The following is a 56,878-nucleotide window of genomic DNA, read 5'->3' on the forward strand; positions in this document are numbered from 1 at the left end:
GCCGCCGGTCTTCCGGGGCGCGCCCCGGAAGACCGGCGGCCGCAGCACCTGGGGAAGATTCAAACGGCACTATTGGGGAGTATTGCTCCGGTACTGACACGCTTTGTGCCCAGGGCATCACGATCAGCAAATCGGCGTTGCATCGGTTCCTTGTCCGGCACGGCCAAACTCGCAAAAAAAGGACTGGCCACGCGATAGAACAAGGCCGCCCCGACATCCTGGAGCAACGCCAGCGCTGGTTCGATGATCAACTGGACCTTGATCCTGCCAAGCTCGTCTTCATCGACGAAACCTGCACCGCAACCAACATGGCGTGCACGCATGAACGTTGCAGGAAGGGAGAGCGCCTGCGTATGCGCTTCCCACACGGCCACCGCAAGACCACGACGTTGGTGGCCGGACTGCGCAGCACAGGAATGGTTGCCCCGCTCGTCATCGACGGGCCGATCAACGGGGAATGGTTCGAGGCCCATGTCGCCCAGGTTCTCGTCCCGACCCTGAAGCCTGGCGATATCGTCATTCTCGACAATCTTTCCAGCCACAAACGACCGGCGGCGCGCGCAATGATCGAGGCTGCCGGTGCGCGCATGCTGTTTCTGCCGCCCTACAGTCCAGATTTCAATCCCATTGAAAAGGCATTCTCGAAGCTGAAAGCGCTGCTGCGCAAGGCGGCAGAGCGCACCGTGACCGGCCTGTGGGACAGGATCGGAAAGCTGATCGACCGCATCGAACCTCAGGAGGCTCGCAACTTCTTCACATCATGCGGATACGATCCAGCATGAAAGGGAAGCGCTCTAATGGACACAGTCACCCGATAGGCCAGCCCATTCCCGAGCTATTCCTTGATGTAGGGCTTACCGTCCGCAGCGGGAGGCCTTGCGCGGCCGATCAGTCCCGCCACGACAATGATCGTCGCGATATAGGGCGCCATGGCAAGAAACTCCGATGGGATCGGGGTTTGCAGCAGGGCGAGCTTTTGCTGCAGTGAGTCCGCAAATCCGAATATCAAAGCCGCCATCAGCGCGCCGACGGGATGCCAACGTCCGAAGATCATGGCGGCAAGGCCGATGAAGCCACGTCCGCCGGTCATGTTTTCGTCGAAGCGACCCACCGTGCCGAGGGTGAACCATGCGCCACCGAAGCCCGCGACCATGCCGGCGAGAATGACGTTCATATAGCGGGTTCGATAGACATTGATCCCGAGCGTATCGGCCGCACGCGGATGCTCGCCTACCGCACGGGCCTGCAATCCGTGTCGGGTGTAGAAAAGATAATAGGTAGCAAGGGCAACCATAACCAGAGCGCCATAGACGAAGACATTCTGCTGGAAGAGCATGGGGCCGATCACGGGGATGTCGCCGAAAAGCGGGATCTTGACCGCGCGAAACACGGGGGCATCGTTCAAGAAACGGTAATCCTGGAAGACCTGGCTGCTGACATAGGATGTCAGGCCGAGCACAAACAGGTTTATCACGACGCCGGCAATGATCTGATCCATGCGGTAGGTGACGACGAGGGCAGCCAGGACAAGCCCGAAGAGGCCGCCGACAATGACCGCAGAGATCAATCCGCCGATCCCGCCTATCAAGGATCCGATCAGCGCCCCCGTGAATGCACCGGCGAGCAACATTCCTTCGATGGCGATGTTGACCACCGCGACCCGCTCGGACAGCACGCCGGCCAATCCACCAAGTGCAATAGGGACTGCCCTCACCATCGTGGCCTGCAGCATTCCGGTCAGCGAAAAGGATTTGCCCGCAGTCGCCCAGACCAGAAAAGCGAAGACGGCAAGAGCCAGTCCGAATCCGATCGAGAGCGCGGTCCACCTCGCCCCGCCACGGAAGAACTGGCGCACGCCCAGGAAGGCCAGAACCGCTGCCACCAGATAGTTGAACGGGGCGGCGACCACGAGATCCGGAAGAGCCCAGGTATCGGACGGACGCGACAGTCGAAACACTGCGTTGCCGGTCGTCCCGAAGCTGAAGACGGTTGTCACGAGGATGGCTAGTGCGATCAGCGCGGCTCCCGATATCCGCGCCTGACGGTTCTTGCGTGTATCGATGTCGCGCGCGGAAGGCGTTGAATGCGGCACTGCCGTGATCATGACGCACTATCCTTCTGATCCGTCACGGATTTTCGAAATCCCCAGGGGAAGATCGCACGCACCAGCAGAGGTGCAGCTATGAAGACGATGATCAAAGCCTGAATGATGCCGATCAGATCGATACTGACGCCGGCATCGACCTGCATTTGACGCCCTCCCGCCTTCAGCGCGCCGAAGAGCAGCCCGGCAAACAGGACGCCTACCGGATGGGAGCGACCGAGCAGGGCAACGGAAATGGCATCGAAACCGATACCGGCAGAAAAACCCGGTGTCGCGCGGCCGAGAACGCCCAACACCTGGTTCGCGCCGGCGAGCCCCGCAAGTGCGCCGGCCGACCCCATCGCGGTGACGATAATGAGCGGTGCGCGGATGCCGGCGTAGCGTGCTGCATCGGCGTTCTCGCCGCTTGCGCGGAACTCGAATCCCAATTTTGTACGAAACAACAGCCAGTAGATCAGGATGACGGCCGCGACCACCAGGAAAAGGCCGGCATGGACGCGGAGGTTCGCATCAATCCATGCGAGCAGCCGCGGAAGTTCCGCACTTTCCATGACCGATTTGGAAATCGGATCGGCCCGTTCTGCCTTCTGTACCCAGGGCAGTCGCAGCATGTAGTCAAGCAGACGGTAGGAGATCAAGTTCAGCATGATCGTCGAGATCACTTCATGCGCGCCCGTGGCAGCCCGCAACCATCCCGCAATCGAAGCATAGGCGGCGCCGGCAAACGCTCCGGCCAAAAGCGTGAGCGGCAGATGCAGGGCCCATGGCAAGCCTTCGATGCTGAAACCCACGATTGCGGCCACGAGTCCGCCAACGATGATCTGTCCTTCCGCGCCGATATTGAAGAGGCCGGCCCGGAAACCCAATGCAAGGCCGAGGCCGGCCAGGATAAGTGGTGCAGCTGCCGTCAATGTCTCTGAAACAGCGTTGAGCGAACCGACCGAGCCTTCCAACAGTGCAATGTAGGAGCGGCCGATCGTCACCGGATCGACCGCGGTTGCCAGCATGACCAGGGCCCCGATGATCAACGCGACGATGAACGCGAAGATCGGCACGACCACGAGGTCCTCGTATTCGGCACGGCTCGGTGCCGCTCGCCGCAGGAGCTTCTCAGAGAGCGTATCACTGCTGGTTTGAACGGTCATGCCTGTGCTCCTGCCATGGCGAGCCCGACGGCATTCTTGTCGACAGGACCTTTGGTCGCATCGAATTCCGCAACAAAGCGACCTTTGAACATCACAAGGATCCGATCAGACAGGGACAGGATCTCATCCAGTTCCGAGGAGACGATCAATACGCCGTCTCCTGTGTCGCGGGCATGCATCAGCCGGCCATGGATATATTCGATGGAACCCACATCGAGGCCGCGTGTCGGCTGCGCGGCGACGACCAGACAGGTCTCCCGTTCCAGTTCGCGCGCCACGATGAGTTTCTGCTGGTTGCCGCCCGACAGGCTGCCTGCCCTGGTAAAAACCGAAGGCGTGCGCACGTCGAAATCGGCCGCGTACTTCGCTGCGCTCTTGAACACGTCAGACCAGCGGATATTCGGGCCGGATGCATATCGTTCGTCGTAATAGGTGTTGAGCACCATGTTCTCGGCAACGGTGAAATTCGAGATCATTCCACTTCGTTGCCGGTCCTCCGGAATGTGCGCCATACCCATACGGTGACGTTCGCGAACCGACGCGTGCGTAATATCCTTGTCGAGGAACAGTATCTTGCCGCTGGCGGCATGATGGAGACCGGTCAATGCCTCGATCAGTGCCGACTGGCCATTGCCCTGGACGCCGGCGATGCCGACGACTTCACCGCTTTTGACCTGAAAGCTGACGTGATCGACAGCGATCTTGTCGTCCTCGCTCAGTACCGTCAGTTCGCTGACGTCAAGAAGCGTGCGGCCGGGCGCGTAGGGTGCCTTCTCGACCTCGAAGACAACGGGCCTCCCGACCATCATTTCCGCAAGCTGCGCCTCCGTCAGCGTCCTGGGGTCGCCCTCGCCGACGATCTGGCCATCGCGCAACACGCTGATGCGGTCGGCGATTTCAAGAATTTCGTTCAGCTTGTGCGTGATGAAGACGAGTGCCTTGCCGGCGTCGCGCAGTGACTTGACGATCTCGAAGAACTCCGTCACCTCCTGCGGGGTCAGAACTGCTGTCGGCTCGTCCAGAATGAGGACATCGGCCGAACGGAACAAGACCTTGATGATCTCGACGCGCTGTTGAAGCCCGACCGGAAGGTCTTCGACACGGGTACCCGGATCAACCTCCAGACCATATTTCTTGTTGATTTCGTTGACCTGGTCGCGGGCAGCCGCCAGATCGAGCCAATCGAGCTTGCCGGTCGGTTCGACGCCGAGAATGACGTTTTCCGCGACCGTGAATACAGGAACCAGCATGAAATGCTGATGCACCATCCCGATCCCTGCCGCGATCGCATCGCCGGGACCCCGGAACACAACGGGTTTGCCATCGATCAGGATCTGGCCCTCGTCGGCGGCATAAAGCCCGCTCAAGATATTCATCAACGTCGACTTGCCGGCGCCGTTTTCGCCGAGGAGCCCAAGCACTTCTCCCGCGCGGATCGTCAGATTCACATTCGAATTGGCAACTACCGGACCGAAGCGTTTGGTGATCCCCTTTAGTTCGACATCCACTGCCGCTCTCCCCCAAGGTCGACGCAAGAAACCGTACCCGCCGCCTGACCACAGGCGACGGGAAAGGTGCGATCGGGCTATTCGTTGACCTTGATCGTGCCGTCGATGATCGCCTTGCGAATATCGGAGAGCTCCTGCTTCATTTCGGCAGAGACTTCATTTTCCATGTCATGGAACGGGGCAAGCCCCACGCCGTCGTTTTCAAGCGATCCGACGAGAATACCGCCTTTGTAGGTGCCTTTCATTGCCGCTTCGATGACCGCGTAAACGGTCGAATCCATGCGCTTGGTGATCGACGTGAGATAGACGTGCTTCTTTTGCGGGTCGGTCAGATAGAGGTCCGCATCGACACCGATGATCTTCAGCTTGTCCGTCCCGAGTTCGTCGGCGAGCGCCGCTGAACCAAGGCCCACCGGACCTGCGACCGGCAGCACGATGTCTGCGCCCTCATCATAGAGGTTCTGAGCGAAGGCGCGTCCGTCATCGAGCGAGTCGAAATTGTTCGTGAACAGGCCTTCGCGTGTTTGCGGGTTCCAGCCGAGAACGGCAACCTTCGTTCCCTTCTGTTTGTTGTAGTAGTTCGCTCCGCGGTAGAACCCGTCCATGAAGATCGTCACCGGCGGAATGTTGATGCCTCCGAAGACGCCGATCGTGCCGGACTTCGAGACGCCAGCCGCAAGGTAGCCGGCAAGAAATGCCGCTTCATCGGTCGAGTAGACCTGGCCCACCACATTGTTGAGTGGCGGATCGTACGAAAAGTCGACGATTGAGAACTTCTGATCCGGGTTGGCCTCGGCTGCCTTCTTGGTCGCATCGCCAAGCAGGAAGCCGACGGTGATGATGATATCGCACTGCCCGCCAAGCAGGGAATTGATATTGGCTTCGTAATCGGTTTCAGCCTGCGATTCCAGGTATCTGGCTTCGACGCCAAGTTTCTCCTTCGCGTCCAGAACACCTTTCCACGCCGTCTGGTTGAAACTGTTGTCGTCAATTCCGCCGGTGTCCGTCACCTCACAAGCCGTGAACGCCGCAGCGGCGGAAACGGAGCCTAGCAATAACGATGCCGTTACCGCAGCACTTGCGAAGAACTTCTTACTGTAGAGCATGATGGTAACCTCCCTGGTTGTATGGCACGCTCGAGATTCTCATCTGAAATGCAATTGTATCGGAAGAATTCCATTTTGTTAGATGTAACATCATTCGAGACGCGCGACTTGACGCATATCAATAGCAAGTGGCCGGATTTGCAGTTTTTGTCGCGAAGCAAGCAGCGCTCATACTTAGCTCGGGCACAACCTGCTTAGCTCCTCCACGCAAGTGTCGAGGAAATCTCCTTGTTTCCGCTCCGTTCGAAGTCCGAAAAAGGCAAGCTCTACTGGTGAAGCGTTTCAAGGAGAAGGTTACCGACGGGAACGCCGAGCCTCTCTTTGCATGAGAGTCCGGCTCAAGCCACCAGCCAATTGTCCCTGTAGAAGCGCACCTTGTCGCGCTCGAAAACAAGATGGGTTGGGGCGCCGACGGCCGGAACGCGATCGGGCGTGCGGAGTTTCACTATGGTGCCGTTGCCGAGGTCGACGCTGACAATCGCGTAGCAGCCCATGTCCTGCACATCGGTGACGGTTGCAGGCAATGTGCCTGCTTGCGGGGTGTCGGCAAGCGTGACGAGTTCCGGGCGAATGCCGACCACCACCTCGCTCAGCGAACGGCCTTCGGCAGAGCGGAGCGTTCCGACCTCACGTCCGAGGATCGACACCGTGCCCGCCTGGACAGTGCCGTCGAGAAAATTCATCGACGGCGAGCCGATGAAATAGCCGACGTGACGATGCACTGGTTCCTCGAACAGAACCTGGGGGCTCCCCATCTGGACGACGCGACCATGATCCATGACCACGACCTGTTCGGCCAGCGTCATCGCCTCGTTCTGGTCATGCGTCACATAGACCAGCGTGTGCCCGTGTTGGGCGCTGATGTCCCGCAGCTTGCGCCTGAGGCTGAACTTCAGCTGCGGATCGATCACCGTCAACGGTTCGTCCATCAGGATGACCGCGACGTCGTCGCGCACCAGTCCGCGCCCGAGCGAGATCAGCTGCTTCAGGTCCGGCGTGAGCTTTCGTGCAGGCTTCCGCAGCACTTCGTCCAGATTGAGCAGGTTTGCCACCTCGTTGACGCGCCGGTCGATCTCGGCCTTCGGCTTGTTGCGGCAGCGCAGCGGAAAGGCGAGGTTCTCGAACACCGTCTTCGACGGATAGACTACCGGAAACTGGAAGACCTGGGCGATGTTGCGCTTCACCGCGCCGACCGAGGTCATGTCGACACCGTTGATCAGCACCCTGCCTTCGCTCGGCGTCAGCAGGCCGGAAATGATGTTCAGCATCGTGCTTTTGCCGCAGCCCGAAGGGCCGAGCAGGGCATAGGTGCCGCCGTCCTCCCAGGTCAGGTCGAGCGGATGGAGGGCATAGTTCGGCTTGCCGTCGACGGTATTATAGAAATGTCCAAGGCCCCTGAGTTCGATCTTTGCCATGCAATCAATCCTTCTGGCCGGAGACGCTTCTGCGCGGCGGGGCGGCGATCAGCGTGCCGGTCACCGCATCGAAGGCGTAGAAGCGCGTGCTGTCCGGGGTAAATCCAATCCTGTCGCCGGGCTGAAAGAGATGTACGCCCTCCTCCTCCAGTACGAGATTGCGCCCGTCGAGATCGAGATGCAGCACGGTCAGCGAGCCGTTGACCTCGGCGAGCGCCACGGTCGCGGAAAAGTCTCCGTGGAGCGCCAGGTCGGTCGCCCTGAGGCCGAAGATGTAGCGACCCGGCGCAAGCGTCGAAAAATGCTCCGGCAGCGGCGTCTTGAATGATGGCCCGAGGATCAGGCGCCCGCCCGCGATCTCGCCTTCGAGCAGGTTCATCGGCGGATCGTTGAAAACCTGCGCTGCGATCGTGTTGGCGGGATAGTGGAAGACGTCGCGGTAGTCGCCCGTCTGGGTCACCTTGCCTTCGTGCAGGATGATGACGTGCCCCTGCAGGATCATCGCCTCGGCCGGCTCGGTCGTCGCATAGACGACCAGCCGGTCCTTGCTGTCGCGGAAGATGCGGCGGAACTCGTCGCGCAATTGTTCGCGCAGCTTGTAGTCGAGGTTGACCAGCGGCTCGTCGAGCAGCAGGAAATCGGTGTCCTTCACCAGCGCCCGGGCAAGCGCCACGCGCTGCTGCTGGCCGCCGGAAAGCTCCGCCGGGCGCCGGTCGAGATAGGGGCGAAGGCCAAGCAAGTCGCTCACATAGGTGAGTTTCGCCTCGATTTCTGACGACGTGTAGCCGGCCCGCTTCAGCGGAAAGACGATATTGTCGCGCACGTTCAGGTGCGGATAGTTGACGAACTGCTGGTAGACCATGCCGACCCGGCGCTTCCAGGCGGGGATTTTCAGGAGATCGACCCCGTCACGCACGAGGCTGCCTGAGCGCACGGCCTGCAGCCCGGCCAGCACCTTGAGGAAGGTGGTCTTGCCGGAAAGCGTGCGGCCGATGACGGTGACGACGCCGGAGGCCGGCAGATCGACGTTCAGCCCGTCGACATGGATGGCATTGCCCTCGGCCACGGTCAGATTGCGGATTGCGTAGGTCATCATGCCTCCTATTTACGTGCGCCGGCGAGGCTGCCTTTTTCGAGGTAGCGCTCCACCAGGAAGGCCACCACGATCAGGGGCGCCACCGAGACCAGCGCCGAGGCGGAAAGGCTCCACCAGGGCGTCACCGAGGAATTGAGCGAGACGATCGCCACCGGCAGCAACTGCGTCTCGGTGAAGGTCAGCGTGAAGGCGAAGAAGAAGTCGTTCCAGCCGAAGACGACGCAGAAGATGCCGGCGACCACCAGGCCGGGCAGCGAATTCGGAAGGATCACCCGCCAGAAGGTTTCGATCGGCGTGCAGCCGTCGATCATCGCCGTCTCGTCGAGTTCGCGCGGAATATTGTTGAAGAAATCGACCATCACCCAGACGGCGATCGGCAGGAGCAGGGCGATGTAGACGATCACGAGGCCGAGGATCGTGTCGAGCAGGTTAAAGAAGCCGAGCATCAGGAAGAACGGGATGGCCAGCACCACCGGCGGCATGATCCGCTGCGAGACGAAGAAGAAGGTGAGGTCGTTGTTGCCGATCGGCCCCGCCTTGTAGACGAAGCGCGACAATCCATAGGCGGCGAGCGTTCCGAGGACCAGGCTGATGGCGCTGGCCGACAGCGTCACGATCATGCTGGCGGCGAACGGCTCGACGATGTCGATGCTGCCGGCGCCCGATCCGAACAGGCCCTTCCAGGCCGCGAGCGAAGGCTCGTAGTCGACATAGGGCAGATAGGTCGGCCCGGCGGTAACCCCGTTGGCGGTCTTGAACGAGGTTGTCAGCGCCCACAGGAACGGCGCGATGACGAAGGCGCTCCATCCGAGGATCGCCGCCGTCTTGATGATGCGAAAAAGGCGCGGCATGGATCAGGCTCCCGACTTGACGAGGTATCTGGCGAGAAGCTTGGCGATGATCGTCAAGAGCACGATCATGATCACCAGATAGGTGATCGACAGCGCCGCCGCGTAGCCGATCTGGAAGTCGCGCAGACCCCGGATGAAGATGTAGTAGCTCGAGGTCTCGGTGGCCGTGCCGGGTCCGCCTGATGTGACGACGTAGATCGTCTCCATGATTTTCGACGCTTCGATCAGGCGGATGATCACGGCACCGGCCGAGATCGGCGCCATGGCGGGAAAGGTCACGTTGAAGAAGGTTCGGATCGGTCCGGCGCCATCGATCGCGGCAGCCAGGAACGGCTCCTTCGGCAGGGATAGCAGGCCCGCCATCAGCAACAGGAACATGAACGGCGTCCACTGCCAGACATCGACGAGAATGACGACCACCGTCGCCCAGCCCGCGCTTGTCAGCCAAGCGACATTGCCGATGCCGAGAAACTGCATCAAGTCGTTGGCCGGCCCGAGGGATTCGTGGAAAATGGTGCGCCAGATGACAGCCATGACCACCGGGGTCGTCATCATCGGAATAAGAAACAGGACGCGCGTGAGACGCCTCAGGCGCACCTGGTGCCATACGAGCAGAGCGAGCGCAAACGCGATGACATATTCGAGCAGCACGCAGGCCGTGGCGATGAAACCGAGCCGGACGAGCGATTCCCAGAAGCGGGCATCGCTGAAAATGCGCCCGTAATTGGAGCCGCCGATGAAGTTCAGACCCGGACTTGCGGCGTCCCATCCCGAGAAGCTCACGCGGATGGTGAAGATCAGTGGAAACAGGATGATCGCCAGCAGGGTGAGAAGCCCCGGCAGCAGGAAGAAGAGTTTGTAGCGCGACAGCCCATACACGCGGTTCGTTCCTCAGTTCACGGCCACATCGACCCCCGGTCGACAGACACGGGACGGCGGCATGCCTTTTCCAGGAGAAGGGCGCACCGCTTCCGATGCGCCCCTTTCGACGGTCCTGGAGTTACTGGTTGTCTTCCAGCGCGACGACGCGGGCATAGGCCTCGCGTACCTTGTCGACTCCGATCCGGTCGACGATGTCCTTCCACTCCTTGGCCACTTGGTCGAGCGCCGCCTGCGGCGTCGCCTGGCCGGCGATCGCGGAGGCGACGCCCGTCGCCATGGAGGTCATGAACTGGTTGACGCCGGGAACGCGCAGATCGAAGACGCGGTTCTGGCTGGTGTCCATGCCTGACAGCGTTTCGACATAGCTCTTGGCAAGATCGGCATCCCAGCCGAGCTTGTCGGTCCACAGCGCCGGATCGAAATGGCTGGTGCGGTAGGGATTGACGCCGAAGCGGCCGACCTGCAGGTCGGACAGGGTGTTGGCTTCGTTGGAGAAGAAGCACAAATAGTCGAAGGCCATGTCCTGGTTCTTCGATTTGGCCGACACTGCCGAAGTCCAGCCCCAGGTGATGTAGGGCGCGCGGTTCGGCTCCTCGAACTTGTCCCACTGGTTGGTCTTGCGGTTCCAGACCTCGCGGGCGCCCGGAAGCGGAGCCGCCGCCACCTTGTTGCGGATCGGACTGTCAGCCTGCTGCGCCTGGACGAAGGCATCGTCCCAGGAATAGCTCATCAGCGACTGACCGCCGCCGAAGGCAAAGATTTCGTCGCCGAGGCCGAAATTGGCGCCGCCCGGCGCCCAGTCCTTCGAGGCCGCGACGAACAGTTCGAGGCCGCGCACGAAGCCGGGCGAATTGATCAGCGGTTCCATGGTTTCGAGGTCGAAGAAGAAGCCGCCCTTGACGTTCGGGTTCTTGGCATAGGGAGCTGCGCGGCTGATGAAGGCCGAGAACATCAGGTCGTCGCGCTTGGCGACTTCCGCCGAGCCGTAATTGGGATTGCCGTCGCCGTCCCAGTCCCAGCCGGAGAAGACCTTGGCGACTTCGTTATATTCTTCCCAGGTGGCGGGCACCGTAAGGTCGCGACCGGTCGCCTCCTTGAATTTCGCCTGCATCTCCGGGTTCTCGAACATGTCGGCGCGGTATTTCAGATAATGCCGGTCGCCGTCGATCGGATATTGCACCATCTGCTCGCCCCACTTGGCGACGTCGATGTAGTTGCGGGTTACGTCCTTCATGCCGGTCGACTCGCGATAGACATCCGGAACGGGGGCGAGGAAGGGGTTGAGGTCGCCGATCCATAGCGAGCCGTAGAACAGTACGTCATAGGCATTCTGTCCCGTCTGGAATGGGATCAGGATGCGCTGAAACAGGTCGCCGAACGGCACGTGCACGACGCTCACCTTGGCACCGGTCAGTTCCTCGAACTGTTTGGCGTGCAGTGCCGTCGGCTCGCCGATCACCGGAACGGCATGGGTGATGATGTTGAGCGTGCGGCCGGAATAGTCCTTGGCGTCAATCGCCTCGTAGGAGCAGGTTCCCGGCAGGTCGGCCGGAATGCCGAAGCGGCTGTAGTCCGCCGCCATGGCGGGTGCCGCGGCGGCCGCCAGCCCAAGCGTGCTGGCGGTCAGAAGCAATGTCTTCAATGTCATGTTTCTCTCTCCCAGGTTCTAAAATCCTTGCCGGCGAAAGCCGGCTCCTCCTCAAGGAATAAGCACTGCGCGACCGTGAATCTTGCCGTGGTGAAGGTCGAGCAGAGCGCGATTGGCATCGGCCAGCCGGTATTCTGCCGTTGCAAGATGGACCTTGCCCTGATCGGCAAGTGCCATGAGTTCGACCAGTTCGGGATAGGTGCCGACGAGATTGCCGACGATCCGCTTTTCCGACGTGATCATGTCGATGGTCGGGATCTCGAGCTTTCCGCCATAGCCGACGATGTAGTAGGCGCCGTCACTTCGCGTCATTTCCAGACCTTCGGTAATGGCGCTACCTTCGCCGACGAAGTCGATGACCGCCTCGGCGCCCCAGCCGCCGGTCAGCGCCAACACCTTGTCGACCTGTTCGCCATTGGCGAGCACCAGTTCGTCGGCGCCGCACTTGGCGGCAAGCTCCAACGATTCCTTCGACCGGTCGACGGCGATGACCTTCGCCGCACAGAGCGATTTCAGTACCTGGACGCCAATATGACCAAGCCCACCGACGCCGATCACTACGACATATTGGCCCGGCAGCAGATGTTGGGCGGCCTTCTTGCAGGCGCGGTAGGCGGTGAGGCCGGCATCGGTGTAGGGCGCCACATCCTTCGGCGCGAGCGTCTTCGGCAGCTTGATCAGCGATCGTGCGCCGGTCCGCAGGTATTCGGCATAGCCGCCATTGGCGTTGATGCCGGGAAAGGAACTTTCCTCGGCGTGCATGTCGTTGCCGCGCCGGCAGGCAAGGCAATGGCCCGAGGTGACCAGCGGATGGCAGATCACCGCATCGCCCGGCTTGAAGTGCGTGACGCCCGGACCGACCTCCTCGACCCATCCGGCGTTTTCGTGCCCCATGATATAGGGCAGCTGAACGTCGGAATTGTTGCGCCACAGACCTTCGATGACGTGCAGGTCGGTGCGGCAGACGCCCGCCCCGCCGATCCGCACGATCACATCGTTTGGCCCCTCGATACGGGGATCGGGAACATCCTCGTAAACTACGAATTCGCTCTTCTCGAGCTTCTCGTCATATTCGTGCAGAACTGCTGCCTTCATTCCTAAGCCTCCTCACTCGGCGCATTGTCATTTCGCCTTTCTCACTGCAGTTGCCGTGCCAACTGCCTGTTCATCCGAGAGAGATGAGCAAAATCATAGAGATGAGGTTTTGGTGCAGTGCGCTCGCGGCAGCGCATGATGTTCAGGCCCGCAACAGCGGCGGGACTTCACCTGTTCAAATCATGAACACTTGCCAGCGGGAACGAAAATTGGTCCACTGAGGTCCGGACAAGAAGGGATAAAACCCTTGAAAAGCCTGAGGAGAGGCGTTGTCCGGGGGGAACAGACAGATGCTTTCACGGACTGAGCGCCTGAAGAGGCTCAGGATCACGTTGATGCAGGGTGGTCAGGTCGACGGCAATCTCGTCAACCCGCAGATCGCCGAGAGTTGGCAGCGCTGCATCGAATCCGGGCTCGATCCGCGGGTGACGCCGCCACCGCTCCAGATTGGCATGCGGGAGCTCAAGCAGTTGCGCGAGCGCGATGAGCTGACCCATCGCTTTGCCGTGGCCGAAATGCACTCGCTCTATCAGCAGATTGCCGGGAGCAATTTCCTGATTGCCTTCGGCAATGCCGAGGGAACGGTGCTCGATACCATCGCCGACGGTGACTTCCAGTCCAGCAGACCGGGTCGGGGCATCGTGCCGGGCGCCGTGTGGAAGGAAAGCCTGCGCGGCACCAATGCTCTGGGAACCTGCGCGGCCGGTCGCCAGCCGCTGATCGTTCACGGCGAGGAGCACTTCTTCGCCGCCTATTCCGACGTCAGCTGTTTTGCCGCGCCGATCCTGCATTCCGACGGTGAACTTGCCGGCGTGCTCGACGCCTCGTCCGATTGCAGCGCACGCCACAGCCATACCCTGGCGCTGATGCGCATGGCCGCCACCCATATCGAGAACTCGCTGTTTCTTGCCCAGCAGGAAAAGCACATCGTCGTGCTGTTTCATTCCCGCTGGGAACTTCTGAATTCGGTCAGCGGCGGGCTTGTCTCGTTCGATGCCAGCGGACGGCTGGTGGCGGTCAACAAGCGCGCACGGGAAATCCTGCGCGGCATCTCGCTGCGCCCCGGCACGGAATTCGACGCCATCTTCGACACTCCGTTCGATCTGGCTCTGGCGGAGATGTCGAACAGCCGACAGCCGACGCTGCGCGATGGTTTCGGCAGCCGCTACGCCGTCCACTGGCGCAATCGCCACAGCTTCGAGAAGCGCCTGCCCCAAGCCGGAAAACCAGCCGGCGCCGATGCGGCCGTCGGCGGCCTTCCGCCGTCGGCAAAGCCCGACTTCGTCGCCAACGACGCGGTCGTGCGCCAGCAACTGGACAAGATAGCGCGCGCCGTCCGCTTCAAACCGCCTTTCCTGATCCGCGGCGAAAGCGGCACCGGCAAGGAAATGCTGGCACGCCATATCCACAAGGCAAGCCGGCGCCAGGGGAGCTTCATCGCGATCAATTGCGGCGCGCTGCCCGAGCATCTGTTAGAGGCCGAACTCTTCGGCTATGTCGGCGGCGCATTCACCGGAGCCCAGCGCACGGGCGCCGAGGGGCTGGCCATCGCCGCCGATCGCGGCACGCTGTTCCTCGACGAGATCGGCGACATGCCGCTGTCGAGCCAGGTGGCGCTGTTGCGCTTCCTCGACAGTTCCGAGGTCCGTCCGGTCGGCGGCCATCAGGTGCGCAAGGTCGATACCCAGATCGTCGCCGCCACCAATGTCGACCTCGAGGAGGCGATCGCCACCAAGCGCTTCCGGGAGGATCTGTTCTATCGCCTTGGCGTCATTCGTCTGGAGCTGCCGGCGCTGCGCGACCGAACCGATTTCGGCGCCGTGCTCGACAGCATGCTGGCAGAGATTTCGCCGGGCACGCAGATCGATCCCGCCGCCGCGACGCTGATGGCGGCATTCGGCTGGCGCGGAAACATGCGCGAACTGCGCTCGGCCCTGCTGCAGCTGGTGATGGCCGCCGAGGGAAACAGGATCGTACCTCCCGATGTTCTCGACCTGCTCGGCCACCCGGGAGACGGCGACGGCCGTGAGACCCATTCCTTGCGCACCAAGATCGGCCGGGAAGTCACGGAAATGTTGCGCAGCAACGGCAACAACATCAGCCTAACGGCCCGGACGCTCGGCGTGTCGCGCAACACCGTCTACAAATACGCCAGAAACTTCTAGACAAGTCCGCAACCGGACTCTCTCCGGTGCGGGTGTCGTCACGATGACGAGGAGCACGCTCCTCGTCAGACGACGGTTTCACCGCCGTCGACCACCAGAATCTGGCCGGTCACGTAAGACGAGCGCGAGGACACAAGGAAGAGGATGGATTCGGCGATCTCCTCGACGCTTGCCCAGCGGCCCATCGGCACCTTTTCGCGCACATAGGCCTCGATCGCATCTCTGCCGCCCATCTGCTCGATGAAGGGTATGTTGAAGGGCGTGTCGACCCAGCCGGGGCAGAGCGCATTGACGCGAATGCCGAACCGCGCATAGTCCCCGGCCATCTGGCGGGTCATGGCGATCACGGCGTGCTTGGTCGTCGTATAGGCGATCATCTCGCGGTCGTAGAGCACACCGGACGATGACGAAGTATTGAGGATGACGCCGGATCCCTGACGTTTCATCATCGGCGTGACAAAGCGAGCGGCCATGAAGTGTGCCCGGACATTGAGGTTCCACGAGCGGTCGAAGCCCTCGATCGCGACATGCTCGAGGTCGCCGGCAACCTGGGCGCCGGCGTGATTGTGCAGGATGTCGATGCGTCCATGGCGGGCCATGAGCGCCAACAGCCCGGCTTCAAGGGCGACATCGTCGGTGACGTCGAGCCCGAGCGCCTCGGCGCTGCCGCCCGCCGCACGGATTTCGGCTACGACGGTCTCCGCAGCGTCGATATTGCGGTCGACGACGGCGACATGGGCGCCTTCGCGCGCCATGATGGCAGCGCCCGCCCGGCCGATGCCAGAGCCGGCGCCGGTGACGATCGCGACGCGGTCTTTCAGGATCATGGTTTACTCCCTGGCATGCGTTTTTTTGTCCCGCATCAGCGTGCGAGCTGTCAGGATGAGGAAGAGCGAGGCGACCAGCACCAACGTGGCAATCGCGTTGATCTCCGGCGTGACGCCACGGCGGATCGACGCGAAGACATAGATCGGCAGCGTGGTCTTGGATCCGGCAACGAAGAAGGCGACGATGAAATCGTCGAAGGAAAAGGTAAAGGCGAGCAGGAAGCCGGCGAGAACCGAGGGCAGAATCTGCGGCAGGACGATCTCGCGGAAGGTGGTGAACGGCGTCGCATAGAGATCGCTCGACGCCTCGACGATGTCGCGGCCAAGGCTGGCGATCCGCGCCTTGACGATCATCGTCACCAGCGCCAGCGAAAAGAGGCCGTGCGCAGCGACGATCGAGCCGTAGCCAAGCCCGAGCTGCGGCGGCTTTTCGCCCGGCCAGATCGAGGCGAGCGCCGGGTTGACGAAGGAGAAGACCTCGACCAGCGCCACCAGGGTGGCGATGCCGATCACCACGCCCGGCACGACGATGGCCGCGGCGAACAGGCCGTCGAAGATGGCGCGCCCGCGTGGGCCAAGCCGCTCCATGCCGAGCGCTGCCATGGTGCCGAAAACGGCGGCCAGCCCGGCACTGGTGAACGCGATCAGCAGGCTGTTCTGCAGAGCCGTGATCAGGAAGGTGTTGGTGAGCGCCTTGCCGTACCAGATGGTGGAGAAGCCGGTGAACTCGGAAGCGCTGCGGCCCGCGTTGAACGAGAACAGCACGACGAGCGCGATCGGTGCATAGAGGAACAGGTAAACGGAGGTGACGAGCGCGCGCATCAGACGAGATCCACCTGTCTTGAGCCAGATATCTTGAAGGCGATGCGCATGGCGACGCTGAGAACGATGACGACGACCGCCACCAGCGTCACGGCGATCGCCGAACCAAACGGCCAGTTTCGCGACTGAAGGAAGAGGTCGACCAGCGCATTGCCGATGAAGAACACCTTGCCGCCGCCGAGCAGCTGGGGGATCAGGTATTCGCCGAGAAGCAGGATGGTGACCAGCGCCACGCCTGTCATGACGCCCGGAAGAGAGAGCGGCAAGGTGACGCCGAAGAAGGTCGAGACCGGTCTTGCACCGAGATCGGCCGAGGCTTCGAGCAGCCGGCGGTCGAGCTTTTCGAGGCTCACGTAGATCGGCATGATCATCAGCGGCAGGTAGCCATAGACGATGCCGAGCAGCACGGCGCCCGGCGTGTTCAGCAGCCGAACGTCCTCGATGCCGATCATCGAAAGGAGGTTGGGGATGCCACGCGAGCCGAGGATGTACATCCAGGCATAGGTGCGCACCAGCAGGCTGGTCCAGAAGGGCACGACGACCAGCGAGACGAGCAGCAGCCGGTATCGCGGACTGGCCTTGATCGCCAGGTAATAGGCAACCGGATAGGCGACGATCAGGCAAAGAAAGGCACCGAGCGGTGCAATCAGCATGGTGTTGCGGAAGGCGGCGGCGCGCGACCCGAGATTGGCAAACTGGGCGAAGGTGAAGGCCGTCTGGTAGCCGCCTTCGGGCGCCCGCTCGCCGACCGAAAAGACGACGATGGCCATGAAGGGAAGGACGAGGAAGACGAACAGCCAGATCGCCGCGGGGGCTACCAGCGCTGCGGTGACCAGTCTCTTTCGTGTGTCCGTCGTAAAGGCCATGCGGTGGTCCCGGTTGCGTGCAATCATTGGGCATGGAGCAAGGGTCGCCCCTCACCCTGGCCCTCTCCCCACAAGCGGGGAGAGGTGGTGGCAGCCGGATCAGGGGCTTTCACCCCTACCCGGCCAAGACCATCAAGCAGACTTGAACCGTGCCATCAGCTCGGCGCGGGCCGGGTCGGTCAGCGTCACGGCCGCGCCGAATTCCAGCGGGGTGAGCGATGCTTCGTCCGGATAGACGATCTTGTTCGACGTCACGTCGGCCGGCAGCAGGGCCATCACCCGGCTGTCGGTGGTCGGGGCGCCGTTGGCGATGTGTTCCTTGACGGCGTTTTCCGGTGTCATCAGGAAATCAAGCAGGGCATAGCCGGCCGCCTTGTTGGCGGCGCTCTTCGGGATCGCGTAGAAGTCGGTCCAGATCTCGCCGCCGTCGGAGCCGAGGATGTAGGCGATTTCCGGCATGTCGCGGTTGAGCTGCGCACCGTCATTGGTCCAGCACATGGTCATCCATGCGTCGGTGCCGCGCATGCCCGGCTGATAGTCGCTGTTGATGCCGTAGAGATGCGGCTTGACCTTGATCAGCAGTTCTTCCGCCTTGGCCAGTTCCTCCGGTTTGATCGAGTTGAAGGAATAGCCGAGCGAGACGAGCGCGCTGCCGATCGTGGTCAGCTGGTAGTCATGCACCATGGCACGCCCGTCGGCCTCGGTCTGGGCTACCTCGAAGAAGTCCTTCCACGAGGTGATCTTGGTCTTGATCTTGGCGGTGTTGACGGCCATGCCCGTCGTGCCCCAGTTCTTCGGCACGGCGTAGGTCACACCGTCGACGGCGCCTTCCGACGTGAAGCGCGGCGACTGGCTGGCCTGAGAGAAGGCAGGCAGCTTCGACATGTCGAGCGGATCGATCAGGCCGAGCTTCACATAGGTCGAAATGGTGTAGTTGGTGGGCACGAAGAGGTCCCATCCGGTCCCGCCGGCCTGCAGCTTGGCGAGCATTTCCTCGTTGGACCCGAAGACATTGACTTCGACGGCGACGCCGGTCGCGGCAGTGAAGGCTTCGAAGGTCGCCGGATCATGATAGTTCGGCCAGGTGGCGAGCGACATGGTCGTGCCGAGATCGTCGGCATAAGCATTGGCATTGAAGGCGCCAGGCTGGCGGCCGAGCACAGCTGCGGCGAGGCCGAGGCCGGTGACACCGAGGAAGTGACGGCGCGAAACGGAACCGCGCTTCAGGCGCATCCATTCGTCGCTCAATTGCTCGGCAGTCACCGGGGCATTTTCTCTGTACCACTTTGTCATGACGCTGTTCCCTTTTTTTGTCTTGACGAGTACGGCCGTTCCTCAGGCCGGAAAGACATGCATTTTGCCGGGATCGAATGTCAGAACGACCCGTTCGCCCGGTTCGACGAGGTCGCCTTCCTGCACGCTGCGCCGGTCTGCCGTGACGAGAAAATCGCCCAGCCCGTCGACGTCGATCTGATATTCGGCGGTCGAGCCGAGAAAGATGCGGTGAGTGACGGTACCGACGAGCCCACCGGCGTGCGTCGGCAGTTGCCTGACGAGGTCGATCGCCTCGGGACGCAACGCGACGGTCACGGCGCCGGGTGCCATCGTTCGTTTGCCTTCGCGTCCCAGCACCATGCCGTTCGAGAGCCTGATCGTCGTTCCGTCGGCCTCCAGCGTGCCGGCGATGCGATTGGTCTTGCCGACGAAATCGGCCACGAAGAGATCGGCCGGGTGGTCGTAGATTGCCTGGGGCCTGTCCATCTGGACGATGCGCCCGGCGTTCATCACGCAGACCATGTCGCTCATCGAAAGCGCCTCTTCCTGGTCGTGGGTGACGAGCACGAAGGTGATGCCGAGCTCGCGCTGTAGGGTCTGCAGCTCGATCTGCATGGCTGTGCGCAGTTTCTTGTCGAGGGCCGCCAGCGGTTCGTCCAGCAGCAGCACCGAGGGCTTGTTGACGATGGCGCGGGCTAGCGCCACCCGCTGCTGCTGGCCGCCGGACATTTCATGCACGCGGCGTTTTTCGAAGCCGCCGAGCCGCACCATTTCCAACGCCTCGCGCGCCCGGTTGGCGATTTCGGCGGTGCCAAGCTTCGGCCGCTGTTGCCTCAGCCCGTAGGCGACGTTCTCCTCGACGTTGAAATGCGGAAACAGCGCGTAGTGCTGGAAGACCATGTTGACCGGGCGGCGATACGGCGGCACGCCATTCATCTCGCGGCCGTTGATCAGCACCGTACCTTCGCTTGGCTGCTCGAAGCCGCCGATCATCCTCAGGCACGTGGTCTTGCCACCACCCGACGGTCCGAGCAGGGCTACGAACGCACCCTTCGGCACGGCCAGATTGATGTCCGATACGGCCGTCACGCTGCCATAGCGTTTGGCGACCGAACGAAACTCGATGTCGTTCGTCGAAGGCACTGTCACGTCATATTCCCCGCGGTTGTTTTTCTGAATGCCGGGTCTTCTCGCGATCGCCCGGCTTCTCACCGTCTGTGTCAAACCTATTCAAGCTAGTCGATTGCGGTATATACCCCGAAAGAGGTATTCCAAGCCGTTTCTGGATGTGGAGGGTGTATACCCCAGGAGCATCTGCTGCTCTTTTTTGCAATCGGGTGGATGTCGGCATGGATCTCGAAGCCTTGTTCAAAGTCATGGGGCGACTGGTGGGCGCGGGGGCTCCCGGCGAGGATGCGGCGGGGCCCGCCTTCCATGAGCTGATGAAGAGCCTGCTCCGCTTCGACTATATCGTCGTCTTCGCCTATCGCGGGCAGGAGCGCCCGATCGATCTCTACAGCACCTTCACCGCCGAGGAGCATGTCGTCTTCGTCAGCATGTACCAGGCCGGACCCTATCTGCTCGATCCCTTCTACAGGGCAGCGCAGCAGCCGAAGCCCGGTGTCTGGCGCATGCGGGAGCTGGCGCCAGACCGGTTCTTCTCCAGCGAATATTTCCGCAGCTACTATACCCAGACGGGACTGGCCGAAGAAATCGGCTTCTTCGTCGCTCTCGACAACGGCATCACGGTCGTTCTCTCGCTGATGCGGCGGGAGCAGTCGGGGGTATTTTCCGCTGCCGAATTCGCGCTGCTGAAGAAGGCGGAACCGGTGGTGGCCGCCCTCGTCCGCCACTCCTGGCCCGATCTCGGTCGCCGCTTCGACCTGGCTTTCGCCAAGCGCGGCAGGAGCGGGCGCAAGGCTGCCCAACCCTCCGCGGATCGGGTGTGGCGCGATCTCAACCTGACCGACCGGGAAGCCGCCATCGTCGAACTCGTCCTGCAAGGGCATTCATCGGAATCAATCGGTCTTCGGCTCGGCATCTCGACCGGAACCGTCAAGGTTCATCGCCGCAACGTCTATCGCAAGCTCGGCATTTCCTCGCAGACGCAATTGCTGTCGATCTACCTCAAGAGCTTGGGATAATTGCCCGGCTCTTCGGGATGCCGCCAGACCTCCAGGCGGCGATGCCGGTTCCACCCGACGATACACCATGATCGGCAGCGCCGCATAATCCCGCTCATAGTGCGGAGCATGCAGATCTTGCCTAAGCGGAAAGACCGGTTCTTCGCCGGATCAGATCGCGGTGGTGCGTGGGCGTGAGGTGTTCTTTCTCTCACCGAAGCCGTAAAGCGGGACGGTATCGACCGTGAGGCCTATCTGCGCGATAGCCTCACGCGCATCGCGGACCATCCGATCAATCGGATCGATGGACCATTGGCCTGGAACGGCAGAATCACGCCGAAAACCGCGTGACGAGGCGCTGACCTGGAAAACGGGGCGGCAAATGCCGCCCCGCTTTCAACTCCTCACACCGCGATGTCGGCGTTGACGGGCGATGGGCCCATCACTGCACGATCTTCCTGCATTTCGAGCCACATGGCGTTGACGACGGCGAAGATCGCGGCGAGCGGCAGGCCGAGAAGCCAGGCGAAATACCACATTGTTCTATCTCCCTCAGTAGACGGTGCTGCTGTTCTCGGTGACGTCCGCCTCGGTCACCTTGCCCCAGAGCACCTTGTAGACCCAGGCGGTGTAGGCGAGGATGATCGGCACGAAGATCACGGCCATCACCAGCATGACAAAGAGCGTCTGGTGCGACGAGGACGAATTCCAGACCGTCAGCGACGATTTCGCATCGAGCGAGGACGGCAGGATGAACGGGAACATCGTCAGGCCGACCGAGGCGACGATGCCGGCGATCGAAAGTTTCGAGAACAGGAGCGTCGAGACCTCGCGCCCGGCCCGGAAGCCGAGAAACACCAAGACCGCACCGACAAACCCGAGAACCGGGGCAACCGCAATCCACGGCCGTGCGGCATAGGCCGCAAACCACGACGGCGAGCGGGCAACCTCGCCGAGCAGCGGGTTGGACGGCCCGTCTGTGACGGGAGAGCCGGCAATGGCGTAGCCGGTGATCCCCGATGCCATCCAGACGCCGGCGAGCGCATAGGCGACGATGGTCACGACCGCGGCGACGGAGCCGTACATCCGTGCACGTTCCCGCACCGGCCCCTCGGTCTTGAGCTGCAGCCAGGCGGCACCGTGCATGACGAGCATCGCCAGCGACACGAGACCCGCAAGCAGCGCGAAGGGATTGAGCAGGCCGAAGAAGGACCCTTCATAGAAGATCATCAGGTCTTCGTTGAAGCGGAACGGCACGCCCTGCAAGACATTACCCATGGCAACCCCGAAGATCAGGGCCGGCACGGCGCCACCGACGAACAGTGCCCAGTCCCAGGCCGAACGCCAGGTCGCGCTGTCGCGCTTGGAGCGGTACTTGAAGCCGACTGGCCTGAGGATCAGGGCCGCCAGTACCGCGAACATGGCGAGGTAGAAGCCCGAGAAGCTGACGGCATAGAGCGGTGGCCAGGCCGCGAAAATCGCCCCGCCGCCGAGGATGAACCAGACCTGGTTGCCTTCCCATACGGGGCCGATGGTGTTGATGGCGATGCGCCGTTCCGTGTCCGTCTTGCCGACGAAGGGAAGGAGCGCACCGACGCCCATGTCGAAGCCGTCGGTGAGCGCAAAGCCGCCGAGCAGCACGCCGAGCAGGACCCACCACATGACCCGCAGCAGTTCGAAGTCGAGGAGTTGATAGAGTATCATGGTCTTACTCCGCAGGTTGGGTGTGAGCCGACAGGCCCGTCAGCCGGTCGCGATGCCGCTTCTGCCACTGATCGGTTTCGGGCACGTCGAGATAGGGTCCCTTGCGGATGTATTTCAGCATCAGGCCCATCTCGATGACGAAGAGCACGGTGTAGAACAGCACGAAGCCGGCGAGCGTGATCAGAAGCTCGGTCACCGAGAGATGCGAGGCGGACAACGCCGTCGGCAGCACGCCGTCGACGGTCCAAGGTTGGCGACCGAATTCAGCGACGAACCAGCCGAGCTCCGCGGCAATCCACGGCGTCGGGATAATGATGACGGCGAGCCACAGGGCGATGCGAGGGAACTGCATCCTGCGGAAAGAAGCCATCCAGAAGAACCAGGCCATGACGGCGATGAAGGAGAAGCCGAGGGCGACCATCAGGCGGAAAGCCCAGAAGAGTGGCCAGACGGTCGGTACCGTGTCGTTGGCGGCCATCTTGATCTGGTCTTCGCTCGCCTGACGCGGATCGTCGATATAGCGTTTCAAGAGCAGGGCAAAGCCGAGATCCTTGCTGTGTTCTTCGAAGATCGCACGGACCTCGTCCGGAACCACGCCCTTGTTGGCACGGTAGGTCATCAGCGCATCGTAGGCGATCTGACCGGAGCGAATACGTTCCTCCGCTTGCTTGACAAGTTCATCGATACCGGGGATTTCGCCGGTCAGCGAGCGCGTGCCGATCAGGCCCATCACATAGGGGATGTGAAGGGCGTAATGGGTTTCGCGTGCTTCCTGGTCGGGAATGCCGACAAGCGTGAACGACGCCGGAGCCGGCTGGGTCTCCCACATGCCCTCGATGGCCGCGAGCTTCATCTTCTGGTCATGGGTGACCGAATAGCCGGATTCGTCGCCGAGGACGACGACGGAGAGTGCCGAGGCGAGGCCGAACGAGGCCGCAACCGCGATCGACCGCCGGGCAAGTTCCGTGTGGCGCCCCTTCAGCAGGTACCATGCGGAGACGCCGAGCACGAAGACGGAGGCGGTGACGTAGCCCGCCGAGACCGTATGGACGAATTTCGCCTGTGCGACCTGGTTGAAGACGACGTCAAAGAACGAGGTCATCTCCATGCGCATCGACATCGGATTGAACTCGGCCCCGACCGGGTTCTGCATCCAGCCGTTGGCGATGAGGATCCAGAGAGCGGAAAGGTTCGAGCCGATGGCCACGAGCCAGGCGACGACTAGGTGGGCACGCTTGGAGAGCTTGTCCCAGCCGAAGAAAAACAGGCCGACGAAGGTCGCCTCGAGGAAGAAGGCCATGAGCCCTTCGACCGCCAGCGGCGCACCGAAGATGTCGCCGACATAGTGGCTGTAATAGCTCCAGTTCATGCCGAACTGGAATTCCATGGTAATGCCGGTGGACACCCCCAGCACGAAGTTGATGCCGAACAGCGTGCCCCAGAATTTCGTCATCTGTCGCCAGATCGGACGGTCCGTCATGACGTAGACCGTTTCCATGATCGCGACGATGATGGAGAGGCCGAGTGTCAGGGGCACGAAGAGAAAGTGATACATTGCCGTCATCGCAAACTGCAGGCGTGACAGTTCGACTATGTCGATTTCCATGATCTTGCTCTCGATTGGTCTCAGGATTGAGCTTGGGAGGAAGGATATGAGCCATCATATCCATGACCCGGGTATCGTCCATGAGGTGGATCAACGTCGTTTGCCCCCGGAAAACCTGTGCCGGAAGTACCTACGGAGAACGTATTTCAAGCGCGCGATCGGCCCACGCGCGTTCCTCTGCACGATGGGCGGCGACCACTATCGCGGCTCGCGGAAATGCCGAACGCAGCCGCGCAAGTATATCGCAGGCGGTCTCGACGTCCAACCCCTCGGTCGGCTCGTCGAGAAGCATGACGGAGGGCCGGCGCAGCAGCATGCGGGCGAACGCGAGCCGCCGCCTTTCGCCGCCTGAAAGACCCTGCCCGCCCTCGCCCAGAGGGTACTGGAGCCCCCCTTTGGCGGTCACGACCTCGTCGAGGCCGGCGATCCGCAGGCTCTCCCAGAGCATGTCGTCACCGGCTGCCGGCGCCGCGAGGCGCAGATTGTCGGCGATCGTGCCACTGACCAGCGTAGCACGCTGCGGCAGATAGCCTATGCGCGCGGCGCGCTCCGCCTCCGAGAGGTCTGCAATCGCCAGACCCTCCAGACAAACGATACCTTCCGTGGGCTCGACGAGGCCACGGATGATGTTGAGAAGGGTGGTCTTTCCCGATCCGCTTTCGCCGACGAGCGCCAGTGTCTCTCCGCGGCCGACCGAGAAATCCAGACCTTCGAAAAGCGCGCGGTTTCCCCGACGGTAAACCAGTCCGTGGCCTGAAATCACCGACGAGTCGCCGGAGGCAAACGGCGACAACGCCGTTCTTCGCGGAGCCGCTTCGGGCTCGTCGACGAACTGGGCTTCGATCCGCCGCGCCGCATCCGTCATCTTGCCGAGCTCGGCGATGCCGCGCGCAAGCGGGGCTGCGGTCTCCACGAGCGCCAGCGCCGCAAAGAAACCCAGCGCCGCGCTCGCCGGATCGATGCGCCCCTCGCTCGCCGCAACTCCACCGACGAGCAGCGCGCCGCCGGCCGCAACACTGCCCGCAAGACCGAGAAACAGAGCGGATATCCGCTCGACCAGGTCGGTCCGCGACTGTGCATGCTGCATCCGTTGATGGGCATCGAGGACCGATCGGCGATAGTCTTCCAGACGGCCGCTTACCGCGAGCTCGGTGCGCCCGCGCATCATGTCGATGAACCGCATGCGCAAGGCCTGCGCCGAGCGCTGCGCGAGCCGGGACGGCTTTCGCGAAGCGCGCGCCGCGACAATGAGCGCGGCGGCGAGACCGACGAGGTAGCTGCCGATCTCAAGAACCGCGACCGACGGGAGGACGAGCCAGGCGATCAGGAAGAATGTTGCGGCAAGCACGACTGCCGCCGCGACCGCGGGCATGACGAGCCGCAATGCGACGCCGTCGAGGGCGTCGACATCGATCGTCAGGTGGTTGAGCCGCTCGGAGCCGCGCAGACGGGACAGAAGAACGGCTGGCTTGCGGAGCATGGCCTCCAGCAAAGCCACACGCAGGTCGGCAAGCCCCTTGAGCGTCGCATCATGGGTGGCGAGCCTCTCACCGTACCGGGCGACCGCGCGTCCGAGGGCGAGGAAGCGCACCCCGGCACTCGGTCGGAAAACATCGAAGGTCAGGCCGCCGCCGGCGAGCCCAGCGGCCCCGGCGGCGGTGACGAACCAGCCCGACAGGCCGAGCAGCGCCAGGCCGGCTGCGAGAACCGCGACTGAGAGCAAAATGCCGACGATCAATGCACCGATCCGTCGCCGCCAGATGCGCCGGAAGACCCTGAACAGCGCCGTCATCGTCCGGCCTCCAGGGCAATCACCCGTTCGAAGCGGGCGATGAGACGCGAATCATGGGTCGCGACCACCAGCGTCGCGCCCTGGCGGCCGATAGCCTCCAGCGCCTCCACCACCCGCTCGGCCGTCGCGGCATCGAGGTCCGCCGTCGGCTCGTCGGCAAAGACGACCTTTGCGTCCGCATAGATGGCGCGCGCGATCGTCAGACGACGCGCCTCGCCACCCGAAACGCCGCTGCCGTTTTCACCGAGGCGGGTGTCGACACCCCGTGGCAGGGCGGCCACCACACCGTCGGCAGCCGCGGCGGCGAGCGCCGCATCGAGCCGGGCTTCGTCGATCCGCTCACCGGAGAGGGCGATATTGGCGCGCAGGCTCGCGTTCAGCATGTGCGGATGCTGGCCGACGAAACCGATCGTACCTCTCCAGACATCAGCCAAGTCGTCGTCGAGCGGCTCTCCGCCGATCTCGACCCGGCCGGAGGAAGGCCGCGCGAGCCCGCAGAGGAGACCGATGAAGGTCGTCTTGCCGGCCCCGCTCGGCCCGCAGATCGCGATCCTTTCGCCCGGCATGATCTCGATGTCGGGGAAGGCGATCTCTCCTCCGCCTGCCTCGTAACGGAGCCCCCTGGTTGCGATCGTCAGCGCGCCCGCCGGACGGCTGTCGGCTCTTGCCCCGCGCCCGAGGATGCGCGGAGCCGACTCGCGATCCCGCTCGGCGAGCTCTCCTGCGACAGCCAATGCGGCGGCCTTGTCGTGCCAGGCGGCAGCGAGATCGCGCAACGGCTGGAAGAAGTCGGGAGCCAGCAACAGGATGAAGATACCCTCCGCCACCGTCAGAGGCGTTTCGTAGGCACCGAAAGAAAAGGTTCCCAGCAGCGCGAAGCCCACATAGACGGCGACCAGCGCGATGCCGATTGCCGAAAAGAGCTCCAGCACGGTCGAGGAAAGGAAGGCGATCCTTAAGACCTCCATGGTCTTCGCCCGCAATGCCTCGGCCGACTGGCGGAAGCGGTCGACCGTCAATGCCTCGGCATTCAGCAGGCGGATGTCCGAAGCGGCATTCAGCCATTCGAGCAGCGCGGAATTGAGGGTCCCGGTCGCAGCCATCTGCTTCTCGCTGGCTTGCCTTGCCGCAAGGCCGATCAGCGCCATGAACACCGGGATCAACGGTCCGGCGACGAAAAGCACCATGCCGACGAGCCAGGACATCGATGCGACGACGACCAGGATGACGGCAGGAATGATCGCAACCCTGACCGCGGCGAGACGATAGCGGCTCGCCCACGGCAGGAGGGCGTCGAGCTTGCCGGCGAGCAGGGTCGCAAGGGCCGCCGACGTCTGGCTGCTGCCCGCAAGGGGCGACGCGAGGCTCTCCCGCTCGACGAGATCGATCCGCTCCCGCTCGATCAGTCGTTGCCCGATACCGAAGGCCTGCCACCCCGCCAAAACGTCGAGGAGGTGACGCAAGACCCCGAGGGTGATGAAGGCACCGGCCGTGACGAGAACGCCCGGCACCGGCGCCCTCCCCTCTACCAATGCCGCCAGGAGCCGGCTCACCAGCCATGCCTGCGGCAGCCAGAGCAAAGCTGAAAGAACAGACAGGCCGCTCGCTATCGCCATGGCACTGCGATCGCGGTGCGCCATTTGTATTAGCCGCCGGCGGGCGGGGTCGCTCTCGATCTTCGTGGTCTTGGACAAGGCGCGCCTGCGGAGATATCTGGCCTGCGGGTTTCCGGGCGACCGTATTCGCGGAACTGATCTTGATCAAATTCCAAATTGTCGCGGTCGCGTGGATGGTAACGCTCTCCCGCTACCATCACTACAATGTCAAGCCTCTCGTGTGGCGTTTTCTTCGCAAGGTTCAACAGGTCCGCTATCGCTCCCTTCACGAAAGCTCGACCTGACCTCGTCCCTCGCAAGGATGGACCTCGATGGAGGTCACCAAGGAGCGGATTTCGCAGGCCATCTCACCGAGTCGTTCGATTACAACCCGAGTTGCAGTAACGGCAGAAATCGGGGTGCCTTGCGGTCGAACATGGTGTTCCGCGTGCCGCCCGTACCGGGTGATTTTATGGAGATCAGCGGCAAACGGCGACGCTCAGAGGCTTGGCCGTGTCTGCCGCTGTCGTTACAGCGTCCATCGGCCGTCGATCGATGCAGTGGCGAATCTCCAGCTTTCGATCTCCTGCTGCAGGCGCTCGATCCTGTCGGAGACGAGTTTGAGCGCGTCGCTGCCAAGCAAGAGCTGCGGCGGCGGACCAGTCCGTGGCGATCGAGAACCGCATGCACCGTGCTTGTCGAGCGGATGCACACGTCGCCTGCAAGCTTGCGCGCTAGGAGTTCCTTGATTTTGCGCGCTCCCCATTCTTCGATGCGGTGAGCCACTCGTCAGTCTTTCCTGCAATGACCGGTCGGGCATGTCTGATCCTTAGCCGTGATATTGGTCGGCCGCCGGCTGTGCGAGCGCGGCCGGCGCCGGCGCCCGCGCCTCGATCCGCAGCCGGTGAAATAGGAGAACGTGGCCGAATAGCGCCGTCGTGACGAAGACGGTAGGCACGAAGATGTAGGGGAATTCCGCGATGAACCTTGCCGAGGGCTCGTTTATGAACAGCCGGAGGGGACCCGGCATCGAGGTCAGCGCTGTGCCAACGACGTTAAGGAGCAGCGTGAGCCCGACCCAGTTCCAAGCGAGGAGCAGCCAGCGCGGAGCTTTGCCGCGCGCCGCCAGCCACGCGACGGGGATAGCGGTCAATCCAGTCAGGATGTCGAAATTCCTGCCGAGATATGTGAGCTGTATCGGCGCGAGGCCTTCGCTGTAAAGTTCGTGCAACAAAAGCTCGACTGGAATGCGGAACGCCTGGAAACCGACGAGCGCTGCGATCGGGAGGCCGAGCGCCAGCCGCCGGCCATAAGGCGATATTGACCCGACGATGAGCGTGAACACGGCATGCGGAAGGATGAACAGCATCAGATAAGGCGGCGTCGCATCGAAATTGGCGAGGAGACCCGACGCTGACGCGGCGGCGGAGAGCGCGAGAAGCGCCGCGAGCACAATAGCGACGCGCAATGTCATGCCGCGGGCCTGATTGGGAGAAAGTCCCGTGTTCCGTGCCGCAAGCCACGCCACGACGAGGTGGCCCAGGATGACAATGAGCACGAGCGAGACGACAAGGGTCGGCGTCATGAATGAATCCTCAAATCGAGCTTCGTGTTGAGGCGCTTGGAGTCTGAGTGGAGGGCCGCTCGCCGCGCATGCCGTTCCACAGCACGGCCGCGTGAACGGCGTTGGTGAAGATGAAGAGCGGCACGATGAGAGTGGGCGCCAGCACCAGCGGGAACTCGAACAGAACGCGGGCGTCGGGTGCCCTCGCAAAAGTGTAAAGCGGACCGGGCAGTCCCATCTGCATGAGCAGCGGCGCGCTCGGCACGATCACGGCGATGCCGATGATGTTCCAGACGATCAGTGTCCGGCGGGACAATCCGCCCTTTGGCCACAAGACGCCGACCAGCAGCGCTGAGGCGCCAAAGAGCAGATCGGGAATGCCGACCGGGAGAGCGAAGGATGCCGGCAATACTCCGGCGAACCCTTTGGCCACTCCGCCGATCGCCGCGATCCGCAGCCCATGGATGAGAACCATGGCTCGGGCGGGAAGATGGGCGCCGATCGCCCAGAGCGCGCGCCGGAAGGCGGGCACGCCAAGTAGCAAAGCTCCCGAAATCGCGAAGGGGATCATCGGAACCCAGAAGCCCGGCAAGACGGCGAAGAAGCCTTCTTTCCGAAAAAATCCGCCCACGGAGAGCTGGGCGATGGCGATTCCGAGCACGGCGAGCGAGCAGAGCCACAAAGCGACAGTGGCGAGCTCGATGCCCCCGATATGTCCGCGTGAGCGAACAATCAACGCCGCGGACAGCCAGAAGCCGCCAAGGAGGGCGGCGAGAAGGGGCGTGGCTGAGAAATGGGACATCATGCAGGGCTCATTTGTCGAGGTGGTTGCCGCCGCAGGCGGGCGGAGCTACTTTAAATGTCGATCATCATCTAAATAGATGATAGAGGTAATCTAAAATGTCAAGGCTCGCCGTGACATCGGAGGAAAACAGAGCAATGCGTGTGTCGAAGAAAGCCATGGCCGAACATCATCAGGCCATCGTCAGCGCGGCGGCGCGGCTGTTTCGCGAAGAGGGAATTGGTCGCACCAGCGTGGCAGAGGTTATGCAGGCCGCCGGGCTGACGCATGGCGGCTTCTATCGACATTTCGACTCGAAAGAGGCGCTCGTTGCCGAAGCCGTAACTGCGGCGTTTGACGAATTCGTCGAATGGTTGGCGTCAAGGAAGGAAAAGAATGGGGCTGGCGACGCGGTCGCTACCTTCTCGGAGCGATATCTGTCCGACGCTCATTTCAAGCGCCCGGGCCAGGGATGCCCGATCCCCACGTTCGGCATCGATCTCGCGCGCGAAGACCAAGACGCCCGAAAGCCGTTCGCCGAGGGCGTCGAAAGGCTGGTCGCCGCGCTCGCTGATGGGATGAGGGGCAATAGCCGCCAGCGCCGGGCGGCCGCGATGCGTCGGCTCGCCACCTTGGCGGGAGCCATTGTCATTGCTCGAGCGGTCGATCGCGAATTGGCCGCGGAAGTTCTCGCCGCCTGTCGGGGTCCAGAAAGCGAAAAGGTGTAAAGGCGCTCGTCGAACTTTGAGGCGACGGTAAGCCGGCGAAGCGCATCGCAGAAGGGGAAGTGATGAAAAGTGCAAGGACCAACAGACGCATGTGCCTTCCCGGCCCGCGTGCGAGCCGCGGAATGCTCAAACGCCTCGCGTCAATCAAGGCGCTGCGGCCGGCCGCATTTTCACTCGAGGAATGAGACTAGGTGGCCCCCGCAGGGTCGCGGTTGCTTGCCACCCGATCATGCATAGCGCTCTGTCAGCTGCGTATCTGCTTCGGGAAAAATCCTAGTCGCAAACGTCATGACCATGTAAGGCGTTTGCTTCCGCGATCTGCCGGTTATGGTCGCTCTCCCGTCAGTCACCGTCGCCGCCCACCGCATCACAGATGTCGTTGGCGGCGGTGCGGCACTGGTAGTCTTCACGCGCCACCTGCCGCCCAATCTGGCGAGCGATATCGGACACGAGGCGATTGGGCCCTTCAGGGGCTAACAGGGCTGTCGTGTGTTCACTTGGATCGGGGGTGGTTTTGCCCCGGGGTTCGGGACCCCTTCGCCGCTTGCGGGCGTCATGTCCGTTTCCATTCGCTCCTCTTCACGATCCATTTCGCACCTGCATCTGTCTCGTGCCGGCCATCAAAGACCGTCGAAACGCCGGTGGGAAGGGAGAACTTCCCCTGCATCGTACGGCCGACAAGCGCGTGCGGAAAAGACTTGTAAGATGCACCAATCGTTACGATGCCTACAGGAACGGTAGCGATCTGCCGCAAGGGATCCTCGCCGGGCGGAAGTCTCCCCGATCCAGAACGCGGCAAAGAGCCTCGCCGCGCGCCTTCACGTGCCGTGAGGCGTGCTTACCAGCACGGAGGTGGCCCGGTTCGCCGAAACCAGCGCCGAACGGATATCCTTTCCACACGCAAGTTCAGCCGCGAGGACGCCTGTGAACTCGTCGCCCGCGCCGCGGGTGCTCACCAGTTTTGCCTTGACCGCCTCAACTGAAAACTCTTCGCCTTCCTTCGTCGCATGCCACCCCTTGCCCCCCGCCGTCACGACCACGACGGGGACCGGCCGGCCAGCTGCTTGGCTGCACCAAGCGCTCCCGCCAAGGTATCGATCACCGGGACCTGGGCCAGTTGTTCGGCCTCGATGGCGTTTACGACGATCACATCGACGATCTGCGCGAGATCGTCCGACAACGTCCGCGCCGGTGCCGCATTGAGCACGAGCTGACCTCCGGCGGCTTTCATCGCCCGGGCGGCCGAGACGCTTATGATATCGTCAGCCACGTACCGTTTCCTCCGCCGCGACTGCGATCGACAGGAGATGTTCGTCAGTGTTCGGCAGGCCTGAAAGCAGGCAGCCGACGGGCATGCCGGCGTCGCCCGTGCCGCAGGGGATGGAAACGCCGCACCAGTCGAGGAAATTGCCGATCTGGGTGTTGCGCAGCGTCTTGCCGTTAGCCGCGAAGAAGGCCGCATCGTCGGTGAGAAGGCTTTCGATGGTCGGCGCGACATGGGGGAGCGTCGGGGAAACGAGGATATCTCCCGGTGCAACTGAGCGGGCCATTTCCGCGATCATGCGCTGGCGGACCTGAAGGATATGGATGTAGTCGGGGGCGGTGATCTTCTGGCCAGTCAGCGAGCGCGAGACGACGCGCGGGTCCATGCCGCGGGCGTCCTCGCCGTGCAGCCGCTCGCGATGCAGCGCATAGGCTTCGGCCGTGACGAGGGCGCCCCTTTCGGTGATTATTTCGAAGAGTTGCGCAAAGATCGGGAAGGCCTGCCGGCGGATGCGCGCGCCGGCCCTGGAAAGCCTTTCGAGCGTGGCTTCGAAGGCCATGGCGGCACCGTCCTCGATGCCGTCGAAGAAGACGGTTTCCGGCACGACGAGCGACTGTCCCTCAAGCGTTCCCCTGACAACCTCGGAGGATGTCCGCCCGCGCATGGCGGCATCGACCCAGACCGCGTCCTGCACGGTGTGGCAGAGGGGTCCGAGCGCATCGAGGCTGGTTGCGAGCGGAAATACGCCGTCCATGGCGTAGCGCCCGCGGGTTCCCTTGTAGCCGACGATGCCGTTGAAAGCCGCGGGGATGCGGATCGATCCGCCCGTATCCGTGCCCATGGCGACCGGCACGAGGCCTCCGGCGACGGAAACGCCGGCCCCCGAGGAGGAGCCGCCGGGAACGCGGGGAACGTCGGTGGAGGCGGGGTTCTTCGGCGTGCCGTAATGCGGGTTGATGCCGATGCCAGAAAAGGCGAATTCGCTCATATTAGTGCGGCCGACGGCGATCATGCCGGCCTGTTTCAGCGTGGTGACGATGGCGGCATCCGTGGTTGCCGGCGGGTTCTTTGCCAGCACCGTCGATCCCGCCGTGGTGGTGAGGCCTTCCATGTCGAAAAGGTCTTTCCAGGCGACTGGGATGCCGTCGAGAATGCCGAGCGAACGGCCCTCGGCAAGCCGCTTTGCAGACTGGTCCGCCTCGGCGAGAGCCCTTTCAGGCGTCAGTACGGTGAAGATCGACTGGTCCGCATGGGTGCGGATAGCATCCAGCGTCTCCTCGGCAAGCTGGCGCGGATCGAGCGCGCCCGTCTGGATAAGTGCGGAAAGCTGCGCGACCGATTTGCCAAGATGCCCCATATCCATGCCCTTTTTTCAAGCTTATCGACCGACGAGCTGCATCCAGCGCCGGACGAGATAGTTATGTTCGTCCATCGTGGTGTTCCACACCGCGATGGAGTTGGCTCTTTGCCAGTAGGAACCGCCGCTGCGCAGCGAGCCCGCCCGAATGCGGATGCCGCCGTCCGGGCCGGGCAGATCCTCGGTCGCGGGACGGCCGGCATACCAGTAGTTCCACTCGGCGTCGCTCATGTAGCTGCGCGAGCGCTCCGGCGTCGAAATGTAATAGCCCTGCCGGGCGACCACCGCACCCGGCCAGCCGGAAAGCCACCAGTTGAGATAGTCGTAGGCCGCATCGAGCGTTCGCCCGGCAAGCTGGCGCGAAAGGCAGAGGCCGCCATGCCAGGCGCGGTATCCCTCGGCCGGCACGGCCTGATCGACCGGCAGGCCCTGTCCCTGCAGGATCGTCGTGCCGGTCGACCACATGCTCTGGATTTCCGTCTCGTGCCGCATCATCAGCTGCGCCGCTTCTTCCGCCGTGCGCCAGAAGGCGCGGAAGAAGCCGCTGCGCTTCTTTTCGGCGAGAAGATCGATCAGCCGGTCGATTTCCGCGACCGTCATGTTGCCGATGTTTTCAAAGCGCATCAGCCCGGCGGATTGGGCGGCGAGCGCTGCATCGAAAATGCCGATGGCCGGTTCGTCCACCAGCGCCACCCGCCCGGCCCAGCGCTCGTCGAACAGGCTCGCCCAGCTTTCCACCTCGGAGGGCGCCTTCACCAGATCCGTGCGATAGGCGAAGCTGTCGAAGTTATGGTGGGTCGGCAGCATGGAGATGAGCGAGGTCGGGGTCTCGCCGAGCTCGAGATTCGGCTGCACGAAGAGCTTCTTCACCGGCGCGTCGCCCTGCCCGAGCCGCGCATTCGGCGCGATGCGGCCTGTCTTGGTGAGGTCGGTGATTTCGTCCCACAGCGCGATGCGGTTGATGTCGATCGGCTGGATCGCCCGCCAGTACCAGACGATATCGAGATTGTGGAAGCACTGGTCGTAGATGTCGTAGCCGCCGGGATCCTGCGCCGCCTTGTGCTGGGTTGTCAGGAAGTCGTTGTTGTCGAAGGCGATTTCGATGCCGAGGTCCTTTTCCGCGCCGACGCGCAGCTCTTCCAGCAGCGAGATTGCCGTGCCGAGCACTCGAAGCTTCGGCCGGCCGGCCGTTGCCAGCGCGGGCGTGGCGAGTTGGGACACCGCAGATCTGGATTTTCTCATGCGCGCGGACTACCGGTTCTGTCTCATTATCGGCGTCGGGCCGTGGGTGGGTTCGGATGAGACGACCGCAAACGCTTCGAAGGACCGTTTCAACAATTTCGGATCGAGACCGTCAACAATAAAGACGATGTGGGAACGGCGATCCTCCGAGGGCCAGCCCCCCATGTGGACCGGGGTGTGCACCAGATGCTGGACGCCGTGGATGGCGACCGGCCTTTTCTCTCCGGCAATGTTGAGGATGCCCTTCACCCGAAGCACGCGGTCGCCATGGCGGTTGAGCAGCATGGTGAGCCAGATGCCGAAGGCGGTCCAGTCGATGGCGTGGTCGATGGTGATGACGAAGGAGCGGAAGGCGGCGCTGTGGGCCTCGCCGCTCGCCGTCACCAGTTCGCGGCTGTCCTCGCAGTAGAAGCCGCTTATCGATTGCAGGCCGTTGCCACGGGTGGCGTCGGAGGAGCCGACGAGGGCGGCGACCGAGAGATCCTCGTCATGCACGTCGATCACGGTCGCATCGGGGTTGAGCTGGCGCAGGCGTTTTTCAAGGGCCTCGGCGGCTTCCGCGCCGGCGAGATCGGTCTTCGTCAGCACCAGCCAGTCGGCGATCGCCGCCTGACGGTTGGATTCCACGTAGACGTCGAGATTGCCTTCGCCGTTTACCGCATCGACTGTCGTGATGACGTTTCCGGGTCTGAAGTGATGCCGTAGCACCGGATCGGCCTTGATGGTGGAAAGCGTGGGGAAGGGATCGGCCAGGCCCGTGCTTTCGATCATCACCCGCGAGAAGGCGGGGATGAGGCCGCGTTCGCGGCGCGACTGCAGGTCCCGCAGGGCGTCGACCAGTTCGCCGCGCACGGTGCAGCAGATGCAGCCGGATTGCAGCAGCATCATGTTCTCGTCGATGCGCTCGACAAGATGATGGTCGAGCCCGGCCTCGCCGAACTCGTTGATGAGAACGGCGGTATCGGCGAGCGCCGGATCGGCGAGCATCCGGCGAAGCAGCGTGGTTTTGCCGGAGCCGAGGAAACCGGTCAACAAGTTGACAGCTGTAAACTGTGGAATCTCAGACACTTCGTTCGCCCTCCAGCCGGGTGACGAGACCCGGATCGAGAGGGTCGCAGGGCCGGCCGATCATGCGTTCGGCGGCGGGCCAGAGATGGCCGAGATCCTCGACCACTTCGCTCTTGCCGGTCTTGTTGGCAAGCACGAAGGAAGATCCCTGCCAGTCGGAAAGCGTGAGCCCGTAGGCCGCAAGGATGCGGTTGGCGGCGGCGACGCGGTTCGCCCGTTCCCGGCGGCGATCGATCCGCTCGACATTGCGGGTGAAGACGCCGGGCCTTGCCGCCGCATCGGACCAGTGTTCCGCGCCGCCAAGGACGCCACAAAGCGAGCACATCCTGCTGCCTCCGGTTTGGAATGCGCCGGCCCTCTTAAAGGCCGGCGCGATTATACCTATTGCCGCCGGGCTTACTTCTTGCGCGGGAAGCGCTTGGCGAAGTCGTCGGCGATTTCGTTCATGGTAACGAATTTCACGCCCGGATGCTTGCTCATGTGTGCGTAAAGACGTTCCAGCATCATCAGAACCTGCGGGCGGCCGGCGACATCGGGATGGATGGTGATCGGGAAGACGGCGTAATCCATCTCGCGGTAGACCCAGTCGAACTGGTCGCGCCACATTTGCTCGATATCGCGCGGATTGACGAAGCCGTGGCTGTTCGGCGACTTCTTGATGAACATCATCGGCGGCAGGTCGTCGAGATACCAGCTTGCCGGGATTTCGATCAGGTCCGTCTCGACGCCGCGCTTCAGTGGGATCATCCACTCGGACGGCTTCTTCGAATAGTCGATCTTGGTCCAGCTGTCGCCGACACGCACGTAATAGGGCGTGAAGTCGTTGTGCATCAGGGAGTGGTCGTACTTGATGCCGCGTTCCAGGAGCAACTCGTTGGTGACGTTGGAGAACTCCCACCACGGCGCGACGTAACCGGTCGGCCGCTTGCCCGAAAGCTGGGTGACGAGATCGATGCACTTGTCGAGGATCTCGATCTCCTGCTCGCGGGTCATGGCGATCGGGTTTTCATGGCTGTAGCCGTGAATGCCGATTTCATGGCCGGCTTCCGCAACTGCCTTCATCTGCTCCGGGAAGGTCTCGATGGAGTGGCCGGGGATGAACCATGTGGTCTTGATGCCGAAGCGTTCGAAAAGCTTCAGGAGACGCATCGAGCCGACTTCGCCGGCAAACAGGCCGCGCGAGATGTCGTCCGGCGAATCCTCGCCGCCATAGGAGCCGAGCCAGCCGGCGACCGCATCGACGTCGATGCCGAAGCTGCAGAGAATTTCCTTTGCCATGTGAAGAACCTCCTGTCGTGTCTTCTTATTGAATGGGTATCAGTGCGCCGGGATCACGGTTGCCTGCTCGGGGCTCCATGAGAGGATGACCTGAGAACCGATGGCGAAGGTGTCCGGGCGGTATTTTTCAACATGTCCTTCGAGCATGATGCTGCGATTGTCGGACAGGGTGACGTTGAGATGCGAGATGTGGCCGACCACGTCGAAACGGTCGATCCGTGCATCGATGAGATTGTCGCCGAATTCGCTGGCGAGCCGGTCACGCCGCGCGTCGGCGGCGGGAAAGACCTCGATGGCTTCGGCCGGCACGACGAGGTTGATCGGCACACCGCTGGCAAGCGCAAAGGAAGGCTTGCCGGTCAGCGTGCCCGATGCCGTCTCGGCCACGGCCATGCCGCCCTCGCTGCCCTTGACGACGCCGGAGAAGATGGTGTTGCGGCCGACGAACTGCGCCACGAAGGGGGTATCGGGCCGGGTGTAGAGCTGGTGCGGCGGACTGATCTGCTCGACGCGGCCCTGGTTCATCACCACCACCCGGTCCGAAAGCGCCAGCGCCTCCGACTGGGCATGGGTGACGAAGATGAAGGTGACGCCGAGGTTCTTCTGCAGGAGCTTCAGCTCGTTCTGGATCGCCTTGCGCAGGTTGGCGTCGAGCGCGCCGAGCGGTTCGTCGAGAAGCAGGATATCCGGCTCGACCACGAGGCCGCGGGCAAGCGCTATGCGCTGGCGCTGGCCGCCGGAAAGACGTTCGGGCTTGCGGTCGGCGATGTCCTCGAGGCCGAGCGCGGCGAGGATGCGGTCCACCTTGGCATCCATTTCCGCCTTCGGCAGGCCCTTGACCGCAAGGCCGTAGCCGACATTGCGGCGCACGGTCATATGCGGAAACAGCGCGTAGTTCTGGAAGATCGTTGAGGTCGGCCGGCGCTGCGCGGGCACGTCGTTCATGCGCACGCCCTTGATCATCATGTCCCCGGACGAGATGCTCTCGAAACCGGCGATCATGCGGAGCGTCGTCGTCTTGCCGCAGCCGGAAGGACCGAGAAACGCGATGAACTCGCCCTTGGTCACGGCCAGATCGAATTCGGCAACAGCGGTGGTGCCGTTGTCGTACACCTTGCCGACCTTCATCAGTTCGAGGTCGTAAATCATCGCAGACTCCGTCGCTTTCCTAATGCCCCTGATGCCAATGGGGTTCCGGCGCCCGCCTTCGCCGGGGTGAGCGAAGGCGGGCGTCAGACGGTTACGCGTTGAGGAATTCGTCCCACTTCTGGACGAGATGGTCGTATTCATCCGGCCACTGGTGCCAGTAGGCGACGTTGCTTGCGCGTTCCTCCAGCGAACCGCCATCACGAAGGTCACCTTCGGTGATGCCGCGTTCGGGCGCGCCGACCCACGGCTTACCCTCGTACCAGAAGGCATACTTGTCGGGGTCCATGACGTTCTTGATATTGGTCGAGGGCGAGTAGTAGCCCTGCTCTGAGACGGTGATGCCCGGTTCGCCCGAGAGCCAGTAGTCGGCATAGGCGATGACGGCTTCCTTGTTGGTGGAGCCGGCAATCATCGCCGGGCCGATGGCCCAGCCGCGATAGCCTTCCTTCGGAACCGCGTACTTGGCGGGCTTGCCCTGTGCCTTGACGGCCATGACGGCAGGCTGCCATGCGTCGCAGACAACCATTTCGCCGGATGCCATGAAGTTGACGAGTTCGCCGAAATCGCCCCAGAGAGCGCGGAACTGGCCTTCCTTCTTCTTCGACACCAGGAACTTCGCGGCTTCGTCGATCTGGTCCGCGGAGGGGTTGCCGGGGTTCTTGACGTCGGAAAGGCCGAGCGAGTTCATCGCCATGATGGCCTGGCCGAAGGCGATCAGCGGATCGGTGTTGAGGCCGGACTTGCCCTTCCACTTCGGATCGAAGATGCAGGCCCAGGTATTGGCCTCTTCCGCCGTGACGACATCGGGATTGTAGCCGATGGAATCGTAGTTGTAGACGGCGGGAACCATGTTCAGCATGGTTTGGCCTTCGTCGGCCCAGATCTGGCCGACGATCTGGGACTTCAGGTCCCACTTGTCGCTCGGCTTGGTGAAGGTGTCGCGGATGTTCGCCCAGTTCTTCAGCGATGCAGCCGGCAGGGTCTCGACATTGTCGGTCATGACGATCGACGGCAGGCGCTCGGCAATGATTTCCCAGCAATCATAGTCCTTCGAACCGGACAGGATCTTGGTCTGGGCGTCGGGATAGGTGGCTGCGGTGCCCGAGGTCGAGCCGACGCCGGAGGCCTTCTTGAATTCCTCCAGGATGCGTTCCTGAACGGTGACCGAAAGGCCGATGGTGCGCAGCTGCTGGCTGGCGAGATCGCCGGCGGCGGCAAAGGCGGCGCGCGACGACAGGAAGGGCGTGCCGCCACCCATCGCCAGCGCGAAGGCGCCGGCAGAACGCTTCAGAAGCGAACGGCGGTTCATTTCCATGATGGACATGTCTCTTCTCTCCAATTCTTGATTGTTCCCCGAAGCCCGGTCGCGCCGAGACCCCGCTTGTCTTCTCTTCCGTTCCGGCGGTTGTCTCCGCCGGAAACCGGTTCAGTAGCGCCCCACCAGGAGGCCCCCATCCACGACCAGCACCTGGCCGGTCATGTATCTCGCGCCGTGCGACGCCAGAAAGGTGATGACGTCGGCGATGTCTTCGGCCTCGCCGAGACGGCCCATCGGTATGAATTCGGCCGCCTTTTCCGCGCCGGCCGGGCCGAGCGAGTTCTCCTCCGACAGAAGCTGGGCGGTGCGGATGTAGCCTGGCGCGATGCCGTTGACGCGCACGCCATCGCGGGCAAGCTCGACGGCGAGCGCCCTGACCAGTCCGACGACGCCGGCCTTGGCGGTCGAATAATGGACATGCTCGTCCCAGCCATAGGCGACGCCCATGATCGAGGAGAGCGCGACGATCGAACCCGACTTGCGGGCGCGCATGGCAGGCGCTGCCGCCCGCACGAGGCGAAAGATGCCCTTGAGGTCGATATCGAGGGTGAGGTCCCACTTCTCGTCGGTCAGCTCGGCAAGCGGCGTGCGATGCGCGATGCCGGCATTGGCGACGATGACGTCGATCGGGCCGAGACGGGCCTCGACATCGGCGACGATGGCGTCTGCGGCTTCCTTTGCGCCGACGTCGTAGCGGATGAACTCCGCCGAGCCGCCGGCATCGACGATTTCGGAGACGACGGCATTGCCTTCCTTCTCGAGAATGTCGGTGACGACGACATGATCGCCGAGAGCGGCAAAGGCCTTTGCGGTGCCCCGGCCAATGCCGATGCCGGCTCCGGTGACGAGGACGATGCGATTCTTGCTGCTGGGCATGTTATCTGTTCCTCAAAGCATGACGTCGCCCGAATTGGGCCCAAGGGTCTGGCCGACGAACAGGCTCGCTGCGTCGGAAGCGAGGAAGGCGACGGTTGCGGCCACTTCCTCCGGTTCGCCGAAGCGGCCGAGCGGCAGTTCCGAACGCTTGCGGGCGCGCCAGTCGTCGGAAAGCTCCATGACGAGGGGAGTGTTGATCGGACCGGGCGCCACCGCATTGACCCGCACGCCGCGGCTCGATACCTCGCGCGCCAGTGCCTTTGTCATGCCGATGATCGCGGCCTTCGCGCCGGAGTAGTGGACGAGTTCGATGCCGCCGATCTGGCCGAGCTGAGAGGCGATGTTGACGATGACGCCATGGCCTGCGGCGAGCATGGCCGGCAGCACGGCGCTGGTCATCAGGAAGTTGCCCCTGACATGCACCGCGAACATGCGGTCGAAATCGGCGACCTTGAGGTTTACGAACAGCGCCTGATGGGCAATGCCGGCATTGTTGACCATAAGCCCGACCTCGCCATGGGCCGCGACCGCTGCGGCGTGGATTGCCGCGACATCCGCCTCGTTGGAGACATCGCCGGCAAAGCCCCTGGCAAGACCGCCGCTGTTGCGGATGCCGGCGGCGACCGCTTCGGCCCTTTCGGCGGAGAGATCGTTGACCAGCACGGCGTAACCGTCGGCAGCGAGCCGTTCGGCAATCGCCTTGCCAATGCCGGAACCGGCGCCCGTGACGATGGCGGAGACGGGCTTATGGGCGAAGTTCTCTGCGGACATCATGCGTCTTCCTGAACGGCGATGCGCTTGGCGCGGCGGACGGAGAGACCCATCAGGATCGCGTAGACCGACAGAAGCGCGAAGGAGAAGAGGGTGGTGAGCACGCCGAAGGCGAAGACGTTCGGATGCACTTCCACGGAGAATGTACCGTAGATGGCGAGCGGCAGGGTGAGATCGCGGCCAGAGGCGAAGAGCGTGCGCGAGAACTCGTCATAGGACAGCGTGAAGGCGAACAGCATGGCCGAAAGCACGCCAGGGAAGATCAGCGGGAAGGTGATCTTGCGGAAGGTGCGCGCCGGGCTGACCCCGAGCGACCATGCGGCTTCCTCGACGCTCGGATCGAAGCGGTTGAAGATCGCCAGCATGACCAGGAAGGCGAAGGGGAAGGTATAGACGACGTGCAGCACGAAGGCGGTCGTCCACCAGTGGCGGTCGATGCCGAAGGTGTTGGCGACGAGCGCCATGCCGAGACCGACGAGCACGCCCGGCACCATCATGCCGAGAACGATCAGGTAGAAGACCACGCCCGAGCCGCGGAACTTGCGACGGAAGGCCTGGGCCGACATCACGCCCAGCACGGTGGAGACAACCGTGGTCATCAGCGCCAGCGCCATCGAGCGGATGAGCGCCTGGTCGATGGGCAGCGGCGCGATGCGCGATGGCGGCGTGAGCCCGAACAGATGCTTGTACCAGTAGGTCGACCATTCGATGATCGGGAACTGCGGACCGCCTTCCGGTCCCGCCTGGAAGGACAGGATGGCCAGTACCGCGAGCGGGCCGTAGAGGAAGACGATGAAGAGGGTCGTATAGACCGCAAGGCCGAATTTGATGCCGCCTGCGTTCATGATCAGAGTTCCTTCTTGAGATCGACGACCCGGAGCAGGGCGGCCACGACCGCGCCCATCAGCACGGTGAGCACGACGCCAGCCACGGCGGCGAAGGCCCATTTGAGCGATCCGACCTGGGTGACGATGATATTGCCGAGCAGGTTGACCTTGCGGCCGGAGAGCGCAGCGGAAGTGGCGAACTCGCCAAGCACCATGACGGAGACGAAGATCGCGCCGACCACCACGCCCGGCATGGACAGCGGCAGGATGATGGTGCGGAAGATGCGCCAGAAGCTCGCGCCGAGATCTTCCGCTGCCTCGATGATCGAGGGATCGATACGGCCGAGCATGAAGGCGATCGGGCCGACCATGAAGACGCAGTAGATCTGCGTCATGCCGATGACCACTGACAGTTCGGAAAACAGCAGAACCTCGATCGGCTGGGTGATGATGCCGATCTTCATCAGGATCATGTTGATCGCGCCTTCCTTGCCGAGCATCGGGCGCCAAGCGAGAACGCGGATCAGGAAGGAGGTCCAGAACGGGATGACACACAGCACCAGCAGCACGGTGGAAAGCGTCTTGTTCTTGATGAAAAGCCCGACAAAGAGCGCTGCGGGATAGCCGACGAGCACGGTGGCCAAGAGAACCGTCAGCCAGATCCGGACGGTCGTCCACAGCGCGCCGAGATAGGTGTCGCTGGTGAAGAAGGTGATCCAGCTCTGCAGCGTCAGCTTCGGCTCGATCTTGAAGGTGGTCTGCGTCCAGAACGATACGTAGAGCATCATCAGCATGGGCAGCACGAGGAACAGCACCATCCAGATGACGCCGGGGGCGAGAAGCCACTGGCCCCTGGCAGGTTTGAGCGTGACCGTGGAGCTTTCGCTCGAGGTTTCAGTTATCGCGGTCATGGGTCGAACTTTCCAGGAGGATGGGCAGGGTACGGGCGGTCGGGACGTCACGCGTAGACAATGGCGTCGTCCTTCTTCCAGATGAGGCTGTAACGGCCATGCGGCTCGTAGCTTTCGGGCGCGGCGTGGCTGAGATGGGTCTCCACCTCGAAGACCTTGCCGTCGTCGAGGGTGAAGAAGGAGGTAATCGCCGATCCCGTGTATTCGCTGGCGAGGAAGGCGCCCTCGAAGGCGATTTCGCCTTCACCGGCGGGCGTGCCGGCCGGGCGGATGGCGATGCGGTCGTAACGGATGGCATAGGCCTTCTGCGCGCAGGGCTGCACGGTGGCGCCGACCGGAAAGACACCGGCGGCGGTCTTGAAGACTAATCCCTCGATGACGCCGGAAAAGATATTGTAACAGTTTAAGAAGCGGGCGACCGCAGGCGAGACCGGATGGTTGTAGACGGTATCGGAATCGCCCTGCTGGGCGATCTTCCTGCCGTCCAGCACCAGAACCGTATCGCCCATGGCCAGCGCTTCCGTCTCGCTGCCGGTGACATGCAGGAAGGTGACGCCGCAACGTTCGCGGATGGACCGAAGCTCGCTGCGCATGCGCATGCGCAGGTTCGCATCGAGCGCGCCGAGCGGCTCGTCGAGCAGCACCATCTTCGGATCGGTGACAAGCGTGCGGGCGAGCGCCACGCGCTGCTTCTGGCCGCCGGAGATCTGCGTGACTGCGCGCTCTTCCAGCCCCGTCAGGCCGACCAGCGCGATCATGTCGCGCGCCTTGCGGCGCACGATCTGAGGATCCGTGACCGGATTGTTTTTCCGGTTCTCCAGCCCGAATGCGATGTTCTTCTCAACCGTCAGATGCGGGAACAGCGCGAAATTCTGGAAGACGAAGCCGATTTCGCGCTCATAGGGCGCAACGCCGCCGATATCCCGGCCGGCAAAGCGGATCGCGCCGCGTTCCGGGGTCTCGAAGCCGGCAATCACCCTGAGCAGGGTCGTCTTGCCGGCACCCGACGGCCCGAGCAGCGACACATAGCTGTCGTCGGGCAGGAAAAGGTCGATGCCGTCGAGTGCCACGGCATCGCCGTAGGACTTCACGACATTCGAAAGTTGCAGCACTGTCGACACTGTTTTTTCCGCCAGTTCAGGGCACGGCTGTCCGTTCGCCGATACGGCCCCAGAACGCCAATAGCGTTGTTCAGGGCGCGTGGAAGCGCTTGCGCCAAGGGCATGGCGCATCGGGTTCAGGACTGTTCCGTGGCGTTTAAATGGTCCACCTCGCCGCGCTTCTTGTCCGGCGCGATCGTTGCGAAAACTATGACATCAATGATTTTTGTATGCAATACTCTTTTTGTGGTTTTGCATTCGTTTTGCCCCTGACGGGTGAACCGGTCATTTGTGACTGCAATGCGGATGCCTGCCGGCTGGCGCAAGGGCGCGCCGGCAGCCGCGCAGAGCCTGAATATCAGGCCATTGCGCGTAGAAATCCGGAATTTTGGCCATCCGCAACCAATGCGGGATAGCGTCGCATTATTTCTCTGCCTGCCGAGGACGGTCCGCTTGACCTCTGCGACAAAGGTCATAAATTCACATTTTGCATTCAATAGTCATTTTATGAAGATCTGGCGCGGCGAATGGAAAATGCCGTAAACAAATCATCCGCTTCGTCGCTCCATCATGAAGGCTTTCCGGGTCCATGGCTGAAAACCGCAAGGGACAAAACGCACAACGCCGGTATGAAATCGCCGAGGATGTGCTCAGAACGAACATCGCCGAAGGCGTGCTGCCGGTCGGCCTCGTGCTGCTCGAGGGGCCGATCGCCGAGATCCTCCAGACCTCCCGCGCGCCGGTGCAGCGCGCCCTGCAGACGCTAGAGGCGGAAGGCCTCGTGCATCGCTTCAAGGGGCGCGGCTATCTCGTCGGTCCGGGCAGCGACGAACCGGAACCCAACCGCACCGACATCAAGACGCTCGGGCTGATCATTCCCCAGCATGCCGACGAGGCCTTGCAGAACCGCGCCTCGTGGGAGCGTATCTACAATATCGTCGAGCGGGACGTCGCCGGCTGCGTCGTTTTCGGGCAGTACCGCATCATCGAGACTGAGCTTGCCGATCATTTCAACGTCAGCCGCACCGTAGTTCGCGATGTGCTGACGCGCCTGCGCGAGCGCGGGCTGGTGCGCAAGAACGCCTCCTCCCACTGGATCGCCGGGCCGCTCACCGCGCAGACGGTCAAGGATCATTTCGTGCTGCGCGGCATTCTGGAGCCTCAGGCGCTGATCGCGTCGGCTCCCCATATCGACCGCGCCGCACTGACCGCGCTTTTCGGCCGGCTGAGCACGCTGGAAGGCCGACACACGCTGGATTTCCTGAAAGACCCCTCCGATATCCAGACGCTGTTCATCGACACCTGCGTCCTGGCGACGCCGAACGAGAAGCTGCAGGAACTGATCCGCAACAATCTCCTGCCGGTTACCGCCATCGAGCGGCTGCTCGGTCTTCTCGGTCTGCCGGGCGATCCGATCATCATCACGGAACTGAGGATGATCGTCGAGCTTCTGATGCGCGGCGCGACTGCGGCTGCGGCCTCCATGCTTCAGACGCATCTGGAAGCCTCGGTCAATCGCACTATTGCCCAGATGAAGATCGTGGCGATTATTCCAAGCCCGAGTGCGACCGCCGATTACCTGACGCGCGTGATAGAGGAGTGAGCAGACAGCGCGAGAGCGGTGGCTTTCGCCTTGAATGCAGGGCTATGCTTGCGGCGGGTGGTTCCTTCATCATGGCTCCTGTTCCCCGGCACACTGCCGTCTTCAAAAGCCGAACGCTCCTTACCTCAACTGTTCAATTTTCCCGACCCAACTCTCATTGTCCGGGCCAGGCGGCTTGTCCCACCCTCTCACTGAACTGATGGGGTGGATGCCCCCTTCGGCCGGCGTCGGCGTATGATGCCTGCTTCACGCCATGGTGGCGCTTACGGAGGGAAGGCAGATGACATCAGTGCATATCCTTGCGATCGACCTCGCCAAACGGAGCTTCCAAGTCTGTGCAACGGATCGCGGTGGGGCCTGTGTGGATGCCCCCGGTTTGGCAAGAAGATTTTTCAGACGGCTGTCAGCGAACGAGGAATTCTATCGGTCGTGTGTCAGGCCTCTTGATGTGGCCTGAATAGCCACGGGCCGGGATGCAGTTCGAAGAACAGGGGCCACATCGGTTCAGAGAGCTTCGTGCTCGAGCGCCGGGACTGGTTTACCCCATTCTGAACATTGAAGTCCTTTCCGCATCGTTCCGTCAGTCGATCTTCCCACCGGGGCTTGTCGCCCCAAGCATCACCGCATTACCTTTCGAAGAAGGCAGCGGATTATGCCATTCTATAATTCTGCTCCCTGGTCATCATTGCCCATATGATGCGCGCCATTTTGTTGGCGAGCGCGACAGCCGCCACCATCCGAGGCTTTCGTCCGAGAATGGCTCCAAGCCAGTTGTCCGGCAACACGCCCTTGCGCACGATCCAACGGATCAGGCTCATGGCTCCGACGATGAGTAGCTTCCGGATGTCGGTCTGCCCCATCTTGCTGACACCACCAAGTCGGGTCTTCCCACCGGTGGAGTGTTGCCTCGGCACAAGGCCCAGCCAGGCAGCAAAATTCCGGCCGCTCTTGAACGCACGAAGATCGGGAGCAAACGCGAGGATCGCGCCGGCGGTCACGGGACCGACGCCGGGAACGGTGCAAAGTCGGCGCATCTCTTCATTCGCCTTGGTGGCTTCTCGAAGCTTCAGCATCAGACCATCAATCTTCTCGGTCAACAGCCTGATCTGGTCTAAGTAAAGCTCTCCGATCTCTCTGACTCCTTTCGGAAGATCATTCGTCTCATCGGCCAGAATGCCTGTGACAGCACTGAGATTGGCCGGTCCCTGCGCCACGATGATCCCAAACTCGCCGAGGTGACCGCGCAGTGCATTGATGAGTTGGGTGCGCTGACGCACGAAGCACTGGTGAGTACGGAATGCCACCGCGCGTGCCTGATGCTCAGCGCTCTTGACTTCGACATAATGGATGTTCGGGCGTAACGTAGCCTCCGCGATGGCGGCTGCATCGGCTGCGTCATTCTTCTGCCGTTTGACGAACGGCTTCACGTAGATTGGTGGGATCAGCCGCACATCATGGCCGCAGCCTTGGGCGAAGCGGCCCCAGAAATGGCTGGTGGCACAGGCGTCCATCGCAACGATGCACGGCGGCTGCTCGTGCAACAATTGCTGCAGCCGAGTCCGCGACAGGACGCGATTGAATAGAACCGCCCCACCGCGATCCGTTGCACAGACTTGGAAGCTCCGTTTGGCGAGGTCGATCGCAAGGATATGCACTGATGTCATCTGCCTTCCCTCCGTAAGCGCCACCATGGCGTGAAGCAGGCATCATACGCCGACGCCGGACGAAGGGGGAATCCACCCCATCAGTTCAGTCGATCGCGCCGGTTCGCGCGCGGACGATCGAGAGATTGGCCAAGCGGACTGGGGGAACGGCCCCTTACGAGACAGGCGGCAAACAGATTGCTCTCCAGAGACCGTCTTTCCAGTCCGCCTCCGCTGTGCCGGACGGGCGGATCGGATAGTCGGCACCTCCAACGGACACCTTGGCCGGGTCGCTGCATTTCACGAAGGCGCGATGCTTGCCGGGGTCCCCGTATACAGTTCCGCTCTCGGAACCGCCTTGTGAAAGCGATATGAGAACATCGAAATCATACCCCGCCCGTTCAGCGTTGCCTTTGCTGACGAGACCAAGACTGACGACGGTATTATCATTGAAACGCGCCGTGTAAAAAAATCACCGGCTCTACTGCCTTTGCAGCAGAAGCCAACGGCAATGCGGCAAAAAGTGCGATCACATACCGGCGCATTCACCCCTCCCACGGCTCATGCGAGGGAGCGACTATATCACGTCGGCGACCCGGTCGCCACGAGCCTTATGAATAGCCCCGCATTTCGTAGACACCCTCTGGCTATGTTCTTCGCGGGCGCACGAACTCGACCTCCGACGGCACGGGCGGAGGTGCAGCATCATCGCGACGCGATCACGGCTTCTGCCGCTTCGACGAAGCCGGAACCACCTGGTCCATTCGTTATCCAGCGCGGAAGACGGGGAAGGTCATCGAGATATTTGGTGATGGTGCAAACGCCGACGGTATGCTCGAAAAACGAAAACATCGGTGCATCATTGGTGGAGTCGCCCGCATACAGGACGGCGCCACGCTCAGTATCGACGTCAAGCCCATAATGCTCAAGAAGCACGCGCCGCGCCATGGAGAGCTTGTCATATCCGCCGAGCCATCCGAGCACCCAGAGATTGTTGACGGTAACATCGGCCGAGCGGCTCCGCAAAGTCGCCAGAATCAGCTCTCGTTCCGTCCGATCACGTGGTTGCGCGAAGGCGAGACTCGTGAGCCTGAACGGTTGGTCCTCGGCGAAGACCGCCGCAGGGACCGCGTGCAAGACTTCCTCGCCAATCGTTTCCAACTGAACGGTCTTGGCAGCCCGGTCGTCGGCAGCATGCCAGAAATGCCGCTCGACAGCATGCGCATTTCTGCCTCGGCGAAAAAAGAAACCACCGTTCTCGCCGATCACACCGTCTACCGGCCACATGCGCGCCATTTGATCGCACCACCCGGCGGGCGCGGCAGTCACCGGGATAACGGTGACCCCAGCGCTCTGGAGGTTTTCAAGTGCTGCATATGTCCGGGCCGAAAGTCGCCCGTTGTACGTCAGCGTTTCGTCCATATCGGTCAAGACGAAACGGACTTCGCGGAACGCGGCAATGTCGGCTTTTTCCAATGGCTGCATAGCGGTCTCTGATGTTTATAGGAGCACCTACTCGAGGAGTCCCGGGCTTTTTGTGATCCCCTCGAAACTGGGACGTTTTCGACGACGAGGCGGAGTTTCGGCTTGCACGTTTAACAAGTAAAAACTATCTATTTGGCAGAATACTCCCCGACAACGCGGGCGGCAGCCGCCCCGATGCAAACGATGAAGATCGAGTTCTCTCCATGCTCACCAAAAAAGGGAAATACGGATTGAAGGCGCTGGTCGACCTTGCGCAACTAGGTCCGGGCGAAACCGCGTTCGTCACCGAAATCGCCGCGCGCAACAATATTCCGAAAAAGTTCCTCGACACGATCCTTCTCGAACTGCGCAACAACGGCATCCTGCGCTCGAAGAAGGGGCCGAATGGCGGTTACTCGCTTTCAAAGCCCTCCGACGAGATCATGATCGGTCAGGTGATCCGGGCGCTTGACGGCCCGCTTGCGCCGATCCGTTGCGCCAGCCGCACTGCGTTCGAAGCCTGCGACGACTGCGCGGATCCGGTGAGCTGCCAGGTGCGCCTGTCGATGACCGAAGTGCGCGATGCCATTGCCACCATTCTCGACAACATGACGCTCACCCAGTTCGTCGCGCGCGAGAAATCCGCCGGCACCGAAGCCACGTCACGACTCGAACCGCAGGCCCGTTGACCCACACGAAGCGCCGGAAGGACTAAGTCGCCCTTTCGCCCCGGTCGGCAAGCATCTGTCGGCCAAGGGCGATGATGACGGTGTCCTCCTCCCCTGTCGCCGTTCGCCCGGTATCCATCCGTTGCGCGACAAGGCCGAGAATGGTCGCGAGCCGGTGGGCCTCGGCGATCGTCGCGGCCGCGGGGTTGACCTGAGCGACGTCGATCACAGCGGCGACACGCAGGATCTGGGCATAAGCCGTCTCGATCTCCACCTGGCGCCAGCCGATTGCATGGTCCGATGCCGCCGTTGCATCCCTCGCAGAACCGATCGATGCAAGAACTGCCTCCAGACCTCGCCTGCTCTGCCCGAGGATGACGGCAGCCCGCAACAACCTGTACACGCCCTCGACCATCGGGGCCGCATGGCTTGTGAGGGAAAGTACACTGTCGGCCGCCACGTGAACGCCGGCGAGCCGCAGCTGCGAAACCCCCGCATCCCCCGCTTCGGAGAAGTCGAGCCCAGGTGCGTTGTGCGGCACAAGCAGCAGTGCCGACTGCCCGGAAGGATCGGCTGCGGGTACAGCAATCCATTCCGCATCGATCGCCGCGGCAACCTCAACCCTCCCGTCGACGCGCACACCCATGCCGTCCGGCAGGAATCGGGCTTCGGCTCTCCACCCCGCGATGCCGCCGCCGGTCGCCAAAAGGAAGCGCTCGCCGCCCGAGGACTTGGCGAAGGCGGTTCCGCGCTGCCCTTCGCTGCCGGCATTGCGGATCGCCTCGAGCGCGGCGCAATGGGATGCAAGGGTTTCCGCCGCCCTGGCCGAGACGGTGGCGATCAGCGCGATTGCCTCGGCGAGGACGACGTTGGAGACATCGAGGCCACCGAAATCGCTCGGCACGGAGACGGCGAGAAGACCCGACCGGCCCAGAGCCTCAGCGACCGGCCATCGTACCATGGCGGGAAGCACGGCGGACGCGACGGCGAGCACCTCATCTTCCGCAGCGATGCGATTGGGTACGCTACGCAAGCGCTCATGCAGGTTCGTAATGGTTCCCATTGCTTGCTCCTTCCGCTTCTGCGGGCGGATCCCACCACGACTTCGCAAGGACCCAGACCGCTGCCGCCATCAAATGAGGACGATGACGGCGATCAGGAACAAAATCGACGACAGTGCCGCAACCGGCGCCAGGCGTTCAACCAAGGGGGCTGTCGTCATTTTCGAACCCTCGCGGATCAGGCTGTCGGAAATATGAACCATGATCGCCTCCTCACCAGAGGACCGGGAACATGCACCAGAAGAAACCTTCCTGGTCTCGGGCGCACTCTCCACGTGTGTCGGGCCTGGCATCCAGGTTCTCGACCGGAGGCTTGCGGCTGGCCATCGCATCGCCATCCGCCGGCGCCTTGCGCCGCGTGATGCCGAACAGATCGAAGGAAAAGCTGTCTATACCCATCGGCATGCCTCATTCCTCCTGCTGCGCTCACTACGAGCCGACGACACAGTTTCGCCGCATCTCGATCGCTCGTCAATATTTTCGATAAAAATACTGTTCTATTCTGCAAGGCGAGCGTGGCACACCATTCTCCGCGCGGCGGGACCCGAGCAAAGGCGGCGGAAGTCGCTGCAGTCCACCCGATCAGCCATCGAGCGGCAGATAGCGCCCGTTGCCATAGATCAGCGAACCTCCACCGAGGATGCGAATGGCGACCACGCGGCCGATGACGAGGGCGTGGCTGTGCCGCTCCAGCACCTCCTCCACCTCGCAGTCGATGGCAGAGGCCGCATCTTCCAGGACCGGCGCGCCGGAAGCGAGCGTGGTCCAGGATGCGCCGCGATAGCGTTCGGGACCTCTCAGTCCGCCCTTTCCGGCGAACTGGTTGGCCAGCCCCTCGTGCAGCGGGCCGACGACGTTGACGCAGAAATGGCCGAAGCGCTCGACCACCGGCCAGGTGGAAGAGCTGCGATTGAGCGAGACCAGCATGCGCGGCGGTTCGACCGAGAGGGCAGTCGCCGAGGTGACAGTCGCGCCGGTGCGCGCCTCGCCGTCGCCGGCCGTGATGATGCTCACCCCGCCGCCCAGATTGCGCAAGGCGGACTTGAGCCCATCGGCATCGACCGAGGTCTCGGCGCCGGGAAACAGCGGCTCGTGCTTGACGTTGCCGAGGTTGAGAAGCGAACTGTTCATCGAGAACTCCATGAGGCTGCAATCCAGGATCGGGGGCACTTATACCAGCGCGGCCATGCTCACCGTAGACATCCGATTTCATAATCTATATATTTTATAGAAAATATATCTGCGAGGGTCCTTCCGAGGTCGCATCGGGAGCGACAGCTTCCACAGAGGGAGAACGCCATGCTGCGAATGACCTTACCCTTGGAAAGACGTGTCATTCCCACCGGCGCGCGATCCTGCAGGGTCGCCATCGTCGGAGGAGGATTTTCCGGCGCGTCGCTTGCTCGCCAGCTGGCGCTCGGCGCGCCTTGGAACGATCGTCAGATCATCGTGTTTGAACCACGCGCCGGCCTGGGCGCGGGTCTTGCCTATGATACTTCCGACCCTGCCCTCAGGCTCAATGTCGAAGCGTCGCGGATGCGAGCCATTCCCGGAGAGCCGGAAGCCTTTGCCCGCTGGCTCGAAGCACACGGATGGAAAGATCATGATCCGGATGCCCGCGTCGGCAATGGCAGCATCTATGCCCGCAGATCCGACTTCGCTCGCTTCATGGCCGAACGGATGCAGCCGTTTCTCGACCGCGGCACGGTGCAGCACGTTCGCGAACGGGTCGAGGAGATTGAACGGTCGGATGCGGGTTGGTGCTTGACAGGAAGTCTCGGAACCGAGATTGTCGCCGACATCGTGGTGATCGCAACAAGCCATCCAGGGCCCAAGGCGCCCGGCATGATCGCCCTGGCGCTCAACGGCCACCCGCGTTTCATTACCGATCCGTCGCGAACCGAAGCGCTTTCTTCCATCCGCCCGGGAGAAAGGGTGCTTCTTCTCGGCGCAGGTCTGACGGCCTTCGACATCATCGCTTCGTTGCGGGATCGCGGCCATGACGGCGAGATCCTCGCTTTTTCGCGCTCCGGCCTGTTGCCACAGCCGCAGGTCACGGGCACGCTCGCCCCGACCGGTAACTTCGTCCTGCCGGCGGTATCCAGTGCCCGAGAGCTTCTGCGGCGGGTGCGTCTCGCGATTGCCGAAGCGGAACGCTCCGGCCTTCCCTGGCAGAGCGTCTTCGACGCGCTTCGCCAGCAGGGGCAGACGATCTGGCAGGTCCTGCCGCACGCGGAACAGGCGCGGCTGCTGCGACATCTGCGCCGCCGCTTCGAGACTCACCGCTACCGGATGCCGCCGCAGGTCGCGGACCTCATTCGTCAGGATCTTCGCGAGGGCAGGCTTCTCACGCGGGCGGGGCGGATTTGCCGGGTCGAACGCGGCCCTCATGCAATTTCCGTCGACCTGATCGTCAAGCCCGACGGCATCATCGAGCGTCGGCTGTTCGAATGGGTCGTGGTTGCAACGGGCCCGGACCATAAGGCTGCCATCGGGTCGCAGCCCTGTCTCGTCGAACTCGAGCGCCAAGGGTACGTCAAGGCGGACGACCATGGCCTGGGTATCGCCTGTGACACCGAAAGCCGCGCCATCGGCTCTGACGGTCATGTCACGGACGGGCTCTTCGTCGCCGGCCCGCTTGCCCGCGGTACGTTCGGCGAACTCACCGGTGTTCCGGAAATCGCCGCCCAGTCTGAACGGATCGCCGCACAGATCATCAAGGGAGCCGACGGCTGTCGACCGATCGTGCATCGTTCGTAGGACAAGCGAAGCACTCCGGGACGACCGGCGCCTTCTGGACGGAAGAGACGGTCTTCAGCTCTTGCCGAGGATCGCGTCCAGCAGTTGCCGCTCCAGAGCCGCAAGCTCGGGGTCTCCATGACGCCTCGGATGCGCAGCGCGGACAGCCAGATCGAGGGCGACACGCCCCTCGTCGAGCACGATGACGCGATCAGCCAGGTTGACGGCCTCGCTGACGTCATGGGTCACCAGGACTGCGGTGAAACCCAATTCACGCCAGACGCGGGCGAGAAGCTGTTGCATCGTGATGCGGGTGAGCGCATCGAGGGCGCCCAGCGGTTCATCCAGCACGAGCAGGCCGGGCTTGCTCACGAGCGACCGCGCCAGCGCCACGCGCTGCCGCTGACCACCCGACAGGCGCGACGGCCATTGCCCGGCTTTTTCGGACAGCTGAACTTCGTCGAGAGCAGCCAGCGCTTCTCGGCGGGCGGTCCGCGGATCCACGCCTTCACCGAGACCGACCACGACATTGTCGAGCACGTCCGCCCAGGGCAACAGCCTCGGCTCCTGGAACACGATCCGCGCATTGGGCTCGGCCTCCTCACCTGCCGCGTCGGCGAAGGTGATCGAACCGCCGCTCTGCCTGTCGAGCCCGACCAGCAGGCGCAGCAGGGTGCTCTTGCCGCAGCCGCTCTTGCCGACGATCGCAATGAACTGGCCCGCAGGCACATCGAGGTCGATGCCGCGCAGGACCTGGTTGCCGGCAAAACGCTTCTCCACGTTTCGAAGCCTGATCGCCACAGGCCCGACCGCGTTTGCGGCAGGTTCCCGGACACCATGCTCGGCAGACCCTTCGGCAGCCTCCAGTCCCTCGGCCAATGCGTAGAAGCCATGTCGCATCATCGTTCGATCCTCACTTCTGGTAGGCGGGGTTCCAGGAGAGGCTACGCCGCTCCAGGGCTCGTGCGATGATATCGGCAAGCTTGCCGAGGGCTGCATAGATCAACAGCGACAACACCACGACGTCGGTCATCATGAATTCGCGCGCCTCGTTCGCCATGTGTCCGATGCCCGACGACGCGGCAATCGATTCAGAGACGATGAGGGTGAGCCACATGATGCCCAGAGCGTAGCGCAGGCCAACGAAGATGGACGGCAACGCGCCGGGCAGGATGATTTTTCGAAAAAGGGTGAGACTGCTCATGCCGTAGACGCGACCCATTTCGAGCAAATCGCGATCGACGTTTCTGACCCCATGGAACGTGTTGAGGTAGACGGGGAAAAGCACACCGAGCGAAGTGAGGAAGAGCTTGGATTCCTCGCCGATGCCGAACCACAGGATGACCAGCGGGATCATTGCCAGATGCGGGATCGTCCGCAGCATCTGCAGGGTGGTGTCGGTCAGCTGTTCCGCGAGTTTTGAAACCCCGTTGGCGATGCCGAGCAACAGACCGATCGATCCACCGACGGCGAGTCCGGCAAGCGCCCGAGCGCCGCTGGCGGCAATATCGTGCAGCAGTTCCCCGGAACTCGACTGTTCGATGAACGCAAATCCCACATCAGTCGGCGCCGGCATCACCCGCGAAGATATCCAGCCGACCGTCGAGAGCGCCTGCCACAGGAGAACGATCCCGACCGGCAACAGATAGGGCAAAAGCGCACGAAACCGGATCTTGGGCAGGTTGAGGTTCGGAATTGTCAGGCGCGAGCGCCGCGCCTCGGCATCGGTCACGATCTCGTATGCGGTCATGTCCTGTCTCCTGGTCAAGAGGGGAGCCGCCCGGCGTACCGGGCGGCTGATGGGCGAGCAGAATTCCGATCTGGCGTCTCAGGAGCCGGATACGAGCCTGACGTTGCCGCCGTGCCCACCGCCACCGAAGACCTGGCGCTCCCCGAAGGACGAACGGATCTGGTTGCGGGGGCTGCCGAGGCCGATTTCCGGGAACAGGAGTTCCGAAACCGTGTAGGCCTCCTCGAGGTGGGGATAGCCGGAGGCAACGATCGTATCGATGCCGAGCGCCTGGTATTCGCGCAGACGGGCGGCAACCGTCTTCGGCGATCCGACCAGCGCCGTGCCCGCGCCGGAACGCACGAGACCGATCCCGGCCCAGAGGTTCGGCGAAACCTCCAGCCTGTCGCGCCGGCCGTTATGGAGCGCGACCATGCGCGCCTGGCCGACGGAATCGGAATTCTTGGCGAAGACCTCCTGGGCTGCGGCAATGGCCTCGTCCGAAAGCTTGGAAATGAGCCTGTCGGCAGCGGCCCAAGCCTCCTCGTCCGTTTCACGTACGATGAAGTGCAGGCGGATGCCGAAGCTGACCTCCTTGCCCTTGGCTGCGGCGGCCTTGCGGACGGAGGCGATCTTCTCGGCCACCTGCGCCGGCGGCTCTCCCCAGGTCAGATACTTGTCGACCCGACCGCCGGCAAAATCGATCGCGGCATCCGACGAGCCGCCGAAGTAGAGCGGTGGACGCGGCTCCTGGACCGGTGGAAAGCCGAGCTGAGCGTTGAGCGCCTTGATGTACTTGCCGTCGAGATTGGCCTTTCCCGTCTCGATGAGGCTGTTGAAGACCCGGAAGAACTCCTCTGCGTGGGCGTAGCGTTCGTCGTGCGGCAGGAAGATGCCGTCGCCCGCCAGTTCCTGGACGCTACCGCCCACGACGATGTTCAGCAGCAGACGTCCGTTGGAAACGCGGTCGAGCGTCGCGGCAAGGCGCGCGTAATATGCCGGCGAAGCCGTGCCCGGTCGGATGGCGACGAGGAACTTCAACTTCTCCGTGACGGCTGCGAGATGTCCGGCCAGCACGAAGGATTCCTCGCAGGCCGCGCCGGTCGGGATCAGTACGCCCGTATAGCCGAGGCGGTCGACGGCGGTGGCGATCTCACGGAAATAGCCCGGATCGGCAGGCCGGCTGCGATCATCGGAGCCGAGATAGGATCCGTCCCCGGAGGTCGGGATGAACCAGAGGAAATCGAGCGGCTTTTCGGTCTTGGTCATGTCAGAGTCCTTTTTTGGAGAAACGGTCAGCTGGCCTTCGGGCGCCAGACGATGTCGGAGATGGTGAGCCTCTTCGGCAGGATGCCGAGGTCGTGGAACTCGTCGGCGAGCGCCTGCTGGTAACTGATGGCTTCATCGGTCAGGGGGTGGACCCTGCCGAGGTCAGCGCCCTTTCGGGTCAGCACCGCCCGCGTCACCTCGATGGGCACGCCGGTGATATCCGAGAGCGCGGAGATGGTTTCGTCGATGTGGGATTGCGCCCAGGCGCCGGTTTTGGCCAGCTCGTCGATCACGTCGGACAGCACGTCCGGATTGGCGGCAGTGAAGTCGCCGTTGCCGAAGTAGAAGCTCCAGCTGTCGACAATGCCCTCGGCCGTGGCCAGAACGCGCGTCTGCGGGTCGGCTTCGGCGATCGCGTAGTAGGGATCCCAGATCGCCCAGGCGTCGATGCTGCCGGTCTTGAAGGCTGCCGCCGCGTCCGGTGGAGGAAGATCAATCGCCTCGACGTCACCGATCACCAGCCCGGCCTTGCGCAGCGCCTTGACCGTGAAATTGTGGGCGCTCGATCCGCGTTTGAACGCAACCTTCCTTCCCTTCAGATCTTCGAGGGAGGCGATTGGCGAGTCCTTGTGGACGAGGATGGCCGAGCCTGTGGAAGGGCCACGATAGGTGCCGACATAGAGCAGGTTGCCGCCGGCAGCCTGAGCAAAGAGCGGAGGAACGTCGCCGGTCGGACCGAAGTCAAGCGACCCGGCGCCGAGCGCTTCAAGCAGCGGAGGACCGGAGGTGAATTCCGACCAGGTCACGCTGATGCCTCGTGGCGCCAGCCTCTTCTCGATCGCC

At 62.7% G+C, this 56,878-nt stretch carries 55 protein-coding genes and 3 pseudogenes (1 of these 58 cut by a window edge); 9 read left to right on the forward strand and 49 right to left on the reverse strand.

Annotated features, from left to right (window positions below):
• The coding region (locus tag EUU22_RS15380; RefSeq protein ID WP_245485075.1) for an IS630 family transposase at positions 1-782 on the forward strand (782 nt) is incomplete at its 5' end.
• 53 nt (positions 783-835) lie between these two features.
• Here the strand turns inward: EUU22_RS15380 and EUU22_RS15385 are convergent.
• The 10 genes from EUU22_RS15385 to EUU22_RS15430 all read right to left on the reverse strand — a co-directional run bounded on the left by EUU22_RS15385 (position 836) and on the right by EUU22_RS15430 (position 12,850).
• Positions 836-2,104: an ABC transporter permease gene (locus tag EUU22_RS15385; protein ID WP_129332867.1), complete on the reverse strand. Its 1,269-nt coding sequence runs from the start codon at positions 2,102-2,104 to the stop codon at positions 836-838.
• Complete coding sequence (locus EUU22_RS15390; RefSeq protein WP_129332868.1) at positions 2,101-3,249, reverse strand: ABC transporter permease; 1,149 nt, start codon at positions 3,247-3,249, stop codon at positions 2,101-2,103. Before EUU22_RS15390 ends, EUU22_RS15385 begins: the two co-directional genes overlap by 4 nt.
• The gene (locus EUU22_RS15395) at positions 3,246-4,757 is read right to left on the reverse strand and encodes an ABC transporter ATP-binding protein (RefSeq protein WP_129332869.1); all 1,512 of its coding nucleotides are present in this window, start codon (positions 4,755-4,757) and stop codon (positions 3,246-3,248) included. Before EUU22_RS15395 ends, EUU22_RS15390 begins: the two co-directional genes overlap by 4 nt.
• 77 nt (positions 4,758-4,834) lie before the next feature.
• Positions 4,835-5,863 carry a BMP family lipoprotein gene (locus EUU22_RS15400; protein ID WP_129332870.1) on the reverse strand — a complete coding sequence of 343 codons (1,029 nt, stop codon included), beginning with the start codon at positions 5,861-5,863 and terminating at the stop codon, positions 4,835-4,837.
• A 338-nt stretch (positions 5,864-6,201) separates the two neighbouring features.
• The gene (locus tag EUU22_RS15405; RefSeq protein WP_129332871.1) at positions 6,202-7,278 is read right to left on the reverse strand and encodes an ABC transporter ATP-binding protein; all 1,077 of its coding nucleotides are present in this window, start codon (positions 7,276-7,278) and stop codon (positions 6,202-6,204) included.
• 4 nt (positions 7,279-7,282) lie between these two features.
• Positions 7,283-8,371, reverse strand: coding sequence for an ABC transporter ATP-binding protein (locus EUU22_RS15410; RefSeq protein WP_165351181.1), 1,089 nt, complete (start codon positions 8,369-8,371; stop codon positions 7,283-7,285).
• A gap of 8 nt (positions 8,372-8,379) precedes the next feature.
• Positions 8,380-9,225, reverse strand: coding sequence for a carbohydrate ABC transporter permease (locus EUU22_RS15415; protein WP_129332873.1), 846 nt, complete (start codon positions 9,223-9,225; stop codon positions 8,380-8,382).
• 3 nt (positions 9,226-9,228) lie between these two features.
• Positions 9,229-10,104 (reverse strand): carbohydrate ABC transporter permease, encoded by an 876-nt coding sequence (locus tag EUU22_RS15420; RefSeq protein WP_129332874.1) that lies wholly within the window; start codon positions 10,102-10,104, stop codon positions 9,229-9,231.
• Positions 10,105-10,225: 121 nt separating this feature from the next.
• Positions 10,226-11,755 carry an extracellular solute-binding protein gene (locus EUU22_RS15425; RefSeq protein ID WP_129332875.1) on the reverse strand — a complete coding sequence of 510 codons (1,530 nt, stop codon included), beginning with the start codon at positions 11,753-11,755 and terminating at the stop codon, positions 10,226-10,228.
• Positions 11,756-11,806: 51 nt separating this feature from the next.
• Positions 11,807-12,850, reverse strand: a complete 1,044-nt coding sequence (locus EUU22_RS15430) for an NAD(P)-dependent alcohol dehydrogenase (RefSeq protein WP_129332876.1) — start codon at positions 12,848-12,850, stop codon at positions 11,807-11,809.
• Positions 12,851-13,140: 290 nt separating this feature from the next.
• Here EUU22_RS15430 and EUU22_RS15435 point away from each other — a divergent pair, with 290 nt between their 5' ends.
• Complete coding sequence (locus EUU22_RS15435; protein ID WP_129332877.1) at positions 13,141-15,015, forward strand: sigma-54-dependent Fis family transcriptional regulator; 1,875 nt, start codon at positions 13,141-13,143, stop codon at positions 15,013-15,015.
• A 65-nt stretch (positions 15,016-15,080) separates the two neighbouring features.
• Here the strand turns inward: EUU22_RS15435 and EUU22_RS15440 are convergent, their stop codons facing one another.
• The 5 genes from EUU22_RS15440 to EUU22_RS15460 all read right to left on the reverse strand — a co-directional run bounded on the left by EUU22_RS15440 (position 15,081) and on the right by EUU22_RS15460 (position 19,954).
• A complete protein-coding gene (locus tag EUU22_RS15440) occupies positions 15,081-15,842 on the reverse strand; it encodes an SDR family NAD(P)-dependent oxidoreductase (RefSeq protein ID WP_129332878.1) in 762 nt (253 codons plus the stop codon).
• 3 nt (positions 15,843-15,845) lie between these two features.
• Positions 15,846-16,664, reverse strand: coding sequence for an ABC transporter permease (locus tag EUU22_RS15445; RefSeq protein ID WP_129332879.1), 819 nt, complete (start codon positions 16,662-16,664; stop codon positions 15,846-15,848).
• Positions 16,664-17,530: an ABC transporter permease gene (locus EUU22_RS15450; protein ID WP_129332880.1), complete on the reverse strand. Its 867-nt coding sequence runs from the start codon at positions 17,528-17,530 to the stop codon at positions 16,664-16,666. Before EUU22_RS15450 ends, EUU22_RS15445 begins: the two co-directional genes overlap by 1 nt.
• A 132-nt stretch (positions 17,531-17,662) precedes the next feature.
• Positions 17,663-18,823 carry a polyamine ABC transporter substrate-binding protein gene (locus EUU22_RS15455; protein WP_129332881.1) on the reverse strand — a complete coding sequence of 387 codons (1,161 nt, stop codon included), beginning with the start codon at positions 18,821-18,823 and terminating at the stop codon, positions 17,663-17,665.
• A gap of 42 nt (positions 18,824-18,865) precedes the next feature.
• Positions 18,866-19,954 (reverse strand): ABC transporter ATP-binding protein, encoded by a 1,089-nt coding sequence (locus EUU22_RS15460; RefSeq protein WP_129332882.1) that lies wholly within the window; start codon positions 19,952-19,954, stop codon positions 18,866-18,868.
• A gap of 200 nt (positions 19,955-20,154) precedes the next feature.
• Here EUU22_RS15460 and EUU22_RS15465 point away from each other — a divergent pair, with 200 nt between their 5' ends.
• Both EUU22_RS15465 and EUU22_RS26040 read left to right on the forward strand, forming a co-directional pair.
• Positions 20,155-20,949, forward strand: coding sequence for a helix-turn-helix transcriptional regulator (locus tag EUU22_RS15465; protein ID WP_245485076.1), 795 nt, complete (start codon positions 20,155-20,157; stop codon positions 20,947-20,949).
• 198 nt (positions 20,950-21,147) lie between these two features.
• Positions 21,148-21,279, forward strand: a pseudogene (locus EUU22_RS26040) (transposase domain-containing protein); the annotation flags it as partial.
• A 53-nt stretch (positions 21,280-21,332) separates the two neighbouring features.
• Here EUU22_RS26040 and cydX read toward each other — a convergent pair.
• The 5 genes from cydX to cydD form a co-directional block, all read right to left on the reverse strand.
• The gene (cydX, locus tag EUU22_RS15470) at positions 21,333-21,467 is read right to left on the reverse strand and encodes a cytochrome bd-I oxidase subunit CydX (RefSeq protein ID WP_129332883.1); all 135 of its coding nucleotides are present in this window, start codon (positions 21,465-21,467) and stop codon (positions 21,333-21,335) included.
• A 13-nt stretch (positions 21,468-21,480) separates the two neighbouring features.
• Positions 21,481-22,632: a cytochrome d ubiquinol oxidase subunit II gene (gene cydB, locus EUU22_RS15475; protein ID WP_129332884.1), complete on the reverse strand. Its 1,152-nt coding sequence runs from the start codon at positions 22,630-22,632 to the stop codon at positions 21,481-21,483.
• A gap of 4 nt (positions 22,633-22,636) precedes the next feature.
• A complete protein-coding gene (locus EUU22_RS15480; RefSeq protein ID WP_129332885.1) occupies positions 22,637-24,238 on the reverse strand; it encodes a cytochrome ubiquinol oxidase subunit I in 1,602 nt (533 codons plus the stop codon).
• 130 nt (positions 24,239-24,368) lie between these two features.
• Positions 24,369-26,030: a thiol reductant ABC exporter subunit CydC gene (cydC, locus tag EUU22_RS15485; RefSeq protein ID WP_129332886.1), complete on the reverse strand. Its 1,662-nt coding sequence runs from the start codon at positions 26,028-26,030 to the stop codon at positions 24,369-24,371.
• Positions 26,027-27,724, reverse strand: a complete 1,698-nt coding sequence (cydD, locus tag EUU22_RS15490; RefSeq protein ID WP_205687908.1) for a thiol reductant ABC exporter subunit CydD — start codon at positions 27,722-27,724, stop codon at positions 26,027-26,029. The genes cydC and cydD overlap by 4 nt, the downstream gene beginning before the upstream one ends.
• A 62-nt stretch (positions 27,725-27,786) precedes the next feature.
• On the opposite strand from cydD, the gene EUU22_RS25315 reads away from it, so the two are divergent.
• On the forward strand, positions 27,787-27,930 hold the full coding sequence (locus EUU22_RS25315) for a hypothetical protein (RefSeq protein WP_165351183.1): 144 nt from the start codon (positions 27,787-27,789) through the stop codon (positions 27,928-27,930).
• A 224-nt stretch (positions 27,931-28,154) separates the two neighbouring features.
• Here the strand turns inward: EUU22_RS25315 and EUU22_RS25860 are convergent.
• The 4 genes and pseudogenes from EUU22_RS25860 to EUU22_RS15510 all read right to left on the reverse strand — a co-directional run.
• Positions 28,155-28,283: pseudogene (locus EUU22_RS25860) on the reverse strand (short-chain dehydrogenase/reductase); the annotation flags it as partial.
• Positions 28,283-28,390 (reverse strand): annotated as a pseudogene (locus EUU22_RS25865) (IS481 family transposase); the annotation flags it as partial. The pseudogenes EUU22_RS25865 and EUU22_RS25860, both read right to left, overlap by 1 nt.
• Before the next feature lie 64 nt (positions 28,391-28,454).
• A complete protein-coding gene (locus tag EUU22_RS15505) occupies positions 28,455-29,210 on the reverse strand; it encodes a DUF8737 domain-containing protein (protein ID WP_129332887.1) in 756 nt (251 codons plus the stop codon).
• Between the two features lie 10 nt (positions 29,211-29,220).
• On the reverse strand, positions 29,221-29,994 hold the full coding sequence (locus EUU22_RS15510; RefSeq protein WP_165351184.1) for a DUF8737 domain-containing protein: 774 nt from the start codon (positions 29,992-29,994) through the stop codon (positions 29,221-29,223).
• 134 nt (positions 29,995-30,128) lie between these two features.
• On the opposite strand from EUU22_RS15510, the gene EUU22_RS15515 reads away from it, so the two are divergent.
• Complete coding sequence (locus tag EUU22_RS15515) at positions 30,129-30,698, forward strand: TetR/AcrR family transcriptional regulator (protein ID WP_165351185.1); 570 nt, start codon at positions 30,129-30,131, stop codon at positions 30,696-30,698.
• An 818-nt stretch (positions 30,699-31,516) separates the two neighbouring features.
• Here the strand turns inward: EUU22_RS15515 and EUU22_RS25870 are convergent.
• The 15 genes from EUU22_RS25870 to EUU22_RS15585 form a co-directional block, all read right to left on the reverse strand.
• Positions 31,517-31,738 (reverse strand): PfkB family carbohydrate kinase, encoded by a 222-nt coding sequence (locus EUU22_RS25870; RefSeq protein ID WP_342635425.1) that lies wholly within the window; start codon positions 31,736-31,738, stop codon positions 31,517-31,519.
• Complete coding sequence (locus EUU22_RS25875) at positions 31,729-31,968, reverse strand: carbohydrate kinase family protein (RefSeq protein WP_245485077.1); 240 nt, start codon at positions 31,966-31,968, stop codon at positions 31,729-31,731. The genes EUU22_RS25870 and EUU22_RS25875 overlap by 10 nt, the downstream gene beginning before the upstream one ends.
• The gene (locus EUU22_RS15525; protein WP_129332929.1) at positions 31,961-33,319 is read right to left on the reverse strand and encodes an amidase; all 1,359 of its coding nucleotides are present in this window, start codon (positions 33,317-33,319) and stop codon (positions 31,961-31,963) included. The genes EUU22_RS25875 and EUU22_RS15525 overlap by 8 nt, the downstream gene beginning before the upstream one ends.
• Positions 33,320-33,340: 21 nt before the next feature.
• Positions 33,341-34,561: an ABC transporter substrate-binding protein gene (locus EUU22_RS15530; protein WP_129332890.1), complete on the reverse strand. Its 1,221-nt coding sequence runs from the start codon at positions 34,559-34,561 to the stop codon at positions 33,341-33,343.
• Positions 34,562-34,570: 9 nt separating this feature from the next.
• Entirely contained in the window at positions 34,571-35,629 is a 1,059-nt protein-coding gene (locus EUU22_RS15535) for a CobW family GTP-binding protein (RefSeq protein WP_129332891.1), read from the reverse strand.
• Positions 35,622-35,954: a hypothetical protein gene (locus EUU22_RS15540; RefSeq protein ID WP_129332892.1), complete on the reverse strand. Its 333-nt coding sequence runs from the start codon at positions 35,952-35,954 to the stop codon at positions 35,622-35,624. The genes EUU22_RS15535 and EUU22_RS15540 overlap by 8 nt, the downstream gene beginning before the upstream one ends.
• A 71-nt stretch (positions 35,955-36,025) precedes the next feature.
• Entirely contained in the window at positions 36,026-36,907 is an 882-nt protein-coding gene (locus EUU22_RS15545) for a polysaccharide deacetylase family protein (RefSeq protein WP_129332893.1), read from the reverse strand.
• Between the two features lie 39 nt (positions 36,908-36,946).
• Entirely contained in the window at positions 36,947-38,056 is a 1,110-nt protein-coding gene (locus tag EUU22_RS15550; protein WP_129332894.1) for an ABC transporter ATP-binding protein, read from the reverse strand.
• A gap of 91 nt (positions 38,057-38,147) precedes the next feature.
• Positions 38,148-39,380: an ABC transporter substrate-binding protein gene (locus EUU22_RS15555; RefSeq protein WP_129332895.1), complete on the reverse strand. Its 1,233-nt coding sequence runs from the start codon at positions 39,378-39,380 to the stop codon at positions 38,148-38,150.
• 102 nt (positions 39,381-39,482) lie between these two features.
• Complete coding sequence (locus tag EUU22_RS15560) at positions 39,483-40,250, reverse strand: SDR family NAD(P)-dependent oxidoreductase (protein WP_129332896.1); 768 nt, start codon at positions 40,248-40,250, stop codon at positions 39,483-39,485.
• Positions 40,251-40,262: 12 nt separating this feature from the next.
• Positions 40,263-41,021: an SDR family NAD(P)-dependent oxidoreductase gene (locus EUU22_RS15565; protein ID WP_129332897.1), complete on the reverse strand. Its 759-nt coding sequence runs from the start codon at positions 41,019-41,021 to the stop codon at positions 40,263-40,265.
• On the reverse strand, positions 41,021-41,866 hold the full coding sequence (locus EUU22_RS15570; protein WP_099060371.1) for an ABC transporter permease: 846 nt from the start codon (positions 41,864-41,866) through the stop codon (positions 41,021-41,023). The genes EUU22_RS15565 and EUU22_RS15570 overlap by 1 nt, the downstream gene beginning before the upstream one ends.
• 2 nt (positions 41,867-41,868) lie before the next feature.
• The gene (locus EUU22_RS15575; RefSeq protein WP_129332898.1) at positions 41,869-42,759 is read right to left on the reverse strand and encodes an ABC transporter permease; all 891 of its coding nucleotides are present in this window, start codon (positions 42,757-42,759) and stop codon (positions 41,869-41,871) included.
• Between the two features lie 47 nt (positions 42,760-42,806).
• Complete coding sequence (locus tag EUU22_RS15580; protein WP_129332899.1) at positions 42,807-43,880, reverse strand: ABC transporter ATP-binding protein; 1,074 nt, start codon at positions 43,878-43,880, stop codon at positions 42,807-42,809.
• 116 nt (positions 43,881-43,996) lie between these two features.
• Positions 43,997-44,335, reverse strand: a complete 339-nt coding sequence (locus tag EUU22_RS15585) for a hypothetical protein (protein ID WP_129332900.1) — start codon at positions 44,333-44,335, stop codon at positions 43,997-43,999.
• Between the two features lie 113 nt (positions 44,336-44,448).
• Here EUU22_RS15585 and EUU22_RS15590 point away from each other — a divergent pair, with 113 nt between their 5' ends.
• Entirely contained in the window at positions 44,449-45,462 is a 1,014-nt protein-coding gene (locus tag EUU22_RS15590) for a GntR family transcriptional regulator (RefSeq protein WP_129332901.1), read from the forward strand.
• 650 nt (positions 45,463-46,112) lie between these two features.
• Here EUU22_RS15590 and EUU22_RS15595 read toward each other — a convergent pair.
• A complete protein-coding gene (locus EUU22_RS15595) occupies positions 46,113-47,126 on the reverse strand; it encodes an IS110 family RNA-guided transposase (RefSeq protein WP_129332902.1) in 1,014 nt (337 codons plus the stop codon).
• A 684-nt stretch (positions 47,127-47,810) separates the two neighbouring features.
• Entirely contained in the window at positions 47,811-48,590 is a 780-nt protein-coding gene (locus EUU22_RS15605) for an HAD-IIB family hydrolase (RefSeq protein WP_129332903.1), read from the reverse strand.
• A gap of 203 nt (positions 48,591-48,793) precedes the next feature.
• Between EUU22_RS15605 and EUU22_RS15610 the strand changes: the two genes are divergently transcribed.
• On the forward strand, positions 48,794-49,258 hold the full coding sequence (locus EUU22_RS15610) for an RrF2 family transcriptional regulator (RefSeq protein ID WP_129332904.1): 465 nt from the start codon (positions 48,794-48,796) through the stop codon (positions 49,256-49,258).
• 22 nt (positions 49,259-49,280) lie between these two features.
• Here EUU22_RS15610 and EUU22_RS15615 read toward each other — a convergent pair whose 3' ends face one another.
• From EUU22_RS15615 to EUU22_RS15625, 4 genes are all read right to left on the reverse strand, one after another.
• On the reverse strand, positions 49,281-50,300 hold the full coding sequence (locus tag EUU22_RS15615) for an acyl-CoA dehydrogenase family protein (RefSeq protein ID WP_129332905.1): 1,020 nt from the start codon (positions 50,298-50,300) through the stop codon (positions 49,281-49,283).
• A 69-nt stretch (positions 50,301-50,369) separates the two neighbouring features.
• On the reverse strand, positions 50,370-50,501 hold the full coding sequence (locus tag EUU22_RS25990; RefSeq protein ID WP_280956497.1) for a hypothetical protein: 132 nt from the start codon (positions 50,499-50,501) through the stop codon (positions 50,370-50,372).
• Between the two features lie 10 nt (positions 50,502-50,511).
• Complete coding sequence (locus tag EUU22_RS15620) at positions 50,512-50,703, reverse strand: hypothetical protein (RefSeq protein WP_129332906.1); 192 nt, start codon at positions 50,701-50,703, stop codon at positions 50,512-50,514.
• Between the two features lie 177 nt (positions 50,704-50,880).
• The gene (locus EUU22_RS15625; protein ID WP_129332907.1) at positions 50,881-51,429 is read right to left on the reverse strand and encodes a flavin reductase family protein; all 549 of its coding nucleotides are present in this window, start codon (positions 51,427-51,429) and stop codon (positions 50,881-50,883) included.
• 168 nt (positions 51,430-51,597) lie between these two features.
• On the opposite strand from EUU22_RS15625, the gene EUU22_RS15630 reads away from it, so the two are divergent.
• Positions 51,598-53,058: an FAD/NAD(P)-binding protein gene (locus tag EUU22_RS15630; protein ID WP_129332908.1), complete on the forward strand. Its 1,461-nt coding sequence runs from the start codon at positions 51,598-51,600 to the stop codon at positions 53,056-53,058.
• A gap of 54 nt (positions 53,059-53,112) precedes the next feature.
• Here EUU22_RS15630 and EUU22_RS15635 read toward each other — a convergent pair whose 3' ends face one another.
• From EUU22_RS15635 to EUU22_RS15650, 4 genes are all read right to left on the reverse strand, one after another.
• Positions 53,113-53,937 carry an ABC transporter ATP-binding protein gene (locus EUU22_RS15635; protein WP_129332930.1) on the reverse strand — a complete coding sequence of 275 codons (825 nt, stop codon included), beginning with the start codon at positions 53,935-53,937 and terminating at the stop codon, positions 53,113-53,115.
• 13 nt (positions 53,938-53,950) lie between these two features.
• Positions 53,951-54,787, reverse strand: a complete 837-nt coding sequence (locus EUU22_RS15640) for an ABC transporter permease subunit (RefSeq protein ID WP_129332909.1) — start codon at positions 54,785-54,787, stop codon at positions 53,951-53,953.
• Positions 54,788-54,865: 78 nt separating this feature from the next.
• Entirely contained in the window at positions 54,866-56,035 is a 1,170-nt protein-coding gene (gene ssuD / locus EUU22_RS15645; protein ID WP_129332910.1) for an FMNH2-dependent alkanesulfonate monooxygenase, read from the reverse strand.
• Between the two features lie 26 nt (positions 56,036-56,061).
• Positions 56,062-56,878 carry the 3' portion of an aliphatic sulfonate ABC transporter substrate-binding protein gene (locus EUU22_RS15650; RefSeq protein ID WP_129332911.1) on the reverse strand. 146 nt of this gene lie beyond the right edge of the window, so 817 of the gene's 963 nt are visible here — the last part of the coding sequence; the start codon falls outside the window, past its right edge; it ends in the stop codon at positions 56,062-56,064.

The organism is Ciceribacter ferrooxidans (assembly GCF_004137355.1).
GTDB lineage: Bacteria > Pseudomonadota > Alphaproteobacteria > Rhizobiales > Rhizobiaceae > Allorhizobium > Allorhizobium ferrooxidans.

Coding starts and splice junctions, on each gene's coding strand:
- EUU22_RS15630 (WP_129332908.1), top strand. CDS start 51,598: ATGCTGCGAATGACCTTACCCTTGGAAAGACGTGTCATTCCCACCGGC.
- EUU22_RS15625 (WP_129332907.1), bottom strand. CDS start 51,429: ATGAACAGTTCGCTTCTCAACCTCGGCAACGTCAAGCACGAGCCGCTG.
- cydB (WP_129332884.1), bottom strand. CDS start 22,632: ATGATACTCTATCAACTCCTCGACTTCGAACTGCTGCGGGTCATGTGG.
- EUU22_RS15605 (WP_129332903.1), bottom strand. CDS start 48,590: ATGCAGCCATTGGAAAAAGCCGACATTGCCGCGTTCCGCGAAGTCCGT.
- EUU22_RS15410 (WP_165351181.1), bottom strand. CDS start 8,371: ATGACCTACGCAATCCGCAATCTGACCGTGGCCGAGGGCAATGCCATC.
- EUU22_RS15540 (WP_129332892.1), bottom strand. CDS start 35,954: ATGTGCTCGCTTTGTGGCGTCCTTGGCGGCGCGGAACACTGGTCCGAT.
- EUU22_RS15615 (WP_129332905.1), bottom strand. CDS start 50,300: ATGGGAACCATTACGAACCTGCATGAGCGCTTGCGTAGCGTACCCAAT.
- cydC (WP_129332886.1), bottom strand. CDS start 26,030: ATGACGGCGCTGTTCAGGGTCTTCCGGCGCATCTGGCGGCGACGGATC.
- EUU22_RS15525 (WP_129332929.1), bottom strand. CDS start 33,319: ATGGGGCATCTTGGCAAATCGGTCGCGCAGCTTTCCGCACTTATCCAG.
- EUU22_RS15430 (WP_129332876.1), bottom strand. CDS start 12,850: ATGAAGGCAGCAGTTCTGCACGAATATGACGAGAAGCTCGAGAAGAGC.
- EUU22_RS15480 (WP_129332885.1), bottom strand. CDS start 24,238: ATGGAAATCGACATAGTCGAACTGTCACGCCTGCAGTTTGCGATGACG.
- EUU22_RS15550 (WP_129332894.1), bottom strand. CDS start 38,056: ATGATTTACGACCTCGAACTGATGAAGGTCGGCAAGGTGTACGACAAC.
- EUU22_RS15560 (WP_129332896.1), bottom strand. CDS start 40,250: ATGCCCAGCAGCAAGAATCGCATCGTCCTCGTCACCGGAGCCGGCATC.
- cydX (WP_129332883.1), bottom strand. CDS start 21,467: ATGTGGTATTTCGCCTGGCTTCTCGGCCTGCCGCTCGCCGCGATCTTC.
- ssuD (WP_129332910.1), bottom strand. CDS start 56,035: ATGACCAAGACCGAAAAGCCGCTCGATTTCCTCTGGTTCATCCCGACC.
- EUU22_RS25990 (WP_280956497.1), bottom strand. CDS start 50,501: ATGGTTCATATTTCCGACAGCCTGATCCGCGAGGGTTCGAAAATGACG.
- EUU22_RS15445 (WP_129332879.1), bottom strand. CDS start 16,664: ATGCGCGCGCTCGTCACCTCCGTTTACCTGTTCCTCTATGCACCGATC.
- EUU22_RS15435 (WP_129332877.1), top strand. CDS start 13,141: ATGCTTTCACGGACTGAGCGCCTGAAGAGGCTCAGGATCACGTTGATG.
- EUU22_RS15635 (WP_129332930.1), bottom strand. CDS start 53,937: ATGCGACATGGCTTCTACGCATTGGCCGAGGGACTGGAGGCTGCCGAA.
- EUU22_RS15590 (WP_129332901.1), top strand. CDS start 44,449: ATGGCTGAAAACCGCAAGGGACAAAACGCACAACGCCGGTATGAAATC.
- EUU22_RS15545 (WP_129332893.1), bottom strand. CDS start 36,907: ATGGCAAAGGAAATTCTCTGCAGCTTCGGCATCGACGTCGATGCGGTC.
- EUU22_RS15425 (WP_129332875.1), bottom strand. CDS start 11,755: ATGACATTGAAGACATTGCTTCTGACCGCCAGCACGCTTGGGCTGGCG.
- EUU22_RS15555 (WP_129332895.1), bottom strand. CDS start 39,380: ATGTCCATCATGGAAATGAACCGCCGTTCGCTTCTGAAGCGTTCTGCC.
- EUU22_RS15530 (WP_129332890.1), bottom strand. CDS start 34,561: ATGAGAAAATCCAGATCTGCGGTGTCCCAACTCGCCACGCCCGCGCTG.
- EUU22_RS15570 (WP_099060371.1), bottom strand. CDS start 41,866: ATGAACGCAGGCGGCATCAAATTCGGCCTTGCGGTCTATACGACCCTC.
- EUU22_RS15505 (WP_129332887.1), bottom strand. CDS start 29,210: ATGACGCCGACCCTTGTCGTCTCGCTCGTGCTCATTGTCATCCTGGGC.
- EUU22_RS15390 (WP_129332868.1), bottom strand. CDS start 3,249: ATGACCGTTCAAACCAGCAGTGATACGCTCTCTGAGAAGCTCCTGCGG.
- EUU22_RS15640 (WP_129332909.1), bottom strand. CDS start 54,787: ATGACCGCATACGAGATCGTGACCGATGCCGAGGCGCGGCGCTCGCGC.
- EUU22_RS15595 (WP_129332902.1), bottom strand. CDS start 47,126: ATGACATCAGTGCATATCCTTGCGATCGACCTCGCCAAACGGAGCTTC.
- EUU22_RS15620 (WP_129332906.1), bottom strand. CDS start 50,703: ATGCCGATGGGTATAGACAGCTTTTCCTTCGATCTGTTCGGCATCACG.
- EUU22_RS15465 (WP_245485076.1), top strand. CDS start 20,155: ATGGATCTCGAAGCCTTGTTCAAAGTCATGGGGCGACTGGTGGGCGCG.
- EUU22_RS15385 (WP_129332867.1), bottom strand. CDS start 2,104: ATGATCACGGCAGTGCCGCATTCAACGCCTTCCGCGCGCGACATCGAT.
- EUU22_RS15585 (WP_129332900.1), bottom strand. CDS start 44,335: ATGACCTTTGTCGCAGAGGTCAAGCGGACCGTCCTCGGCAGGCAGAGA.
- EUU22_RS15565 (WP_129332897.1), bottom strand. CDS start 41,021: ATGTCCGCAGAGAACTTCGCCCATAAGCCCGTCTCCGCCATCGTCACG.
- EUU22_RS15610 (WP_129332904.1), top strand. CDS start 48,794: ATGCTCACCAAAAAAGGGAAATACGGATTGAAGGCGCTGGTCGACCTT.
- EUU22_RS15415 (WP_129332873.1), bottom strand. CDS start 9,225: ATGCCGCGCCTTTTTCGCATCATCAAGACGGCGGCGATCCTCGGATGG.
- EUU22_RS15515 (WP_165351185.1), top strand. CDS start 30,129: ATGCGTGTGTCGAAGAAAGCCATGGCCGAACATCATCAGGCCATCGTC.
- EUU22_RS15450 (WP_129332880.1), bottom strand. CDS start 17,530: ATGGCCTTTACGACGGACACACGAAAGAGACTGGTCACCGCAGCGCTG.
- EUU22_RS15440 (WP_129332878.1), bottom strand. CDS start 15,842: ATGATCCTGAAAGACCGCGTCGCGATCGTCACCGGCGCCGGCTCTGGC.
- EUU22_RS15455 (WP_129332881.1), bottom strand. CDS start 18,823: ATGACAAAGTGGTACAGAGAAAATGCCCCGGTGACTGCCGAGCAATTG.
- EUU22_RS15575 (WP_129332898.1), bottom strand. CDS start 42,759: ATGACCGCGATAACTGAAACCTCGAGCGAAAGCTCCACGGTCACGCTC.
- EUU22_RS15510 (WP_165351184.1), bottom strand. CDS start 29,994: ATGATGTCCCATTTCTCAGCCACGCCCCTTCTCGCCGCCCTCCTTGGC.
- EUU22_RS15405 (WP_129332871.1), bottom strand. CDS start 7,278: ATGGCAAAGATCGAACTCAGGGGCCTTGGACATTTCTATAATACCGTC.
- EUU22_RS15400 (WP_129332870.1), bottom strand. CDS start 5,863: ATGCTCTACAGTAAGAAGTTCTTCGCAAGTGCTGCGGTAACGGCATCG.